Below are 56593 nucleotides of genomic sequence, written 5' to 3'. Positions count from 1 at the left end.
TCGCTCCAAGCAATCCGTTTCTGAAATGAAACGCCAAAGAGAAATGGCAGATGAACAAAGTGGGACGGACCTTGTGAATCGCTATAAAAAGTCGATAGTTAAACGCCCGAAATTTATGCAGGAAAAGCAATTAAGTCCAGCTGAACGGGGATCTGCCATGCATATGGTTATGCAGCACGTAGATTTAACCAATTCAGTTAGTCAAGAATCTCTCCAGGAACAGTTAACATGGATGGTAAACAACGAATTGTTAACCTCTGACCAAGCAGAGGTCATTGATAAAAATTTAATTGTTCAATTCTTTCATTCAGATTTAGGGATTAGATATTTTAACGCAAAAGCAATCAACAGAGAGGTTCCCTTTACCCTTTCCATGCCTGCTCGTGATGTGTACCCCACTTGGAAGGATGAAGAAGAATCTGTTTTTGTGCAAGGGATCATTGACTGTGTCTTTGAGGAAGAAAACGGTCTTATTTTGGTCGATTATAAAACGGATCAAATTTCCGACAGGTATAAAGGTGGGTTTGACCAAGCAAAGTCCATACTTGAAGACCGTTACAAGATGCAAATTAACTTATATACAAGAGCAATTGAACAAATATGGAAAAGAAAGGTTACAGAAAAGTACTTGTTTTTCTTTGATGGAGCTCATATTTTGAAGGTTGAAAAGGATTAAACGAACAAAAAATGACATAGACCATTTAGGATGGTTCATGTCATTTTTTAATTATTCCCGACAATTGGCTGGTCAATTAACTTGGTATCAAGAACATTGGTTCCACTTAATCCGGAATTCGATATGATAAATCCACCAGTATTAAATGCACCTGAACCAGCATTTGTCTTTGAGGTGCTCTTTGGAGAGATATACACGGTATCTCCAAATTGCACTATACCTCCACTTACGTGAAGGATTTGGACAGGACCAATAATCGCTGGCATGACAAACATCCTTTTTAGTATATTCCCGGCATTTTCTCTTAAAGTAACTTATGCTTTTATCTTTGTCCCTGTTCTTCTACTACTTCTTCTTCTTTTCTTTGAATAGGAAGTAACTGTCGAATATGCTTAATTCTAGCCTCCATAGAAACATGGCGGCTGTTCCCAACGTGTAAAAGGGAAGCTGATGATATCCCGATAATATCAATTTTACTTACCTTAATTAGTGGGTTTGGATTTTGACGGGAGTATGAAAAAGGTTCATTGATAGGTAGAAAAGGAATAGGTTCGGAAAAGACTCGATAAGAGGATAAATTCCCCTCATTTCCATAAAATACTTCAGCTTCCCTTTGGACAGCGATTGCTCTTGAAAGTCCATTAATGATACAGGAATCCCCTAGCTGTACCGTAGAGGAAAATGAGGCAATCCTAATATTTATAGTGTCTACACAAGAGGTTCTCTGCAACATGATGGTCACTCCGGTGATAGGGGAACAAACGGACCTATGATTAGCGATTCTGCAGGGGTATCAAAGGTTGAGGCCAATTGGATCGTTTCCGTATCTCCCACCATTACTAACGAGGAGCTTGCTACCCCAGTGATTTTTATGTTTTGGACAAAGAGTTCTCGGTTATAAACCTCGAAGTTCATTCTGTTTTCATCCCTTTCATATTTTCAGGTAAATTGCTGAAAAAAACAAATACCCCATTTTGAATTTCCTTTTTTAATGCTTCAATAACTAAATCGTCCGAAGGCGCATTTTCAAAAGAGCGGCTGCCAGAGGAATGGGCGTTTATATGTTGTTCAATCCTGATAGGAAGCTGTTTAATGATGTCTTGTTTTATGAACGATAAATATTCATCATTCGGTTGAACGGTTAATTCCCTTTGGGCATTTTCAACTAATTGAGGTAAATCTGTTTCTAAATATCTGTAAATAGCTTCCTCGATTTTCATTGATCTTTGCATTTGATCCTTGGGTGATATTGGTGTGGTTAAGGATTGATTTTGTACTGCGAAGTCCTCGATTCCTGATAATTCCGATGGGTTTAGACCTATGTTTAATGTTCCTTCAAGAGTCTCAACTTTCAATTGATCAAATTTATATTCAATTTTATCAACATGGATGGCTTTTTTTTCATTTAATTGTTTGATATCTTCTTTCATTTTTTGGAGAGCGTTCTCTAAAGTTAGAATTCGCTGCTCCTGTGCTTGAATACACATCTGTAGCCATTGAAGATATTGGGAATAATCCTGATACATGTAATCACCTCACAATTATTTCGCCAATAAGTTTATCGATTTCTATATGATAGGGAGCTTACCTATCTTGTTCTCTTACAGCAGCTTGTAATGGTACGGCTGGTGTCCCTAATAAAGAGCCTGAAGTTTTTGGTGCGGGTTGTGTAAATCCACCGGTATTATATAAATGAGATGTAGGTTTGATAATCCCCGCACTGCCTATTTGTAGGACGGAGGAATTGGTAATCCCGCCAATTTTAATAAAATTAATCTGAATGGACTGCTGGATATAGAAATTCATTTGAAAATCACCCATTCATTAAGCATTAAGTGCAATTCCTTGATCATATACATCAGGATCATTGGTATTCGTGGAACTAACATTATTATGGAGCCGTAAGCTATCCCCTGTGTTAAAGGAACCAGCACCGGAAAAGGTTTTTGCATTGGAAAATGGCATAATTTTATAAACATCTCCAATATGGAAAACAGAACTGCTGCCAAGTGTAATGACCTGTGCAACTCCAACAATCGCTGGCATTTTCAACACCCTTTTTTCATAGTATCTTCTACATCCTATGTATGGGCACAGGTAATGTGATTGATTCGCCCAAATATATTGGAAACCGAGGTCATTTAAGTTTATTTACACTTTTATTTATTTGTTTTTAGGGGTATGAATAAAAAATAGTTCAATTAACCTATGATTCACAATGCAAAATGATAAAATAGCAGGATATCCGATAAGGGTAAAACGTTCTATTATGTGATTAAGAGATCAGTCGGAAAAATAAACACTGAGTCTCGATAAAGGCAAAGCTGATGAAAATCAGTGACGCAAAGCTACAGGGGCTAAGGTGCATTTGCACTAAGCCAGCCAGTTACCGAAAGATCAGGGTGTTTCAAAATAGATATTCTATGTCTGCATAGGTTTTCTATGTATATATGGTTGTTCTATGAATTCTATCCCCCCTTTGGTAAAGGTGGGGCTATTTCTATTTCACGGAGGTGAAAATTGTTGAAGACACCTTTAATGGACGAGGAAAATGAAAAGGCGAAAAAAGCTAACAAACATCAGGAATTAAAGAATGTTCTTCATAAGAAAATTTTGCAAGAGTTAAAAGAGCAAGAAATTGAGGAAATCATTCCAAAGTTTGACGGAATGACAGTCGAAATAATAAAAGAAGATGAAGAATTACGCGGGCAAATTGATCGGAAAAAAGTAGATGATGAGCTAATCAACGACCTAACTGGTTTCGGACCAATTAATTCCCTCCTTTTAGATGAAGATGTTTCAGAGCTAATGGTGAATGGACCCAACCAAGTTTACTGTGAACGAAAAGGGAAGTTGGTGTTAACGCCAGTTCAATTCCGAGACAATGAACATGTCATGAGTGTAATAGATAAAATCGTTGCCCCACTGGGACGGAGAATAGATGAAAGTTCTCCAATGGTAGATGCCAGGCTTCCGGATGGATCGCGTGTTAATGCAATCATTCCCCCCTTGGCATTAAATGGACCAACTATAACAATCAGGAAATTTTCAAAGGATCCCTACCAGATTGAAGATTTGATTAACTTAGGAACAGTCACAGAGGAAATGGCTATCTTTCTAGATGCTTGTGTGAAAGCACGGTTAAATATGTTTGTCAGCGGAGGAACAGGATCTGGCAAAACAACCACACTCAATGTTTTGTCAAATTTTATCCCAGATGATGAAAAAATCGTAACTATTGAGGATGTAGCCGAGCTTCAATTAGGACAAGAGCATGTGATATCCCTAGAGTCACGTCCGCCCAATATAAAAGGTATAGGAGCCATCTCCATTAGGGATCTTGTCAGGAACTCACTACGGATGAGATCAGACCGCGTTATTATCGGGGAAGTACGTGGAGGAAAAGCGCTTGAAATGCTGCAGGCAATGAATACGGGACATTATGGTTCATTGGCTACAGGGCACTCAAACAGCCCAAGAGATATGATTGCTCGGTTGGAAACAATGGTTCTTATATCTGGTGTAGATTTTCCGATAAAAGCACTACGTGAGCAAATTGCCGGGGCAATTGATGTGATTATACAGCAAACACGTTTAAAAGACGGAACAAGAAAAATTGTCAATATAACTGAGGTACAAGGGATTGAAGGAGAAATTATCGTTCTCCAAGATATCTTCTCTTTTAAACAAGAAGGACTTAACTCAGAAGGGAAAATAATCGGAAGGCTTGTACCTACCGGTGTCCGCCCTAAATTTTATGATCGTCTAGAGGCATCTGGAATTCAAATTCCGTCGTCCGTGTTTATAGAAAATGAGGAGTGGCGGCAATGATTGGACTGCTCCTGATTTTTTTCTTATTAACGGAGATTATATTATTCTGGTCTATCTTTAAGGTGTTGTTTTTATCAGAAAATAAGGTTCAGGATCGAGTGCAGCATTACTTATCAATGAACGATGTAAAAAGAGAATGCCCGGGGAAAAGGAAGCAGAAAATTAGGACCAGCAATCATCCAATTTATTGAAACTTTTAAAAATAGTTAAGGCTGATTCCATTTAATTAGGGTTCAGCCTTTTTTAATTCTTTTTATTTGTTCGGTTCATCTGTTTCTTTTAATATGGTAAGTGTGATTACTATAAATTGAGGTGAAAACATGAAATTTGTAACAGTAGAACGTAATCAAGAAACATTTGTTGGTTTAGTAGACCAAGATGAATCAAAAGTACTTTTATTAAATTCTGCTGAAGAAGCAAGGACAGGGAAGAGAAGTTTTCCTTCTTCAATGCAGGAATGTATCGATTTAGGAGAAAGTTTTATCGAACAAGTCCAAGTTTTGCACGATTGGGTAATTAGTGGTGGGCATGCTGATTCTTTATATGTCTCCTTGGATGAAGCCACCTTGCTAGCTCCTATTCCAAGACCAAACAAGAATATTTTCTGTGTGGGAAAAAATTATGCAGAACATGCGATTGAAATGGGAAGTGAAGCAGATATCCCGGAACATGCAATGGTCTTTACGAAAGCCCCTACAACGGTTATTGGACCGAATGAAACAGTCCTAAACCATCAAGATGTAACAAATCAACTTGATTATGAAGGGGAGCTAGCTGTCGTCATCGGTAAAAAGGGAAGGGCGATAAAAAAAGAGGAGGCCCTCGACTACGTTTTTGGTTATACCATTCTGAATGATGTGACCGCACGAGACTTACAATCAAGACACAAGCAATTTTTCATTGGTAAAAGCTTAGATACTACCTGTCCGATGGGACCATGGATTGTCCATAAAAGTGTGATTGAAAATCCAAACCATTTACATATAGAAACAAGAGTAAATGGGGAAGTAAGACAGAATTCAAATACAAAGAATTTTATTTTTCCAATTGAGGAGGTTATCTCCGTTCTTTCAGCCGGAATGACACTTGAACCAGGAGATATTATAGCGACCGGAACACCTGCTGGAGTAGGAAAAGGGTTTAAGCCTCCTAAATTTCTATCCCCTGGCGATCAGATGGAAGTCACCATTGAAAAGATTGGAACACTGAAAAATACCATTAAGCAATAGGCACTCTTTAAACACCTCAAAATAGTAGGGTAACATATCCATGTTTGTTACTAGATTGATTTACTTTTTTCGTTTTTATTAATGTTTTATGGTATGATAAGGTCGAAATAAATGAATTTCATTCATTAGGAGGTACTGTATTGATTCACGGTCATATCACTGCATGGGTTTTAGCTTTAATTTTATTTTTCGTTGCAATTTCCTTACATAAAAGTGGAAAAGCAAAAGGATTTAAAATTCTACAAATGATCTTACGAGTATTATACTTAGTTATAATAGCAACAGGTGTAGGACTTCTGTTTTCGGTTTACAGAATTGACGTGTGGTATATTTTAAAAGCGGTTGTAGGTCTATGGATAATCGGATTATTTGAAATGATCCTTGGACGTGTGGCTAATAACAGAAGAACTTCTGTATTCTGGATTCAGTTTATCATTGCATGGGTGCTTGTATTATACCTAGGCTTTGCAAAATTACCCATGTCATTTTTACACCCATAATCTTAGCGTTATCTAGTAAAGGCTGTCGAACACTTCGTCAGCCTTTTTATATTTGCAAAAATAATAAACAAAGTGACAACTGCTTAGTTTGGTCTTAATATTGAAATAAGTAGAGAGGAGAGGATTCATATGCTCGTAAAAGTGTTTGCTAATCTCCGGCAAATATGCGGTGGGGTAATAGTAGACGTTCAACCTGATGGTGAACGGGTAATAGATGTACTTGATAAAATGATAGAAATGTTTCCACTATTAAAAGATGAAATCTTTACAACTGAAAAGGAACTGCTTCCATTTGTTCATGTCTATGTAAACGGAAGAAATATCATCCACCTTGATGACCTTCAGACAAAAGTAGAAGAAAAGGATCAATTTGCTCTTTTTCCGCCTGTTGCAGGTGGCTGATATGGTTATCAGAGAATTAGAGTTTCGTGGTATTAGTATTGAACATCTTGGCATGTATTTTGAAGAACTTGGTGCTTTACAGAGAACAGATAGGTTTCCTTACGTCTATGAGGCGGATAACTGGAAGGGACAAATACTTTCGGAAGAGGAAATTTCTTTTACTTCAAGTTTTAAGGTGAATACCGTCCAAGTGCGATTTTGTGCAAAGGACGATCATGCTTTAGATGTGTTAATCAAAAATTACCGCTATAAAACAACCAGAATTGGCGGCTGATTAAGAATAGCGTTAGCGATGTCAAAAACCTACGTATTAAAAGAAAGCTTCTGCATAGGTGCAGAAGCTTTCTTAAAGTAATGTCTTAGACAGGTTGTTTTACTTCAGGATCGATAATTCCTAATTCACGAAGCTTTTCATCTGTTACGAGTCCGTCTTTCCAGCCGCGAACTTGATAATATTCTTCTAACATGATATCCATCCGGCTTACATGGCCCGCACTGTTTCCAGACGCCGGTTCTTCTGTAAAACGTTTTGGAAGGAAGTCATCTTCACGTTTATTAAAGCCTGCAAGATTGTTGTAATAACGTTCAAGATTATAGATTCTTTCCCCAGCCTTCATAACATCCTCAGCTGTTAGTTGAACTCCAGTCATTGCACTGTATTGCTCCGCATAATGCTCTGCGTTTTCTGAAAAGGATGAGAACTTACAAATATTCATAGAATCTGAGAATGCTAGCATATCTTGGAATACTTTTAGTAATTCGCCTTTTCCTTCTGGCTTTAAGCGGTCAGTTGGTTCAGGAATACCAGCAATTTCACTGGCTACAGTGTACCCACGAAGGTGACATGCACCGCGGTTACTTGTAGCGTAACCAAGTCCAATACCTTGAATGCCGCGAGGATCATAGGCAGGGATGGATTGGCCTTTAACAGACATTGATAATTCAGGTGCACCCCAAAGTGCAGTTGCACGTGCAGGCCCTTCAGCAAGTACGCCGCCAAATCCTTCACGGAAGGCGATTTTTTTGGTTAATTCAATCATTGAATCGGCGTCGCCCCAGATTAGTTCCTCGGTAATAATTCCTTTTTCAAAAGCTTCCATTGTAACGGAGAAACAATGTCCAAGTTCAATTGTATCAAGCCCATATTCATTACAGCGGTCGATCATAAATGAAATCGCTTCTGCATCACTTAATAAACAGTTGGAGCCAAGCGACCAAGCGGATTCGAATTCAATGCTCTCTACTCGTGTTTTATACTTCCCATCTTTTACTTCTACTTCAATTTTACAACCAACTGGGCAGGCATGGCAGGTCTTGTTAGCAACACGTAAATTAGTGTTGTAATATTCACCACTGTGTTTCTCTGCTTCATCCCAGTGTGTTAATTGGGAGTTCTTTGTTGGAAGCGCTCCCACTTCATTGATCAAGTTGGTTAATACATTTGTTCCATATACGGATAATCCGCCTTTATTAGGAGCTGTTAAGCCGCCATCAAGGATCGCCTTTACAGCTTTTTTATTGGCATCTTTGTAATCGGTATCTAATTTTGGTTGTGGCATATTGCCTTTTTGAGCGGCTTTGATAACAATTGCTTTTAATTTTTTATAGCCCGCAACAGCAGCTGTACCACCACGGCCTGCAGCACGGTCATGTTCATTAATAAATGCAGCAAAGCGGACGGTGTTTTCACCTGCTTGACCAATCGTCATAACACTTAGGTCCTCTTCACCGTGTTCGTCTTTCATTGCTTGAATAAAGGCTCGTGTGCTAGTTCCCCAAAGGTTTGAAGCGTCACGAAGCTCTGCTTTACCATCTTCAATAAATAGGTATACAGGCTTGTCACTTTTTCCTGAAAAAATAATATTATCCACGCCTGCCCATTTGAGACGCGCTGCAGTCCACCCGCCGATGTGTGAATCCGTTACAGTGCCAGTCAGCGGAGATTTAGTAACAACACAAAGACGTCCGCTCATCGAAGAACGGGAGCCTGTGACAGGGCCTGTCATAATACAAATGATATTTTCTGCAGATAATGGCTCGACTTCAGGGCCGTTATCTAAAACATACTTAACCCCTAGGCCACGACCACCTATGTACTTAACTGCATCATCTTGGTTGATTCCTCTGTAATCAACCACACCATTTGTTAAGTCGACTAATACTTCTTTGTTTTTAAAACCGCCTAGATTCAAAGTGTTTCCCCCTTCTTTCCCATATTAAAAAAATATATACTAATCTCTTATAATATTAGATATTGTTATAAGAGATTCCTACCAAATTATACTAAAACCCAATATTTATTATATCTCTTTTTCAATATTTTTAAAATTAAATTATTTATAAAAGACAATCAAAAATAATTTGGTAAGATAATAGTAATATAACTTTTTCTTTTGCGGTTCATGATTACAGTTTAACTTAGGAAAGAGGTGGATCATGAGTGATTTAGAACGCTATTCAAGACAGATTCTTTTTCAACAGATTGGGGAGTCAGGACAAATAAAATTGCAAAATAGCAAAGTGGCAATTGTCGGAGTTGGTGCACTTGGCACGGTAATCGCAAATCATCTGGTTCGTTCAGGGGTTGGCTATATAAGGTTAATTGATAGGGATTTGGTTGAACTATCAAATTTGCAGCGGCAGACACTTTTTGATGAAGAGGATGCAAAATTACAGCTCCCAAAGGTAATTGCTGCAAAAAAAAGATTAAATCGAATTAATTCTACTGTTACAGTCGATGCAGTAATCGCTGATTTAAACCTAGATAATGCGGAAGAATTATTAACGGATTTTAATTGTATCGTTGATGGCACTGATAATTTTATGACACGTTTTTTAATCAATGATGTGGCCGTAAAGTACGGAATTCCTTGGGTTCATGGTGCTGCTGTTAGTTCAAGAGGCATGTTTGCCTCGATAAAACCCGGAATTACCCCCTGCTACCGCTGTCTCTTTCCACATGTCCCAACTGGGACGGGGGAAACCTGCGATACAGTTGGCGTATTGTCACCATTGACGGATATTATCGGTTCCTTTCAAGTCATGGAAACAATGAAAATATTAATTGATGAAAAGACTACACCTAATCTAGAACAAATTGATATTTGGGATTATACCACCATGCAAATGGATATTTCGGAGGGGAGAAATCCTAATTGTCCGACATGTGTGAATCATCAATTTGATTTTTTAGATCGATCCTCGGAACTTCAGGTGGCCTACACGACACTTTGTGGGCGTAATACAGTCCAAATCAATCCAAGAAATAATTTCGACTTAGATGTAAAAAAGTTGGCTGCGAATCTCAAGAAAAGTGGCAAAGTATCAGGAAATGACTACTTAATCCGTTTTACTCCAGAAGAAGATATTTCTATTGTCGTATTTAAAGATGCACGTGTATTGATCCATGGGACAAATGATGTGGTCCAAGCAAAATTGCTTTATTCAAAATACATCGGGAACTAAATTGGTACCAAAAAAAAGGCGTGGGAGCTGCCCCAGCCTTTTTCTTATGATATCATTTTTTCGATCACTAATCGTTTTCCGGTATTTAATGTAAATTCAAATCGATCATTAACTTTTTCAAAGTAACAAAAGTGGTGCTGGACATTACAAATTTGCTCTTGATTATCGAAAACCAAAAAATTAACTCCATCCTTTCGATTTTCGTCCGATAAGAAGGATAAATGGTTGTAACAATAGATGCAATCGTAAATAGAAAAGTTTAACGAGTTCAAAGTGGTAACGAATTGAAAAAAAGCATCATCATTAATCCCATCTAAAAGCCGCTCAAGAGAATAAATTAAATGTTTCCTAATTCTTACTAAATCATGGTTACGAAGCATCGTTGCTTCGTTTCCAATTCGGACCTTTCCTGTTTCATACAATTTACCTTTCTTCCAACGATTCATTCGGAAGACTTCTATTTCTTGCTGAAGGTAATCATCTAACATTTCAGCTTCTTCTGTTTCCTCATCAAAAAAAATCCATTGTTCATTAATTTGTTCAACAGTTCCTTCTGTATATGCTCTTTCCTGAAAATCGTAAAGTCTCATTCGTTGTTGTCGATTCATTATTAACCTCCGTGCCCAGATGCTATCATATTCTTTTTAGACATCTTCATGAAATTTTATAACTGAAAGATAAAGTATTATCTTTTAAATCATATGAATTGTTGGCTTACTCCATCGACCTCCGCTTTTCTATTCGGACAATTAACCATTTCCCATGGGCTGAATACTATAAAAACATGAATTCATGTACAGCAGTTCTGTTAATGAGGAGTGTGATAGGAAATGTGTGGTATTACAGGCTGGATTAATTTTGATAAATCACTTAAGAACGAGGCGGGTACACTTACCAAAATGACAAAAACACTGGCAAAAAGAGGACCTGATGAGACCAACATCTGGTCTGAGACACATGTCGCTTTTGGCCATAAGAGACTTATTGTTGTCGACCCTGAAGGGGGAAGGCAGCCAATGTCCAAACAAAAAGACGGCTTCGATTACACCATTTGCTACAATGGGGAATTATATAATACAGAAGATATCCGCAAAGTTCTCCATACTAAAGGATATTCATTTAAAGGTCATTCTGATACAGAAGTTCTATTATCTGCCTATATAGAATGGGCGGAAGAGTGTGTAAATTACTTAAATGGGATTTATGCATTTGCCATCTGGGATTGTAAGAAGGAACAGCTCTTTATTGGACGTGACCGCTTAGGGGTTAAACCATTATTTTTCAGAGAACACAAGAAGGGGCTTTTATTTGCTTCTGAAACCAAGGCTATTTTAGCCCATCCAGAAGTGAAAACAGAGATTGATCAAGAGGGGCTTGCTGAGATCTTTGGAATCGGCCCTTCCAGGTCACCGGGTTCTGGTGTTTTTAAAGGGATTAAAGAACTAAGACCAGCCCATGCATTAACATTTTCAAAAAATGGTTTGAAAATTTGGAGATATTGGAATGTAAAAAGTGGTGAACACAAGGATAATGTGGAAGAAACAGCAGAAAAGGTCCGTTATTTAGTCACCGATGCGGTAACAAGGCAGCTTGTATCCGATGTTCCTCTAAGTACCTTTTTATCTGGCGGACTAGATTCTAGCATCATCACGGCCATTGCCGCAAAAGGATTCAAGGACCAAAATAAGGGGCAGTTACACACTTATTCAATCGATTATGAGGGTAATGACAAATTCTTTTCTTCAAATGAATTCCAGCCGGATGCTGATGGGAAATTTATTCAAATGATAACGGATAAATTTAATACAAAGCACCATAACAAAATTATTACTCAAAAGCAATTGGTCAATGATTTGGTGGAAGCTACACATGTCAGAGATCTTCCAGGGATGGCTGATGTGGATTCATCGTTACTGTGGTTTTGTAAGGAAATCAAACAGGATTTTGTTGTCAGCCTTTCAGGGGAATGTGCGGATGAAATTTTTGGGGGTTATCCTTGGTTCCATCGAAAACAAGACTTAGAACGTCCAGGATTTCCGTGGATGAGATCTGTATCTGAAAGACAAAATTTGTTGAAATCGCATTGGCAGGAAAAATTAAAATTAAATGACTATGTTATGGAAAAGTATTATCAAGCGGTCGCCGAAACCCCAAGGCTAGAGGGTGAAAGCGGGGAAGATTCTAAGCGCAGAGAATTATTTTATATAAATATGATTAATTTTATGACGACATTACTTGATCGGAAAGACCGAATGAGCATGGGCGCAAGCCTGGAAGTCAGAGTTCCCTTTGCTGATCACCGTCTTGTCGAATATGTATGGAATATCCCATGGGAGATGAAAATGTATCGAGGCAGGGAAAAAGGGATTCTTAGAAAAGCCTTTGAAGGTATATTACCAGAGGAAGTATTGTACCGGAAAAAAAGCCCTTATCCAAAAACACATAATCCTGCCTATACCATTGCCGTTCAAAAACTGGTGGAAAATATATTACAAGATAAATCCTCAGCATTGCATGAATTTTTTAATAAAGAACAGCTTGAGAGTATCGTCAAGTCTGGTGGAAATTCATTTCAAGAACCTTGGTTTGGGCAGTTGATGACAGGACCACAGTTATTGGCATATCTTGTGCAGCTCCACACATGGTTTAAGGATTACAATATTAACATAGTAAATTAAAAATGAATTTCCGATAAAACGAAGAATTAAAATTTGGAATAAGGACTTGATTAGATTAAAATGGTGTAGGGAAGAGGATATCCTCTTCTTTTTTTAGAGGAGGATATAACTTTATGAAAAAAATTACTTTTATTTTAATGCTATTATTACTAAATTCATCATTTCCTGCAAATGCTGCTGTTGAAAAAGAAGAACGTTTGTGGCAGGATGAATCCGTTTATTCTATCATGGTAGATCGTTTTAACGACGGGGATAGAAAAAATGACATCGATGTTAATGCCAAAGACCCATTAGCATATAACGGCGGTGATATCCAAGGTATTATTGATAAATTGGATTACATCCATGATATGGGATTTACTTCGATTCGACTAACTCCGATAGTTGACAATGTGAAGAATGGCTACCATGGTTTTTGGGTGAATGATTTTTACAAAGTAGACGAGCATTTTGGCACAATTAAGACTTTCCAAACGCTTGTAAAAGAAGCGCATAAGCGAAAGATGAAGGTTATCATGGATTTTGTGACGAATAATGTAGCCGCGGACCATCCATGGTTAAGTGATACTAATAAGCAGGACTGGTTTCATGAAAAAAAGGATACCCTAGCTGGAAATGAAAATCAGAAGGAGCTTGAAATGGGCTGGTCGGAGGGCCTGCCTGACCTTAATCAGGACAACCCTGAAGTAAAAAAATACTTAATTGATGCAGCAAAATGGTGGATTAATAAAACAGACATTGATGGGCTTAGTCTACCAGAAGTAAATTATGTTCCAGTAAGCTTTTGGACAGATTTTTCAACTGAAGTTAAGAAAGAAAACAAGGATTTCTTTCTGTTGGGAGTCATGTCAAAAAATACTTCAACTAATTTGAAAGAGTATGAAAGTGCCGGAATAGATAGTGTAGTTGATTATTCGTATAGCGAAAAGTTAAGAAAAACGTTTGCAGGTACGGATCAATCTTTCAGCACACTTTATTCGGATGCTGATAATGGTCTGAACTCCTTATTAAGGGCAAATTTTATGGATAACGAATATACGTCAAGATTTACGAGTGACATTGTGGCAAAGAAACAATTCCCTGGCTCACGCTGGAAAACAGCATTGGTTTATCTTTACACGACCCCTGGAATCCCCTTCTTTTATTATGGAAGTGAAATTGCTTTAAATGGGGGAGAAATCCCGGATAACCGTGGGCAAATGAGCTTTCGAGCGGAAAAGGACCTAATTGATTATATTACCAAGGTGAGTGAATTAAGAAATCAGCTTCCATCGCTAACAAGAGGGACAATGGAAATGCTCTATGATCAAAAGGGAATGGCAGTTTATAAACGAGTTTATAAAGGTGAAACGTCAATAATTGCAATCAATAATTCGAGTAAATCCAAAAGTGTTACGTTAACAAATAGTCAAATTGAAGGTGGAAAAGAGCTGCGGGGCCTGTTGGCAGGAGATAAAGTTCAAAGTGAAGATAATAAATACATGATCATCCTTGATCGGGATAATTCAGAGGTATATGTTTTAGCTGAGAAAAGTGGCATCAAATTCTCATTAATTGCTAGCTTAGCCGTTGTATACCTGTTGTGTTTCTTATTTCTTTATAAAATAAGGAAACGAAGAAGATAAAATGTCGGGGAAATCCCCGACATTTTTTTTAAAAGATATAAAAGTATAAGTATTTGAACTTAGATAACTGTCTAGCTCCTGCGCCCAGCGTCTAGTGGACCTCGCTCTTTTCCCTACGATAAGTCAACATCGAATCGCTTCGCTCTCCGTGTTTCCTTTATCTCAGTCAAAGCGCTCCAGTCCATACGCCGCTAAACGGGCGCCTCCGCTTTTCTATCCATTGATAATTTCTCCGCCATTTACATGTATCATTTGCCCGCTTACATAGGAGGAGTCAACTGAAGCCAGGAAAACATAGCTTGCGGCCAATTCAAATGGTTGTCCTGCTCTCCCCATTGGGGTAGTTGATCCGAAAGCTGCAACCTGGTCTGCGGGGAAAGTCGATGGAATGAGTGGTGTCCAAATGGGACCTGGAGCCACACCATTAACACGAATCCCTTGAGGTGCAAGAGACATCGCTAAAGAGCGGGTAAAGGAGACAACCGCACCTTTTGTAGCTGAATAGTCCAATAATTGTTCATTCCCCTTGTAAGCAGTAATCGAGGCAGTATTAATGATGGATGCCCCTTGTTTTAAAAAAGGCAGAACCATTTTAGTCATATAAAAAAAGGAGAAAATATTCGTTCGGAACGTTTTTTCCAATTGATCCGAAGTAATTGACAATAAGCTTTTTTGCGGATGTTGTTCCGCTGCATTGTTGACGAGTATATCTAAATGGCCAAACTCAGAATGAATCTTATTGACAGTCTCCTTACAAAAATCTTCATTGCCAATGTCACCCGAATAAAGAAGACATCTTCGACCCTCGGCTTCAATCATTTGTTTAGTTTCTTCTGCATCTTGATGCTCTTCTAAATAGACAATAGCAATGTCTGCCCCTTCTTTGGCAAAATAAATAGCAACTGATTTTCCTATACCACTGTCGCCACCGGTAATAATCGCTGTCTTCCCTGCTAATTTTCCTCCAGGCTTATAATTAGGATCAACTGAAATAGGCCGAGGATCCATTTCACTTTCTATGCCAGGTTGATGGTTCTGATGCTGAGGTGGAAAGATATTCTTTTGTTTATTTTGATTGTTGCTCATTTACTAAAACCTCCAAGTGTTTACTCACAATTAGTTTTAGTTAAATGGGTTAAATTATGAAAAATAAAGATAATAAAAAGCGAAAGGATTTTAAATCCTTCCGCCGTTTTGTTTTACCGATAATTAATAAACTGGACATCTACAGTTAAGTCCGCTTCGCGCACGAGGGAGATTATTTTTTGTAAATCATCGCGGTTTTTACCGCTAACACGAACTTGGTCGTCCTGTACCTGACTTTTTACCTTGACTCCACTATTTTTAATAATTGTATTGATTTTTTTGGCATTTTCTTTATCAATACCTTGAACAAGCTTGGCTCTTTGGCGAACAGTTCCGCCTGATGCTTTTTCGACTTTCCCATAGTCAAGATTTCTAACGGGAACGCTTCGTTTCATCAATTTGCTAAATAAAACATCTTTAAGCTGGTCCATTTTATATTCATCATCTGAAATAAGAACAAGCTCTTCTTTTTCTTTATCAAGTGAGACTTCACTTTTACTGCCTTTAAAATCATAGCGAGTGCCAATTTCCTTCATGGTTTGGGCAATCGCATTTGAAACTTCAGATAAGTCTACTTGAGATACAATATCAAATGAGCTATCTTTTGACATAACAAAACCTCCATTTTATAACGATATGTGAAACCCAGCCTGCTAAAGTTTCCCTTTATGGGTACATTATAGTAAAATATAGCAGTTGTAACAACCGCTTAGGAAAATTCTCCGAAAAAGAAAGAAGGAGTTATATATGTCTTTAAATGAACTTATTGGTCAAACAACCACATTAACAGTCGCCCGTAAAGCATCCTTTGGCTATTTTTTAACAGACGGTAATGAAGATGTTTTGCTGCATATAAATCAAGCCAATCAAGAATTAGAAGAAGAGGATCAGGTTGAGGTGTTTCTTTATGTTGATTCAGAAGGTCGAATCTCTGCATCAACCACTATTCCTGAGGTTGCGATTGGACGATATGCTTGGGTTAAAGTAACGGACATAAATCCCAGAATTGGCGTCTTTATCAATATAGGACTTCCAAAGGATATTTTGTTAGGAATCGATGATTTGCCTGTGCATAAGTCCGTATGGCCGAAGCCAGGAGATTTAGTCTACATAACTTTAAAGCTAAGCAGCAATTACCTTCTTTACGCGAAGCTTGCCAGTGACCAAGTAATTGAATCCATTTCCGTAAAAGCAACAAGAGAAAATTTTAATAAAAATGTGCAGGGACATATTTATCGTACAGCTAAAGTAGGCAGCTGGATCTATACAATAGAAGGGTTCAAAGGGTTCATTCATGAATCACAAAGACCAGAAGAGCCACGGATAGGTGAAAAGGTTGAGGGAAGGATTATTGACGTTAAGGAAGACGGAACGATTAATGTTTCTTTACTAGCAAGGAAAGAGGAATCACAGGATCTAGATGCGGAACGGATATATGAATATCTAATGAGCAGAAATGGAGCCATGCCCTATAACGATAAAAGCATGCCTGAAGATATTAAGGATCGTTTCGATTTGAGCAAAGGTGCCTTCAAGCGGGCACTTGGAAAGCTCATGAAAGAGGGCAGGGTATACCAAGAGGGCAACTGGACATATGTAAAGAAAGATTAATGTGTTTTTACATACTCTTTTCAAATTGACAGAAACTAAAGTGAATCTATTTGAAAGGGGTAAGGATATGCCACACACATCAGACAACGATAAAAAAGCAAAAGACAACAATGCCCTTCGCCATGAAAAGAATATGATGCGCGAAAAAAATCGTCAAGCTGGAAAAAATCAATACTCCAAGCAGACAGACCATAAATAGAAAAATGAGTGAGGTGCGCACCTCACTCATTTTTTTATTATTAAGAAGGCATTTGATTTAAGAAAAAAATGGCGATTGTTCCTGCACCTGTATGTGACCCAACGGCAGAACCAATGGAAGAAATGAATACCTCTTTCGGATGGAATTCTTCTTCAATCAGTGCTTTCATTTCTAATGTAGTTTCTTCACAATCAGCTTGGCTAATCCCAATCACTTGGTCTTTCATATTTGCCCCGCGTTCCTTCATGATTTCGATGATACGGCGCATTACTTTTTTCTTCCCACGTATTTTTTCAATTGGGACAAGTTTTCCGGCTTCTACATTTAAGATGGGCTTAATGTTCAATAATCCCCCCAGGAAAGCAGATGCTTTTGATACTCGGCCACCCTTTGCTAAATAATCTAAATCTTCAACAGTAAAAAGATGTTCCATGTGTTGGCTTCTAAAAACAACATCTTCTAAGATTGTTTCTTTACCGACACCTTTCATGGCGAGTGATGCTGCTTCTTTAACTACAAGACCAGATCCAAGCGATGCACATTTTGTATCGACAATTGTTAATTTAAAATTTGGATATTTTTCCTTCACTTGGTCAAGAATCATAACAGCGGTTGAATATGTACCAGATAATTCTGAAGAAAAAGCTATGTATATCCCATCTTCATCTTTTTCTGCCATTTCGGTAAATACTTCCTCAAACAGAAGTGGGGAGACTTGAGATGTTTTTGGAACAACACCATTACGGATTGCCACATAGACGGTGTTTGGATCAATTGATTTTACATCTTCAAATTCTTTTCCATTAATCTCTACTTTTAAAGGAAATATAGTCACATGATTCTCTTCATAAAAACTTTTTGGTAAATCGCATGCGCTATCAGCTAGTATTCTTACCTGCATGAAGCTCACCTGCTTTCAGGCTAATTTATAGTTTCAGTTTATCGGTTTCACCATAATAATACAATTAGCAATCACGACAAAAGTATTAATGACTGACAATCAAATAAAAAGGGGGAAATTGAAATGATATGGCTTCAGGTGCAAAAACTGGCAGTGGTGGCAGCGGGTTCATTGTTAGGTGCGTTAGCGATGAATTTATTTTTAATACCGGCAAATATTTATTCAAGTGGATTTACTGGAATAGCGCAACTACTTTCAAAGGTGTTAAGTGACTATACTCCTATCCATGTTTCACTAGGGTTCTTATTATTATTGCTGAATATTCCTGTGGCCATTTTAGGCTGGAAAAAGGTAGGGAAATCCTTTACCGTCTATAGCTTTATAAGTGTTGCCCTGTCCTCGTTGTTTTTAATACTAATTCCTATTAAACAAGTTTCGAATGATATCCTTCTAAATGCTGTTTTTGGTGGTGTCATCCAAGCTGTTGGCGTCGGGATTACGTTAAAATGGGGGGCTTCAACAGGCGGAGTGGATATCATTGCAATGGTTTTATCGAGAATGAAAGACAAGCCGATCGGACCCTATATGTTGGTTATAAATGGGGTGATTATTATAACAGCTGGATTTTTGTATGGCTGGGAGAAAGCCCTTTATACACTTGTCACTTTATATACTTCGACAAGAGTGATTGATGCCATTCATACTAGACATGCAAAACTCACTGCAATAATTATTACCAAAAAGGCTGATGGCATGAAAAAAGCGATACAAGAAAAACTTGTAAGAGGAATCACGATTCTACCAGCAAAAGGTGCGTTTTCAAACGAAGCAAGAGAAATGTTGATGGTTGTTATTACCCGCTATGAGCTCTTTGATTTGGAAAGGATCCTTAAGGAAGTGGATCCCAATGCCTTTACAAATATCATTCAAACAACCAATATCTATGGATTTTTTCGCAAGGAATAGAGTTAAAAAGGAAAAGCGGAAGCGCCTTGTTCAGGGGCGACAGGCATAAGACGAGCCGGCTTGAAGGTTGCTTTTTAACCTTCAGGACGGATTGGCTTATGACCCCGAGCCCCTAGGCTCTGTAGCTAGACAAAAAGAAAAGCGGAAGCGCCCTAAGGTGCCTCCGCTTTTCCTTTTAACTCATCTGTTCAAGCTCTTGTTGCATTTGTTGGAGCTGTGCTTGCTCTGCTACAGTCGAATTTGCATAAGCAGAACTTAATGCATTTTTAGCTTTCGCGACAGCAGAATCAAGATCAGCTGGGTCGGCAGACTTCGCCATCTCAACAAATCTTCGTGCTTCTTGGAACAATTGGTTTCCCATGTTATATTCCTCCAAGCGAGGATTCTTGCACATTGGACATCTTCTGAGCTTCCGCTTCAGCGTATGTCATGTGATAAGGAATACGTTCAGCATGCTTACTGACCGTATCTACTCCTTGCTGGACAAAGCGTTTTGATTTGTTTCGTTTACCCATTCGAATCCCTCCAATATGCTCATAGCTCATATTGAAACAGCAACGCTGCCTCAAAAAATAGTATGTACCAAAATGGTAAGGTTCATTTAGGTAAACAATGGCGAAATGGGTGTTAATATTTTATATTTAACAAATCCGCCAAATATTGAGCAACACCATCCTCTTCGTTACTTAAAGTGACGTCATTAGCAATATTTTTCGCTTTGTCGATTGCATTTCCCATGGCAATCCCATGCCCTGCATATTCAAGCATTTCAAGGTCGTTGTCTTCATCGCCAAACGCAATAATTCTATCAGCGGGAATACCATAATAATCAGAAGCCTTTTTTAACCCCACGGCCTTGTTTAAGCCAACCTTTATAATTTCAACTACATGCCATGGAGCGGCCCAACTGCGATGATCGATAACTTCTGCATGGACAGCCGATAAGTGTTCACGAATTATCTTTAATTGATCCTCCTCCGTATGAATTAATAAACTCGTGGGTGAATCATTTAGATAATTTGCCAGGTCTCCCGTAGTGATTTTTGGATTGCCAAAGTTGAAAATATCTAACAGCTTTTCATCATGGTAATGGAAGTAAACATCATCGATCACTTCGGCAATTATATTATGGAAGTGGAAACTTCTGCACGCTTCCACAATTTCCTTTGCAACCTTTATATCAAGAGGTTCATGATAAAATCCCCAGTCAGGTTTTCGAGGGTGATGCATAAATGCTCCATTGAAATTGACAATCGGAGTGTCCAAATCCAATTCCCGATAGTACATCTCACTGGAACGATAAGGCCTTCCTGTTGCAATCATAACGATATGACCTTGTTCTCTTGCTTTTTTAATAATTCCGTGTGTTTTTAATGATATCGTTTTATCATCTTTTAATAATGTCCCATCCAAATCTAATGCAATTAAGTGTCTATCTGTCATAATAACTCCTTCTAATTATAATTTTCATCGCTAATAAAGTGCGTCGCTTTAGGAAAAAATTTATATACATGTTACACTGCAATTATGAATTTAATACTTAGAGGAATTATTAATTCCTATATTTACTATGTTAACAATTTTATATCTAAACTGTAAAAAAATTCACACCAAATGATATAAAAAAACTATATACTTTTTTAAACTAAGTCTCAATCTTGGCATGCTTGATAATTTGCTATAATAGAGTGGGACAAAGATAATGAAGGAGTGGATCAAACATGAATGAAGAACTAAAAGAAAATATCATGGGTGCCTTAGAACTAGTAATCGACCCTGAACTAGGAGTAGATATTGTTAATTTAGGATTAGTATATAATGCTGAAATGGATGAAGAAGGAAACGTAACGATTACCATGACGTTAACTTCAATGGGCTGCCCACTTGCTGGAACAATTGTTGACCAGGTTAAACGGGCATTGGCCGACATTCCGGAAATCAAAGAAGTAGAAGTAAATATTGTTTTTAATCCTCCATGGAATAAAGAAATGATGTCACGTTATGCGAAAATCGCATTAGGAATTCGCTAAGCTTAATTAGAGGCTTTTGAACTCTCAGTAAAATAAGCGTATTTTTTAGAAACAGCAGATTTTCTGCTGTTTTTTTATTTCAAAATAAGAAAGTTGAAAAATTTGAACTTAGATAACTGTCTAGCTCCAGAGCCCAGCGGCTAGTGTACTCCGCCCTTTTCCCTACGATAAGTCAACATCGGATCGCTAACGCTCTCCGTGTTTCCTTTATCTCAGTCAAAGTGCTCCAGTCCATACGCCGCTAACCGGGCGCTTACGCTTTTCTTATTTTTCACGATTCAGACATATCTAGCTTACAGAATGTGAGATAGTTCACTTTTTTCAAATATAAACACCTTTATAATACAGATTAATAAGGCTGTTGGATTTGAATAGCCGTTATTAGGAGGCGTTTTATATGGCTATTAGCCGAGATTTTAATAAAGACCCTTTTATCGTAATATGGGAACTCACTAGAGCTTGTAAATTAAAGTGCCTGCACTGCCGTGCCGATGCACAGTATAAAAGGGATCCACGTGAACTATCTTTTGAAGAAGGAAAAAATCTAATTGATCAAATATATGAAATGAACAATCCGATGCTTGTTTTTACTGGCGGAGACCCGCTGATGAGAGAAGATGTTTTTGATATTGCGAAATATGCAGTCGAAAAAGGCGTACGGGTATCAATGACCCCAAGCGCGACACCAAATGTAACAAAGGAAGCAATTGAAAAAGCAAAAGAAGTTGGTCTTGCTCGCTGGGCATTTAGTATTGATGGTCCTAGGGCTGAGATTCATGACCATTTTAGAGGAACAGCTGGATCATTCGACCTTACCATGGAAAAAATAAAATATTTGCATGAAGTTGGATTACCCATTCAGATTAATACGGTGATTTCCCGTTACAATATTGACTATCTTGATGAAATGGCAAAAATGGTTGAAGATTTAGAATGTGTGTTATGGAGTGTCTTTTTCCTAGTGCCAACAGGAAGAGGTCAACAATCAGATATGATTTCTCCAGTTCAACATGAAAAAGTATTCAGATGGCTATATGATTTAAGTAAGTGCGTATCTTTTGATATCAAAACAACAGAAGCCATGCACTACAGACGTGTTGTGATTCAACAAAAAATGCGCGAAGCGAAGGAAACAACAGATGAGATTGAGTATTTAAGCGCATTAACAGAAAAAGGATTAACAGGCTCTATCGATGGTTTAGGACGAGCACCAAAAGGTGTTAATGATGGTAATGGTTTTGTATTCATCTCCCATATTGGCGATGTATATCCAAGCGGACTATTACCCGTTAAAGCTGGTAATATCCGGGAAAAGCCATTAGCTGAAATTTATCGTGAATCACCAATTTTCCTATCACTAAGAAACCCAGATCTTTTTAAAGGGAAATGTGGTGTCTGTGAATTCCGCCATGTTTGCGGGGGATCAAGGTCTAGAGCTTATGCAATGACTGGAGATTACCTAGAAAGCGAGCCATTCTGCGTTTATATTCCTAAATCATTAAGAGAAAAGCAAGTACAGTAATTAAAACCGATAAAAAAAGGCTGCCTCATATAGTTAGACAGCCTTACGTATATAGATAACTGCAAATAAGTAAAGACCAGCCTATTCGATACTGCAATAAACGGCAGAACAATTTTCACAGTCGATTTCATTTTTTAAGTATTGTAAATCCAATATTGAGATCTTTCCTTTTTTAACTGAAATGATTTTATCTTTCTTTAGTTCACTAAGTATACGGTTTGTACTCTCACGTGATGTACCGCAGAAGTTGGCAAGTTCTTGGTTAGTTAACGGCAGATCTATTAAGATTTCATTATCTTTTTGAATACCATAACTATTCGACATACGGATAAGAGTTGAGAAAAGGGCACCTCGTTTTCCATTTAAAACGAGGTCGCGAAATTTTGTTTGTGTTTTCCGGAAATGATCACTCATCCATTTCATAAATTCAAAAGCAAGCTTACTGTTTTGGAAAATTTGACTTTCGATTATATCCTTTTTTATTGCTACGATTTCTCCTTCTTCAAGAACCATTGCACTTAATAAATATCTGGGGTTATCAGTAAATAGGGTTAATTCCCCGCATATATCATTTTCTCCACAAATTCTTAATGAAAGTTCACGGCCATCTGAAGTAATTTTACTGATTTGAATTTTGCCGGAAATGATAATGTAAAGTTCTTCCGCAAGCATTCCTTCCTGAAATAAAAAGCTTCCTTTTTCACTTTTAAATTTCCGGTCTGCAAATTTAAGCAATTCTTTTATTTCAATTGAATGAGTTGGTTTCATAATTGCTGCCATCAGCTTCACCTCAATGTGTCATATTAACAACCATCTTTTTTCCATAGTGATCAATGTTTAGTTTGTTAGTACCATTTTATCTCATGAGGAACCAATAAGAAGAAGTAAACAATGACAATACAGTGAAAACTAATATGAAATTAATCATGTTTATTTATTTTCTATTTGAATTTTAGGTTAAATGAATAAAATCTGTAGAGGAAAATTTTTACCAAAACAGTTATTTATAGATTGTAAAACTTCTGCTAAGATAAGAATTGTATTTAAAAGTATTGTTATAGTGAATAAAGTAACAGTTTTTTTATCTAAATACTGGTACACTGGATATCATTAGGTTCCTTAAAATAATGGAGTTGATATGGAATGGAAAAAACCATTATTAAAGATAAATTAAATAGACCATTGCATGACTTAAGAATTTCTGTGATTGATCGATGTAATTTCCGTTGCCAATACTGTATGCCAGCAGATCAATTTGGTCCTGATTTTGAGTTTCTTCCTAAAAGTGCTTTGCTATCCTATGAAGAGATCGAACGACTAGCGAAAATATTTGTTAGTTTGGGTGTGGAAAAAATTCGCCTAACTGGAGGAGAACCTCTTCTTCGAAGAGATATGCCTATTCTTGTTAAGAAGCTGTCAGCTATTGAGGGCTTACTTGATATCGGATTAACGACGAATGGTGTGCTCCTGCCGAAATTTGCCCAAGATTTAAAGGAAGCAGGACTCAAAAGAGTAAATGTCAGCCTTGATACCTTGAACGATGAATTGTTTGGCCAAATTAACGGGCGTGGGGTTGGAACTGGGCCAGTTTTGGAAGGCATTGAAGCAGCGAAACAAGCAGGTCTTGGGGTCAAAATTAATATGGTTGTCAAAAAAGGTTTGAATGATACTGAAATTATTCCAATGGCAGAGTACTGCAAGGAGAACAGTCTGGAGCTTCGCTATATAGAATTCATGGATGTTGGCTCCACGAACGGCTGGAAAATGGATGATGTTATTACAAAAAAACAGATATATTATTTGTTAAAAGAACAATTTGATCTTGAACCCGTTGACCCAGCATATTACGGAGAAGTGGCAAAGGTGTACCGCTATAAAGATAAAGATGTGAATGTAGGATTTATCACATCTGTTTCGGAATCGTTTTGTTCAAGTTGCACTCGTTCTCGACTTTCAGCGAATGGTCAGATTTTTACTTGTTTATTTAATGGGAATGGGCATGATATCCGTAATTTTATGAGAAACGGTGCCTCTGACGCAGAAATCCGTGAGCGGGTGAGCGCCATTTGGAATGGACGAGATGACAGATATTCAGACGAACGAACAGCCGAAATGCACAAAAACCGTAAAAAAATAGAAATGTCCTATATTGGTGGTTAAACTCTCTTCCAGGAAGAGAGTTTTTTGTACAAAAAAACAGCCCGCTTTAAGAAAAGCGGACTGTTGATTTTATTAAAGATATCTAGGAAATAGGATGTTGTTTTCAAGATGCACATGCATAAAGGTTAATCCTTCTAATGCTTCCAAGCGTGCATATACTAAACGGTACGTACCGCATGCATCCAGAGGTAGAGTGTAGTCAGAAGTTACTGCACGGATCTCTCTTAAAATTTCACCGGCATGGTCATGTTCCTTTTCTAATTCAACAATCATTGCAATTGCTTCTTCACGATTCTTCACGGTTCCATCCGCAAGCTGCTTAATTAATGGAAATACAACAGCTTCCTCTTTCGCCATATGCTCCATCAATTCTTTTTTGAATTCATAGAAGAGTTCGTTAACCTTTAGTAACTCTGGATGGTTATCTCCATGGACACGTGAAACCTTCGTTACATAGGGACTTAGCATAGTTAGTTCCTCTTCAGATACACGATGGTAGTTGGAAATGACATGATCAATAATTGTAGTTGAATCAGAATTAGTCCAAACCTCAACATCTTTCTCGGTGTTTTCGTATTTTTCAAATACCTCTTTTAATTCATCTAACAAAGTTTCAAGGTTAAGCTTATTTTGAGCAACTGCTTCAGTTAACGGGATATTACCACCGCAGCAAAAATCGATTCGGTTCTTTTTGAAAACATCACTTGTTTTAGGTAATTCGTTAACAATATCTTTAACTAATGAATTGGCTGTAATTGTGAAACTCATCTTTAATTTCCTCCCAAAGTCCAAGATTAAATCTAACCTAATCATAATGCAAAATAGAAAAAAAATAGGTGACCAGAATCACACATTCCCTATGATTTTATATTTTTTGGCAAGATTCTTTTATTTTGTGACATTTGATATGTTAGTTAGTTTTTAATAAGCTTATAATGTTGATTAGTCGATAACTATTAGTACATATCACAATGAATAGATATTTGTTTAAGGCAGGAGCTGATTATTTTGTTCGAAAGAAGAAGACCGATACCAATTGGAGAAGCGGTCAAAAGCATAATGGAATATCAATTACTTGGTGTGACCGAACAAGTTTCGATAAATGAAAGCTTTGGCCGCTTTTTATCGGAGGATTTGATCGCAACTAGCGATGTGCCCCATTTTGACCGTGCACCGTATGATGGCTTTGCTGTCAGGTCAATCGATACACGTGAGGCTTCGCTATCCAATGTAGTTGAATTTGAAGTGGTCGATCACATCGGCGCGGGAATGGTTTCTACTAAAGTAATTGGGGAGAACCAAGCTGTTAGAATTATGACTGGCGCAATGATGCCAGTGGGAACTGATGCTGTCGTTATGTTTGAGGTGGCACAGGCCTACGAAAAGAATGGAATCCCATATATGTCCATTAAACGCAGCTTTAAAAAGGGTGATAATGTTTCGTTCAGTGGTGAAGATGCCAAGCAGGGTGAAGTTTTGGTAAAAAAAGGAACATTGATAAATCCTGGAATTCAAGCCATGCTTGCAACGTTTGGATATGAACGAGTGTCCGTTGCGAAAAAGCCACGTGTTGGTTTGTTTGCAACAGGGACAGAGCTTTTAGAAGTAAATGAAGCCTTGGTTCCAGGAAAAATTCGTAATAGTAATTCCCATATGATTGCAGCCCAAATTGAAAGAGCGGGAGGCATTGTTCACTATTTTGGAAAGCTTCCTGATGAATTTGACACTTGCTTTGAAGCAGTCCAAAAAGCAATAAATGAAGTAGACTTATTAATTACCACCGGCGGGGTGTCAGTTGGGGACTTTGATTATCTGCCTGCTATCTATGAAAAGCTTGGGGCAGAGGTTTTCTTTAATAAAGTTGCCATGCGCCCTGGAAGTGTGACGACGGTTGCACAGCACAATGGGAAGCTTCTCTTTGGACTTTCGGGTAATCCATCGGCTTGTTATGTAGGCTTTGAATTGTTTGCCCGTCCAATTATCCGTAGGTTGCTTTTTTCAGAAAAACCTCACCTTCGTAAAGAGCAAGCTCTTTTAGAAGTCGATTTTCCTAAAGCAAATCCATTTACAAGGTTTGTGCGAAGTACTACATTTATAGATGCGGGAAGACTAAAGGCAACACCGAGTGGACTTGACAAGTCTAACATTATTATGAGCCTTTCTGGAGCGAATTCGTTGATGATTCTTCCAGGCGGAACTAGAGGCTTTACAGCCGGAAGTGAAGTGGATGTCCTCCTGCTTGAAGACCAGGTTGGCAGTGTGTGGCCTTGGTAAAGCCTGTTATCTTTCAGGTGGTTGGTTATCAAAATAGTGGTAAAACAACCATAACAGCCAAAATGATCGAAGACTTAGTAAAAAAAGGACTTAAAACAGTTACGATTAAGCATCATGGTCATGGAGGAAGGCTCGCAGCGCTGCCGCAGAAAGATACAGAAAAACATCTAAATGCAGGTGCTCTTGCCTCGATTGTGGAAGGAGATGGAAGTTTAATGTTACAAGCTGACAATTTCTATCCATCACTAGAAGATCAGATTGAGTTAATGAAATTCTTTCATCCAGATGTAATATTAATCGAAGGCTATAAGTTTAAGTCCTTCCCGAAGTTACTCCTATTAAGAGATGAAAGTGACCTTTCTTTGTTAGATACCGTAAGTAATGTTTCTGCTATTGTGTATTGGAAGGAAGAAATGCAAGAGCAAATCACATCAAGAATCAATGTGCCCAGCTTTCATATCAACGATGAAGGTGCATTAATCTGGACTGCGCAAGTACTTCAGGAGCTTGTTCATAATATTGATCAAAAAAGTTAATAAAATTGTCAAATCTGTTACTTTTGTCACAGCTTGAAATATGGGTATACTCTACAATACAAATTAGGGGATATAATGTTTGTTAAAATAGAATTATGGGTCTTTAATGGAAATACAGCAATCACTCATCAGATAACCGACCTAGAGATGATTGAAGTTACCTAGTAGATGAGATAGATTTGCTGTACTTCCATTTTAACCTAAACAAATTTGTCACAAAAAGAAGGCGGAGTCCTTCTTTTTTACTGTAATTATGTGATGTGTTTCACTTATTTTTCCGCTTAGCTGGCTTATATTTAGGTTAGTCAAGGAAGAGGAGTGAAAATGATGAAGTTATTTTTACCGAAACAACATGGTGCATGGGCAATGCTAATCATCCCTTTTTGGCTTGGTGTCATTGAAGGAGGGTTTATGTGGAAGCATGTTCCATTTTTCTTTGGATGGCTCCTATTATACTTGGCGACCTATGCGATGCTTCTTTTATTTAAAAAGAAAAAACTTCAGTTGTATACTAAATGGACACTTGTATATATGATTCCATCCCTATTACTTTTACTTATTCCACTTTTGGAAAGACCAACTATTTTTTATTTTGGTCTTCTAATGATTCCGTTTTTTATAATAAATGCTTACTTTACTTCCAAAAATCAAGACCGTACTTTTATGAATGATCTCTCTGCTATTTTTGCCTTTTCAGTTGCTGGATTAGCAAGCAGTTATTTAGGACACGGTGTTATGAATATAGAGACGCTTGTTTTCACTTTTGTAACTTCGGTCCTGTTTTTTGTGGGCTGTACTTTTTATGTCAAAACAATGATTAGTGAGAAGAAGAATACCCAATTTAAATGGATTTCATGGATTTACCATTTTCTTTTAGTGGCAGTGTGGTTCGGAGTTGGCTTTTGGATCGTTTCAATAGCATTTATCCCAAGTCTTCTGAGAGCTATTATATTTTATGGGAAACCATTATCGCCTAAACAAATTGGCATTTACGAAATAATAAATTCAGCTATATTCTTTACGATTATGGCCATTCAAATAATCTTATTAAAATAAAAAAATCGGTCGATATGACCGATCAGATTGTCGAGAAAGGGTATTTTTCTCGGCATTTTTTTAATTCTCAGCATTTAATTATTCATTGTACCTGCGAATGGGCCTGTTGATTTCCGCTCTAGGCACTTCGCTTTCCACGGGCTCCCCAGCCCCGTCCTCCCGCAGGAGTCTGCGTGCCTTCCGCGGAAATCAACAGGGAGGTAATCAACCTAAAGAATTGCAACACACTTTTTCTAGCCTTGCTAATTGTGTTGCAATCTTTTTCATATTTTGGCAGGCTGCCGTAAGGAGAGCCTGTTCGCTTGCTTTCTTCAATCCCCGTAACCGGCAATAGCGAAGCCCGTGCAGCTCTTTTGAGTCTGCGAAGCTTCGCTCAATTTTTTCCTTTCTAAATTTATAAAGCATTGTTCCAGATTTAAATAAGCGATTTTCCCTTACCTTTTCCTTGTGCTCTTCCAAAACATGATGTGTCACTACTTTTACCTTATTTTTGGAGCGTGTATATTGGGAAAGAAGTGGGCAGTTTTCACATTTCTTCGAATCAGACTTATATTCTTTATAACCCTCACGGTTTGTTGTGCTGTAGGGTAATTCTTGATTATTAGGACAAACGTATAGATCTCGTTTATTAGCGTTAGCCTTTAAATGAGTAGAATCCGAAAATAAGACACGACCACCTACCATATTGTGATTCATTGCCTGGAGAACCATCTCATCAAATATTTCCTGAAAGATATCGGTACCTTTAAAACGATGTTGGCGATTCCAACTAATCGTTGAGTGGTGTGGAACAGGCTCCTTAAATTTCAGGCCTAAAAACCAGCGGTAGGCAACATTCATTTCAATTTCTCATTGTAATTGTCGCTCGGATCGGAAGGGCGTCCGTTATCATCACTATAATAAGGACGTACCTTTTCAAGAAGGAATGAAAGATCAATCTATTTATCGATTAAACGAAGAAGGTGATTGTCAGGAACCATTCATCAATAGAAACAATAATTTTTTATTGTTTGGTTGTGTTAAGAGCAGTGTATTATTGATTTTACAGCTCTGTTGATTTGCGCGGAAGGCACGCAGACTCCTGCGGGAGTACGGGGCAGGGGAGACCCCGCAGGCGCTTCAGCGCCGAGGAGGCTCCCCGGCACGCCCGCGGAAAGCGAAGTGCCTGGAGCGCAAATAAACAGACATGTTGCAAAGCCTATATATTAATAATATTATAATAAATTAACGCGGTGAATGGTTAAAGTTATTGTAGAAAATAAGAGGCTGTCGAAAGTTTCTCGACAGCCTGATCGGTCGATATGACCGATTTTTTTGCTTAATTTTAAGTTGTTTGCCAGCAGCAATTCTAATCAACTTTACAGATTTCGGTTGGACAATCTTCACAATCAATTTCCCGTTTTAAATATACTAAATCATGAATAGTAATTGTTCCTTTATCTATTGACAGGATACCGGCCTTACGTAAATCGCTCAACAAGCGATTTACTACTTCTCTTGATGTACCACAAAAATTGGCTAACTCTTGATTGGTTAGTGGCAATTCAATTAATATTCCTTTATTGGTTTTAATTCCATAACTATTTGTAATTCGAATAAGTGTGGAATAAAGAGCCCCTTTTTTTCCATGAAGAACCAAATCACGAAACTTAGTTTGTGTTTTTCGATATTGCTGACTCATCCACTTAATGAATTCAAATGAAAGTGCCAGATTTTGTGAGAGTTTTTCCTCAAGCGTGTCTTTCATAATAACGGCTACTTCACCACACTCGACAACACGTGCACTTAATAAATATCTTGAAGAAGGGGAAAATAAGTTTAATTCACCGACAAAATCACCCCGCGAGCACATTCTTAACGTAAGTTCTCTTCCGTCAGGGATGATCTTGCTGATTTGAAGAATGCCACTTTGAACAATATACAATTCATCGGCTACAGATCCTTCTTGAAATAAAAAGGTACCTTTTTCAATTTTTTTTATATGGTGAACGGTATCGAAAAGATGGGACAGTGTTACCGGCATTTCTTTTACTGACTGCATACTCATAACCACCTTTAAAGGTACGAATTCAATGCTCATTTGATTTAAAAAAATGACAGTCAAGGTTTAATTTGCTAGATAATACTATAATTATATTGTTAACAAAGAATAATTAGCAACAAATGAGCAATAAGTTCATACAATCGTCAAAAGTTTGAAGAATCTTTGCGTATTTCTTAGGAAATAATGTCGACTAATAAGGTAATTTGCAAAAAATTCCAATAATGGGCCGCTAACAAAAAGGTAATAATAAAGATGTAGAAGAGAAGGAGGGAAAAAAATGGGTCAAAATCATCAGTTTAAATCAGGAAAAAAAGCACCTAATAATGGGGTGTATGTTGAAATCGGTGACACGGAAAGCAATGTTAATAATCCCAAAAAAATAAGGCTAAAAGCAGGGGATCCATTTCCTGAAACATCAAATGATGAACGTGTTTGGACATATCAGCGGAAACCATAAATAAATAAGGAAAAGGTCATCCATAGGGTGGCTTTTTCTTTTGCCTGCGCCTAGGCTAGGCGTCAGTAGGCAATTTTTGCTATTATTCTTCTTTGCAAAATTTACTTTTTATATATGAAGTTTTATAATAAATGAAAAGGTCAAAATTGGTCAAAGAGGGTGTGTTAAAAAATGGATATGAATCGAATGACAGAAAGGTTACAAAAAGGGCTAATGGATGCTCAGTCGCTAGCTGTCAAAAAAAATCATCAAGAGATTGATGAACCCCATTTGTTTTTATGTTTAATGGATCAAGAAGGTAGTCTCATTTCTTCTATATTAGAAAACTCAGGTGTCCCTCCCGAAAAAATTAGCAAGTACCTTACTGTTGCTCTTGCTAAAAAACCAGAGGTTACGGGAAGTGGGGTTGAACAGGGAAAACTTTATATCACAGCCAAGCTGCAAAAACTTTTTGTCAGTGCCGAGGAGTTTGCCAAAAAGTTTTCAGATGAGTATTTATCAGTTGAACATATTCTGTTAGCTGCAGTCTACGCAAAGGATTCAGAAATGCGAAAGCTTTTACAAAACGTTGGAATTCAACCAGACAAAGTTTTGCAAGCAATTAAAGAAATTAGGGGGAACCAGAGAGTGACATCACAAAATCCAGAAGCAGGATACGAAGCATTAAAAAAATATGGACGGGATCTTGTTGCTGAGGTTAAAGAAGGAAAAATGGATCCAGTTATTGGCCGTGATTCTGAAATCCGCAATGTAATTCGGATATTATCAAGGAAAACAAAGAATAATCCTGTTTTAATCGGTGAACCTGGTGTAGGGAAAACTGCAATTGTGGAAGGGTTGGCACAAAGGATAGTTAGGAAAGATGTACCGGAAGGACTCAAAGATAAAACAATTTTCTCATTGGATATGAGTGCGTTAATTGCTGGAGCCAAATTTAGAGGTGAGTTTGAAGAAAGATTGAAAGCAGTCCTAAATGAAATCAAAAAAAGTGAAGGACGAATATTGTTATTTATTGATGAAATTCACACGATCGTAGGAGCCGGTAAGACGGAAGGCGCGATGGATGCAGGTAATATGTTAAAACCAATGCTGGCCCGTGGTGAACTTCATTGTATTGGAGCAACTACTCTAGATGAGCACCGAAAATATATTGAAAAGGATCCAGCGCTTGAACGTAGATTTCAGCAGGTACTGGTTCAAGAACCAAACGTTGAAGATACCATTTCAATCTTAAGAGGGTTAAAAGAACGATATGAAGTGCATCACGGTGTTAAAATTCATGACCATGCCTTGGTTGCTGCAGCCACATTATCTGATCGTTATATCACCGATCGTTTTTTGCCTGATAAAGCCATTGATCTTGTCGATGAGGCTTGTGCGTTAATACGTACTGAAATAGATTCAATGCCTACCGATTTAGATGAGGTAACACGCAGGGTTATGCAATTGGAAATTGAAGAAGCTGCCTTAAGTAAAGAGGTTGATGAGGGGAGCAAGTTGAGGCTGGAGGCACTCCTAAAAGAACTAGCTGATTTAAAAGAAACAGCCAATGAAATGAAGGCAAAATGGCTTCAAGAGAAACAAAGTATACAGAAATTGCAGGAGAAAAGAGAACAACTGGAAAAACTTCGCAGGGAGCTTCAACAAGCTGAAGATAAATACGATTTAAACCGAGCGGCAGAGCTTCGCCACGGTCAGATTCCGTTAGCAGAAAAAGAACTAAAGGAACTCGAAACGGCAACTGCTAAAGACGAACGTTTGCTTCGTGAAGAAGTTACCGGAGAAGAAATCTCCAATATCGTATCAAGATGGACAGGAATACCTCTTTCTAAGCTAGTAGAAGGGGAAAGAGAAAAGCTGTTAAAATTGGAATCAATCTTGCACGAAAGAGTCATCGGCCAGAATGAGGCAGTAAATTTAGTGGCAGATGCAGTACTCAGGGCGCGTGCGGGAATTAAGGATCCTAATCGACCAATTGGATCATTTTTATTTTTAGGTCCTACAGGTGTTGGGAAAACGGAGCTAGCGAAAGCATTGGCCGAGTCTTTATTCGACAGTGAGGAACATATTATACGTATCGATATGTCTGAATATATGGAGAAGCATGCTGTGTCCCGCCTAATTGGAGCTCCTCCAGGCTATATTGGCTATGAAGAAGGAGGACAGTTGACGGAAGCAGTAAGGAGAAGACCATATTCTGTTGTTTTAATGGATGAAATTGAAAAAGCTCATCCTGAGGTATTTAACATTCTCTTACAAGCGCTTGATGACGGAAGAATTACTGACTCAAAAGGGCGTGTCGTTGACTTTAAAAATACGGTTATTATTATGACTTCTAATATTGGCTCACATTTTTTACTAGAACGAAGTGAAACGGAGGTTGAAATCTCTGAAGCGGTAAGGGAGAAAGTGATGAGTCAATTACAGGGACATTTCCGTCCTGAGTTCTTAAATCGAATCGATGAAACAATCCTCTTTAAGCCGCTATCATTGGACGAAATTAAGAATATCGTTGCCAAAATGATGAGAGAACTTCAAAATCGGTTAAGGCACCAACAAATTGATATAATCATTAATGAGAAAGCAAAAGAATTCATTGCCGTAAATGGATTTGATCCAATTTATGGGGCAAGGCCTTTAAAACGATTTATTCAAAGAAACATTGAAACCAAGCTAGCCCGTGAAATAATCGCTGGCAAGTTACATGATCAGTCAAGAGTGGAAATAAATATTAACGATGGGGAGATTACTTTATCGGTTTATTAAATACCTATAGAAAAAGGTCATCCATTAGATAGGATGACCTTTTTCTTAATGTTTTGTTGCAGGCTCGTTAGGAATTATTGCAGCAGCAATGTAAATCAAAATCGTTACCCCAACTGAAGCAATAGCAGCAGGCATAAATTCATATTTAGCACCTGCAGTCATTGAACTCACTACATATGTAAGCATTTGCACTAAAAGAAATGACCAGAAAAAGGTCCAAAAAAATCGCACTATTTTTCACCTCTAACCTATTTTACATCTTCATTTATATTATCATATGATTCTGAAATGATAAAGTGAAACTTCCGCCAGTGGTAAGTAATACCACTCAGGCTATTCCGAGCATTTTCCGTTTTTAAGAGGTGATTACTAATTTTCCAGCTTAGCTTAATAAAAATAGGCTAACCCCCCTTTCATCTTTAATGAGGCGGCATACAATACAGTGAGGAAATATGTAAAAGGAGATTTATCTATGGAGAATCGTAATTTTCAGATGGATACCCAATGGAATATTATTCACTACCCTGAAAAGCCTACCGGATTTGGGATCTTAATAATTGGAGATGAAAGACATTTTGTCGATGAAAGTAAATGCTTTTGGACACAAAATGAAGGAAGGTTAGCTATTGTTAACCAGCTTAAAGAAAAAGGGTACACCATTTTTTCCTCAAATCTATATGGGCTAAACTGGGGAAGCAATAATGCAGTTGAGCTTGCCGAGAGGTTATACCAGCATGTTATAAGAAGTGAAATATTAAATAACAAAATCCATATCTTAGCCGAAGGTATGGGGGCGCTGGTTGCCATAAGTTTAATGGAGAAAATGAAAGGGCGAATACGGTCAATTATTCTGCTCAACCCCATTATTTCCTTGAAAAACCATCTTGAACAAGAAAAGGAACATAAATTCTTTTATAAAAAGTTAATGAGGGAATTAGTAGCAGCACATCAAATGGACCAAAATGTACTCGAAAACCATATTTTCAGTATGGATGATAAAATAAATCTTCAATTTGGATGTCCAGTTAAAATAATTCATGTCCTTTCAGGGGGGAAATCGTATAACCAATCTAAAGTGTATCACCAAATAATCAGTGACCCAGAAATAAACCCTACTTTCATTCTACCTGAAAAAAAACAACAGCTTGGCAATATGATGTTAAAGTTTTTCAACAACCATGAAACGATCCTATAGGCTGGTCCTCCCCAAAAAGAAATAATTCCTTAGCGATACGCATAGGATTCATTAAGGTAAGTATGGGGAGGAATATTTTATGGACAAGGCAATTATATTTGGGATGTTTGACTTTGTTGGTTTTCACGTTGGCAAAAACCTGCTCAATAAAGGAATAGAGGTCAATGGCGTTCATATAGATGAGGTTGACAATATAGATTTTCTTGATGAAAAAAGACTAGAAGTCGGTCGAAATGCAAACTTTCTGGAAAAATCGTTATTCGAGTTGGAGAATAGTCCTAGGGAAGACATGAGTAATACAAGGCTTATATTTTCTATATATGACTTATTTATGCTTAAAAAGGAACAAATTTTACAAAATGAAGAGGTAACAAAGCCGATAATTCAGTATATAGAGGACAATAAAAAACATGCGAATATCGTTTTTATTCTTCCGATTCAAATGCTTACCAGAACATTTAGAGGAAAAGAAATCGAGGGATTCCTAAGTAAGATAAACGGATTAGTAAAGAATACACAGATATTGTATTTACCTGCTATTTATGGTCCATGGCAGCCGTTAACTTTTTTGTTTCAACAAGCTATTGTTTCCAAATTTAAAAAGACAGATATAACTCATGAAGAGCGGGAATGGATAAACGATGTCATATTTGTTGATGATGCCATTGAATCAATCTTAGAAATCATAGAGAAAGGAAAACCTGGGAGTTATTTGATTGAAAGTGGAAGGGATGACCAATGGTTCAGGTGTGCTTCTTTCCTAAAAATCGATGAAAATCAGGCTCGGTTAAGTAACTTATCATCAATACAAGGTGATCTTCCAGTATTAAAAGTAACAGTAAGAAAGGTAACCCCAATTTCAGCTTCTATCCTGGTACAAATGGAACATGTGCAGCGATTGTATGGAAATCGTTTATAAGGCAATTGGCATACTGTTTGAAAGAATCATGAAATATATGACCATAAAAAATAAAGATCCAGATATGTTGTGGATTAAAATTGTCTTTTCATTTATTTGTTGAAAGGTTAGAATAAAATTGGAAAAAGCAGTCATAGAATTATTTTCCTTTGTTCTATAAATTAATAATGTAAAGGAAACGTGTTATAGAAATGGCAACAGTACGAAGGAGATGCATGAAATGATAAACCGTTTCGGAATCATACTTTTATGCCTTTTTTTACTTGGGGCCTGCGGAAAGACAGAATCTACAGGTAAAATAAAAAAGGTTGGATTGTTAGTACCTGAAACGGTCAATGACCAAGTATGGGGGACGAAGGGCTTTAAAGGTTTGTTAAAAATACAGTCAAAATTTGATGTGGATGTGTTTTATAAAGAAGGAATGAATTCAGAAGCAGTTGTCGAACGTGCAGTAGAAGAGTTTGACCAAAAAGGGGTAAATCTAATATTCGGCCATGGGTCTGAATATGCTGAATACTTTAATAATCTTTCTAAAGATTATCCTGATATCCATTTTATTAGTTTTAATGGTGATGCTAAAAACAAAAACACAACTAGTCTGAATTTTAAAGCACACGCGATGGGTTTTTTTGGAGGAATGGTTGCTGCACATATGTCAAAAACACAAAATGTCGGTGTTATAGCTGCCCATGAATGGCAGCCAGAGATTGAGGGCTTCTATCAAGGGGCTATGGTTGAAAATAAAAACACGAATGTTAGTATAGAATATGTTGGAAATTGGGATGATGAAATAAAAGCCGTTAAATTAGCAAATGACATGATGGAAAAGGGAATTGATGTGATTTATCCTGCTGGCGACGGGTTTAATGTGCCAGTAATAGAAACAGTAAAGGAACACGGCATGTATGTAATCGGTTACGTTTCTGACCAATCTGATTTAGGTGAATCTACGGTATTAACAAGTACCATACAGCAGGTAGATATTTTATATGAAAAGGTTGCAGATCTATACAATAAAGGGGAACTAAAAGCAGGTAACCTTTCCTATGATTTTCAAGACAATGTTATTTCACTTGGTAAATTTAGTCCCCATGTAAACAAAGAATTCATTCAGGATATAAACAATCAAATTGAAGATTATAAAAAAACAGGAAACTTGCCAAAATGAAAAATTGAAGGAGTACATATGAACAGTCAAGATAAAACATTTCAATTTATGCAGATCGCGATGAAATACTTACCAGAAGCAAAGGAACAATTGGACACGGCTGGTGTGGAATTATCAATGGAATTAATCGAGCCATTCATGAATCTTTTTACAAAGGTCATGCAAGAAGCATATGAACTCGGTCTAGCTGAAGGTCGAAAAGAACTATAAAAAGGAAGTAAGCTCTCGTAATAGGGGGCTTATTTATTTTTTTTGCTATGTTAAGGATTATTTGTTGATTTTACAGCCAAGTTTTATTGGAGAGAAGCCCCTGAAGTGTAAATCAACTGCAAAGTTTAATTAGCCATTTTTTTTAATGGAATATACTTATTCGGAGAGAGAAATAAGAAGAAACAGTTGCTTAAAATAGGCTTTATTTGATAAAATTAGTACCAAGTCATAATAATTGATATTAAACTTTAGGATATAGAGAATCTTGCGAAAAAAAAGGAGTTGGAACTTGTGAAAGCAGGTATTGTTGGGATTGGCAGGTATTTACCAGAGAAAATTGTCACCAATAAAGATTTAGAAAAAATATTGGATACCTCTGATGAATGGATTCGTACGATGACAGGTATCGAAGAAAGAAGAATTGCTGCCGATGATGTTAATACATCAGATATGGCATTTGAAGCAGCAAAACAGGCCATTCAAGATGCTGGAATTACCGCGGAAGAGATTGATTTAATTTTGGTAGCTACCGTTACACCTGATACACCTTTTCCATCGGTTGCCTGCAGAATTCAAGAAAGGCTGGGGGCAAAAAAGGCGGCAGCGATGGATGTCAGTGCAGCATGTGCTGGCTTCATGTACGGAATTGTGACAGCGAAACAATTCATTGAAACCGAAGTTTATAAATATGTCCTAGTCGTTGGCGTGGAAAAGCTTTCGAAAGTTACTGACTGGAGTGACCGCAATACGGCAGTATTGTTTGGGGACGGGGCTGGTGCCACCATTATTGGACCTGTTTCAGAAAATCGCGGAATCCTTTCCTTTGAGCTTGGAGCAGATGGGACTGGATCAAAACACCTTTACCAGGATGAATATATTATTATGAATGGTAGAGAAGTGTTCAAATTTGCTGTAAGGCAAATGGGGGAAAGCTGTATCAATGTTCTCGAAAAAGCAGGTTTAACAAAGGATGATGTTGATTTCCTTATTCCTCATCAGGCCAATATTCGTATTATGGAAGCATCTAGACAAAGATTAGAGCTGCCAGTCGAAAAAATGTCCAAAACGATTAATAAATATGGTAATACTTCTGCTGCATCGATTCCAATTTCGATTGTGGAAGATTTAGAAGAGGGAAGAATTAAAGATGATGACCTTATTGTCATGGTTGGCTTCGGCGGAGGCTTAACTTGGGGAGCAATTGCCATTAGATGGGGAAAATAAAGAGATTTTTTTTGATAAATAACCATACGAAACAAGATACGAAATGAAGGAGATAGATAATATGGAAAAGCGCAGGGTCGTTGTAACAGGCGTAGGAGCAGTAACCCCACTTGGAAATGATGCTGAAACAACATGGAAGCACATATTAGAAGGTAAATCAGGGATTGGGCCATTGACAAGAGTTAATGCAGATGAATATCCTGCAAAAGTTGCCGCAGAATCTACTGATTTTAACCCAGAAGCCTTTATGGATAGAAAAGATGCACGCAAAATGGACCGTTTTACACAATTTGCAGTTGCATCGGCATTAATGGCAGTAAAAGATGCTAATTTAACTATTAATGAAGATAACTCCCATCGTGTTGGAGTATGGATTGGTTCTGGCATCGGCGGAATGGAAACATTTGAACAGCAATACGAAATATTTCAGAAGAGAGGCTACAAGCGTGTAAGCCCATTCTTTGTACCAATGTTGATTCCTGATATGGCAACAGGACAGGTTTCAATTATACTTGGGGCAAGAGGGTTCAATTCTTGTACAGTAACTGCCTGTGCAACAGGAACTAATTCCATAGGTGATGCCTTTAAAGTAATTCAACGCGGCGATGCAGATGCAATGGTGACCGGCGGAGCGGAAGCACCAATTACAAAAATGTCTGTCGCAGGCTTCTGCGCGAATACGGCTCTTTCAACAAATCCAGACCCGAAGACAGCTAGTAGACCATTCGATAAAAACCGCGATGGCTTTGTTATTGGTGAAGGTGCCGGGATCATTGTTCTGGAGGAACTTGATCATGCCTTAGCACGTGGTGCTAAAATCTATGCCGAAATTATTGGTTATGGGGCAACTGGTGATGCCTATCATATAACTGCACCAGCACCTGGTGGTGAAGGTGGTGCCCGTGCAATGAAAATGGCTATTAATGATGGCGGATTAAAACCTGAGGAAATTGATTATGTGAATGCGCACGGGACTAGTACTGAATATAATGACAAGTTTGAAACCCTTGCGGTTAAGGAAGTATTTGGCGAACATGCATATAAATTAGCAATCAGCTCAACTAAATCTATGACAGGACACCTTCTAGGTGCAGCAGGTGGTGTCGAAGCGATTTTCACTGTTTTAGCAATAAGAGACAGCATCCTTCCTCCAACAATGAATTATGAAACACCTGACCCTGAATGTGACTTAGATTATGTCGTCAATAAAGCACGTTCGAAAGAAATTAAAGCAGCCATGAGTAATTCGCTAGGCTTTGGCGGCCACAACGCAACGATTGTTTTCAAAAAATATGAATAAGTAAAAAATTCGACCAGAGATATTTTCTGGGCGAATTTTTTTTGAGAAATAATACCTTAGAAATACATGAACCACTTTTGTTACATTTAATAAACTGATCAGAGAGTGAGTGAAGTTAAATGGGGTGAAGTAATGGGAATCATTCGAACAGAGCAATGGTTAGAGGAGGAGATTGACAGACCCGTTAAGATTTGTAAAAGATTAGAGCCATATTTTAAAAAACAAACCGCAAAGGAAATTTATAATCAATTGATGGGTTTTGGGATGTATCAGCCGTCTAGGGCCGCAAGGAACAATCTTGTTCAGATGAAGGAACAAAAAGCATGGGATAAAGTAGAGCTTCTATTTAATAAATATAAACATAAATGGAATGGCCCTGACATACCAATTTTTCTCTTTCCAGTAGCACAGTCAGGAGGTTTTTTTATCAGAGAAGTTAAAAGCAAGGCTGGTGTTTCGTTCCCTGATAAAATGTTTCTTTTTCTCTCTACTTATGATGACCCAAAAGAAGTAGAGGCACTTTTGATTCATGAATACCACCACGTCTGCCGGCTTAGGTTGTTAGATAAAAGGCTGGAAGACTATACTTTGCTTGATTCCATTATCATAGAAGGACTGGCAGAATATGCAGTTTTAAAAAATTGTGGACGGGAATATTTAGCTCCATGGTGCCGTATGTATAAAGAAAAGGAGTTATTAAATTTTTGGGAGAAATATTTGAAAGAACAGCTAAACACAAAAAAACATGAAAAGAAACACGATGAATTACTTTATGGGGGAGGAAGACTGCCAAATCTATTAGGTTATGCTGCAGGATATCATTTGATTGAACATTTTTACAAAAACAATAATTATTCTACAAAACTATCTTTTATAAATCCTGCAATAAAATATCTAGAATACTATAATAAAACCTTAGAAAAAAGCCAGTGAAATAAGGCTTTTTTTAATGATGAAATAACATATATTAGAAATTGTGCAAAAAAATCTTGCAATTGTAACAATTCTGTAATAGAATTTTATTGAATATATAGAATAAACTGAATAATTAAAAAAAGTTGGAAGGTGTACTATGAGCGCAAAAAAATCGCTGCACAAAGAGGCACCATTGCTTGAAGTGAAAAATTTACAGACCGCTTTTGATATTGACGGAACTGATTATAATGCAGTAGAAAATGTTTCGTTCAATGTAATGCCAGGGGAAATTATCGGTATTGTTGGAGAATCTGGTTGTGGTAAGTCTGTTTTGAGCCTTTCAATTATGAAGTTACTCCCGAAAGGAAGTGGAAAAATAAAATCAGGTGAAGTCATTTTTGATGGATTAAATCTTGAGAAAATGTCCGAATCACAAATCAATAAAATCCGTGGGAAAGACGTCTCCATGATTTTCCAAGAACCAATGACCTCATTAAATCCAGTCTTTACAATTGGATATCAACTCCAAGAAGTCCTTTTTAACCATACAAAGATTACTAAAAAAGAGGCTCGGTTAAAATCGATTGCCTTATTGAAAAGTGTTGGAATCTCCCGGCCAGAAAAACTCGTTGATGAGTATCCGCACCAATTATCAGGCGGAATGAGACAACGCGTCATGATCGCCATTGCCATTGCTTGTCAGCCTAGATTATTAATTGCTGATGAACCAACCACTGCCCTCGATGTTACCGTTCAAGCCCAAATTCTCGAACTTTTAAAAGATATACAAGCCGTAAATGATATGTCTGTTATTTTGATTACACATGATTTGGGTGTAATTGCTGAAATGTGTGACGAAGTAATGGTGATGTATGCTGGAAGGATTGTAGAACGGACCGATGTGGATACACTTTTCCATAATCCTAAACATCCATATACAAGTTTGCTCTTAGGGGCAATCCCGAAATTGGATGGACAAGAAGAACGGTTAAGTTCGATTAAAGGTATCGTCCCATCGCTTCTAAATATGCCGAAAACTGGCTGCCGTTTTGCCCATCGATGTCCAAACGCCATGCCTGAATGCACTAAAATTACCCCTTTGCTTGAAGATGTTGAACAAGGCCATGAGGTTGCCTGTTTGCTCTTTGAAACTAGCAAGCCAAGAGAAGGGGTGAAAAAATGAGTACCATTTATATACATAAAAAGGAAGCCTATTCTTCCTCTCAATCTGAAAATCTATTAGAGATTAAAAATCTTAAAACCTATTACCCAGTCAAAGGTGGGTTCTTCAAGCGCACTATTGGAAATGTAAAAGCGGTAGATAATATCTCTTTTGAGATAAAAAAAGGAGAAACTCTTGGACTAGTAGGTGAATCCGGATGTGGCAAATCTACGGCAGGGAGAACCATTCTTCGTTTACTTAAACCAACGGGAGGACAAATTCTCTTTAATGGAAAAGACATTACCAAAGTATCTGGTAAATCACTTCGAGAGATTCGCAAAGATATGCAGATGGTCTTTCAGGATCCCTATGCTTCCTTGAATCCAATGCAAATGGTTGGAGATATAATTGCAGAACCCATTTATAATTTTTCAAAAAAAGATAAAGCTGAGTTAAAACGGGAAGTCATGGATTTGTTAGATAAAGTAGGCTTGCCGCCCGATGCCTATTACAAGTATGCCCACGAATTTTCTGGGGGACAGCGCCAAAGAATTGGAATAGCAAGAGCTCTAGCATTAAAACCCAAATTAATTATCGCCGATGAACCGGTTTCAGCACTAGACGTGTCTGTCCAATCACAGGTATTAAACCTGTTAAAGGACTTACAGGATGAATTTGATCTTACTTTTCTTTTCATTGCGCATGACTTAAGTGTTGTTAAACACATGAGTGACCGAATAGGTGTTATGTACCTAGGGAATATGGTTGAGGTTTCGAATAAGGACAACCTATACGCTAAACCTCTCCATCCATATACACAGGCATTAATTTCAGCTATTCCAACTCCAGATCCCAGGGTAAAAAGGGAGCGGGTCATTTTAAAAGGTGATGTGCCAAGCCCTATCAGTCCTCCATCTGGATGCACATTCCATCCCCGCTGCCCAATGGCAATGGAGGAATGTTCTAAAAGTAAGCCAGTATTAAAGGAGGTGAAGCCCTCTCATCGAGTAGCTTGCCACCTTTACTAGAAAAGTGAAAGTGCCTAGGGGCTGGAGCTAGTCTGTTGCAAAAGGATAAATATAAAACAATTAGGGGGGAAACAAATGAAGAAGAGAAGTATGCTTATGTTAGCAGCATTAATGCTGGTTCTGTCCGCATTTTTAGCAGCTTGCAGCGGCGGTGAAAAAGCGGGTACAAAGAAAAATGAAAATGAAGGTAAAAGCGGCGAAACAGCCGGAAAACCACAGGATGGCGGCACACTAGTCTATGCATTGGATTCAGCACCTGAAGGTAAATTCAACTACTCTTTTTATGGTACACAAACTGATGCATATGTAATTGATTTCTTTGATGAAAACTTAATTGATTATGATGAGAACCTAAAGGCACAACCACATATCGCCTCATGGAAAACAGCAGACAATAAAGTGTTTGACTTCGAAATCAAACAAGGTGTTAAATGGCACAACGGGGACGAATTATCAGTTAAGGACTGGGAATTCGCTTTGAAAGTTGTTGCTGACAAGGATTATGAAGGTCCGCGCTTTGATAACGTAAGAAACATTATGGGTGCACAAGATTATCATGATGGTAAAGCAAAGGAAATCGCTGGTATTAAAGTAGTCGACGATTACCACATTCAAATTACATTCGATAAGGCCCGTGTAAACAACTTGGATAATCTTTGGACATACCCTATGAACCGTACAGCATTTAAAGGAATTGCTGTAAAAGATATGATGGGGTCTGAACAGGTTCGTACAAAGCCAGTTGGTTTAGGACCATTTAAAGTTTCTAAAATTATCCCCGGTGAATCAGTTGAAATGGAGCGTTTTGATGATTACTTCGGAGGCAAACCGCATATCGAAAAAGTCGTTGTTAAAGTGATCGACCCATCTCTTTCTGTAGGAGAACTTAAAAACGGAACGCTTGATATGACTTCTTTCCATCCTAGTATTATTGATCAAGTTAAAGCGCTGGATAATGTAAACGCAGTAACTTATCCTGGCGTAAGCTATTACTATGTTGGTTTCAGATTAGGTACTTGGGATGGCGAGAAAAATGTCATGAACGAACCAAAATACCAAGAGAAAAAGCTTCGTGAAGCAATGTATTATGCAATCAATCGTGAGGAATGGGTTAAGGCGTTCTTCTTTGGTGTAGGTAAACCTGTGAACCGTCCAATCCCGACAAACCATTGGATTGCAGCACCTAATGAAGATTTAGAGCAATACAAATATGATCCGGAAAAAGCTAAATCACTATTAGATGAAGCAGGCTACAAAGACGTTGATGGCGATGGATTCCGTGAAGATCCAAACGGTAAGAAATTCGTTGTAAACTTCAGCCACTATGCAACGGATAACCCAACTTTTGAATCTCGTGCCAAAGCAATGACTCAATATTGGGAAGCTGTTGGATTGAAAACTAAATTAACGATGACTGACGTAAATCTTTACTATGAAATGCTTGAAAAAGCGGACAAATCAATGGAAGTATTCTTCGGAGGCTGGTCAACTGGTGCAGATCCAGATCCAACGCCACTTTGGGGCTCAAAAGCACTTTGGAACTATCCACGCTGGGTAAATGCGGACAGTGATAAATTGTTGGATCAAGCACTTGATATCAGTGTTGTTGGAACAGATAACGAAAAACGTAAGGATCTTTATGTACAATGGCAAAAACTATTCATGCAAGATCTTCCCGCATTACCAATTGCTGAACTAGAAGAAACAATGGCTGTTAGCAAGCGAGTTCAGGAAGTTAAATTTGACGTATCTGGTATGAACCGTCCAAATGAATGGTGGATAAAACAATAGTACAGTTTTCTAAAAAGTTAATACAATTTGTTTTAAGGGCTTACTAATACTGACAACTCAATTTTGAACTTCAAATGGGAGAAGGCTTTGCTTCTCCTATTTGAACAAATTAGGCGAGATATACAGCTTGTGGTTACCGAGGCTTATAGACAAGGAGAATGCACATGTTGAAATATGCATTTCGTAGAATATTGGGAATGATTCCAATGTTACTCCTTACTTCCATAGTAGTGTTTTCCTTGGCAAAATTAATGCCGGGGGATTCTCTTAGTGGAGAGATTGATCCAAGAAATACAAATCCAGAATACATCGCAGAAATGCGTGAGAAATTGGGATATAATGATCCGATGCCTCAGCAGTATTTCCGTTGGATTAGTGGTTTCGTGGAGGGGGATTTTGGGAAATCAACACGATTCAAAATTGCTGTATCTGAGGTTATTGGAGAACGTCTCCCTAACACCATACTATTAGGCATTTCAGCTATCTTAATAACATACGTCCTTGCATTTTTTATGGGTTCATATGCAGGTCGAAAGCCGTATACCTTAATGGATAACCTAATAGGAGGATTAAACTACATAGGCTTGGCAATTCCATCCTTTATTGCAGGGGTATTCGCCATCTTTTTCTTTTCATTTAAGTTAGGCTGGTTTCCATCTAATGGCTCAGTAGACATTGGTGTTACAGATGGAACCTTAGAATGGTGGCTAAGCCGTTTTCACCATGTTTTTTTACCAGCTATCGTACTTGGATTATTAAGTACAGCAAGTTATACACAATTTTTACGTAACGATATTATTGAAAATAGTCGTAAAGATTATGTTCGTACGGCTCGTGCAAAAGGGACTCCGGAAAGTAAGATATACAATGTTCATATTTTAAGAAACTCAATTATCCCACTTATAACCTTTTTAGGCTTTGATATTGTTGCCATTATTAGTGGTGCTATTATCACCGAGACGATTTTTACATATCCAGGTCTTGGACAATTATTCCTGCAGTCTGTCGGGACAAGAGATTATCCAGTATTAATGACATTGACCATGTTTTTCTCTTTCTTAACACTTATCGGCAATTTAGTAGCGGATGTATTATATGGTGTTGTAGATCCGAGAATTAGGCTAGATTAGGGGGAGAAAAAATGAAAGTCGTAACACAATACGAAAAAAATGTTATCGTAACACCCCCGAAAAAAAGTTTATCTCCTTTTGCCATTGCTCGAAAGAAATTTGTAAAAAATAAATTAGCAATGGTCAGCTTTACCTTTTTATTAATTGTTACTATTGTTTCGATACTAGCTCCTTTTATTACCACTGCAGATATTACGAGAATTAATATTGGCCAAATGTCGTTAGAACCATCGGGTGATCATTGGCTTGGAACGGATAAAGCCGGGCGGGATGTTTTTACGAGATTACTCTATGGGGGCCGCATATCGTTATTAGTTGGAATGAGTTGTACATTATTTGTCATTTTACTTGGAACATTGATCGGCTCTATTTCAGGTTATTTTGGTGGAACAGTAGATAGTCTATTAATGAGATTTACTGATTTTATCTTAAACTTTCCATTTCTAGTATTTGTAATAGTCCTTAATGCCATTCTTTTTGGAAAAGTAAATGGGTTATGGGTATTAATCGGCACCATTAGCTTGTTAAGCTGGGGGGGAATCGCCCGGATTGTCCGTAGTAAAATCCTCGCTGAAAAAGAAAATGAATATATTACGGCAGCTATTTCAATTGGTTGTTCACCAGCCAAAGTAATTATGAAACATCTATTACCAAACATTTTATCTACTATTATCGTGCAAGCGACGATTACATTTGCGACAATGATTGTCGCTGAAACAGGATTAAGTTTTCTTGGCTTTGGTGTCCCTCAGGAAATTCCAAGTTGGGGAAATATGTTGAATTCGGCAAACGAGCCGGATGTTCTCCAATTTAAGCTTTGGATATGGGTACCGCCGGCATTAATTATAACGATTACTATTTTATCGATAAACTTTATCGGAGAAGGACTAAAGGATGCTTTCAATCCAAAATCAAAAAGATAAAATCTGCCATTAATGTGGTAGATTTTTTTGTTATTCTCTTCATTCTGGAATAACCAATATCATATACCCATATACATTAAGAAATATAATAGGACAAGTGCTAAAAAATTAGGTCAATCATTGAAATTGGAGCAAAATATATATAAAGGAATAATTTAACTAAGGTCTGCCCATACTGATTTACAAACAGTTTCTTGAAGTGAGGGGTTGTAAAATGTTGTATCTTCATGATGTATGGGTAAATTGGTTTGAAGGGGAAGAAAACGGTTATAATGTATGTCACTTTCATGAATGGCGTAAGGATGACGGGGTGGAACTGTTAGATCAGGTACCACTGATAAAAGTTGAGCCTGTTTTGTTTAAGTACATTGAAAACGATTTGTCGGAATTACCTCAACAACTTCTAGATGATATTTATCAGAAAGCCTATTTAAGAAAAAACCATGAAAGAGTTCAACTTGACTATTGCTTCGTGGTAACGGATGGAATTGGGATCTTAGCAATTGATACCATAGGCTATAATATCCCGATTCGAAAAAGTCGGTTAATTCCTAGACAAGAGCAATTGGTGTACGAAATGATTGCTCAACACGAGGCTACTAAATATCATTTTTATGAGCAGGAAAAAATGAAGGACTATCATATTCTCTCACCTGAACCAGAACTAATGAGAGGTTTAACAAGAAAAGAGCGTCAATTAAAACAACTGTTATTTATGGCTTTAGATCAATTGCTCTCATCTAGTAATGAAGCAGAAGTTAGATATTGGTATACCGAATGGTGCCCGGAGCATTATTCAACCATTCAAGAATTAAATTTTGAAGCTGCATGGGAACAATTGTTTGAAGAAACAAAGTATGGGTGGTCTAAGCGACATGAGACATTTTGTGAAAATTTAATAAAAGGACAGCCGTTTTTTGAAAAGCTTTGGGAAATGGAGCACGGTCCGAAAGTAAATTAAAAGCCTGACCCAAAAGATATGTATTCCATATCTTTTGGGGTCAGGCTTTTTGTTGTTATCTTTTTTTTCTACCAAGTCCCATTGCATTTTCCATTTTTTTAAGGGTTTTAGCTGCCACTAGATTTGCCTTTTCTGCACCTTCATCTAGAATCCGGTCGAGTTCTGATGATTCGAGTAAATCATAGTATTTTTCTTGGATAGGCTGAAAGAAATTTACGACGACATCTGCTAAATCGCCTTTAAAATCACCATATCCTTTCCCTTCATACATTCCTTCAATTTCTGTTATTGATTTACCACCTAGGATAGAATAAATCGATAATAGGTTAGATATACCAGGTTTGTTTAATTTATCGAATTTAACAATTCCTTCTGAATCGGTGACAGCACTTTTAATTTTCTTCTCAATCTGTTTCGGGTCATCTAATGGTGTAATAATTGCCTTTTTATTTGGATCTGATTTGCTCATTTTTTTTGTTGGTTCTTGTAATGACATAATTCTAGCACCAATTTTAGGAATACTAATCTCAGGGATAGTTAATACGTCCCTGTATTTTTTATTAAATCTTTCAGCTAAATCCCGTGTTAATTCTAAATGTTGCTTTTGATCTTCACCTACTGGTACAAGATTCGTGTTATATAAGAGGATATCTGCAGCCATGAGTGGCGGGTAGGTTAAAAGACTTGCCTGCACAGCCTCTTTACCAGTAGATTTATCCTTAAATTGTGTCATTCTTTCAAGTTCACCAATATAGGCAACACATTGCATAATCCATCCTGCCTGTGCGTGAGCAGGGACCTCTGATTGGATAAATAAAGTAGCTTTTTCTGGATCAATTCCAACTGCTAGATACAATGCCGCTAAACTTCGAATATTTTTGCGAAGTGTTATTGGATCCTGTGGAACCGTAACGGCATGCTGGTCAACGATACAAAAGAAACAATTGTATTCGTTTTGCATTTCAACAAACTGCTTTAATGCCCCGATATAGTTACCAAGTGTTATTGTTCCACTCGGCTGAATACCAGAAAAAATCGTTTTCATGATTAATTTCCTCCTAAAAATATATAAAAAAAAACCATTCATCCCCATAAAACTAATAGGGACGAATGGTTCCGCGGTACCACCCTAAATTACTCAATAAAGAGTCACTCAATTCCACAATCATCCACAATGACGATCGGGAGTCCTTTTAACGCAAGGAAAACGTCAAATCCTACTTTTATATGTTCAGACAGAGGCTCCAAAGTCCATTCCGTATTTATTCGTGTTTGTTTACACCAGCCACAAACTCTCTGAAACGAAGGAAAATACGTACTACTCTTTATCATAGCCTGTTAAGCAACTATACAATTGTTCTTATTATAAATGAACTGTATATTTAATTTCAAGTCCGTAAAAAATAATATAGGCAACAGGAGATTAACATCAGTACACCGTTAGCTAATCCATGAAATAGAAGGGGTGATGGATTGAATGTAATGAGCTCTGATAATGCAGGAATATCTTCCAACCTTCTATTGTTTTGCCCTCTTGAAAAAGTCAAATTAAATGATTTACCAATGGCATCGTAAAAGCCAGAATTTATCGTATAAAGTAGTAAGGATGTAAGAAGGAGCAGAGAAGAAACATAAAACGATATATCGATATAACTAAATAATGAAAATCCTTTTTTTGAAAATGAAGAAATTATTAGTATAATCAACTGTGTTAGTGCCAATATTAAAAGTCTTTTCCTTAATCTGTAATTCACAGTATAACCTCCAAAACATAGATTTAATAAGGGTAGACACTTAATATTATACAAATAAATTATTATAAGTGTAAATTATAACACAGGAATTTGTAACGAATACGTAACGAATGTTTCAATACTGTAAATAAAATTGTAAAAAATAATGTACAATTAATTTAAAATATGTATAATAGAGAATGTAGTAATTTTTCAGAATAATAGAAAAGGGAGGTCTACAAGTGAAGAAATCAAAACTTTCACTACTTTTAGTTCTATCACTAGTTCTAAGCATGTTTCTAGCAGCATGTTCAGGCGGAGACAAGAATGAAGGAAAAGAGAAGAATGAAGGCAATAATAATGCTGGCACTGAGGAAACAACTTTAGCAGATAAACAAGTTCTTAATGTTCTTGAAACTGCAGAAATTCCATCTATGGACAGCGTGATGTCTCAAGACGTATTAAGCTTCACAATGTTAAATGCTACAAACGAAGGTTTATATCGTTTAGATCCCGACCAAAAAGTTATCCCTGGCGTTGCTGAGGCTGCACCAACATACAATGACGACAAAACTGTTATCACAATTAAACTAAAACAAAATACAAAATGGTCAAACGGTGACCCAGTTACTGCTCATGATTTTGTGTTTGCATGGCAACGTGCAATTGATCCGAAAGTTGCTGCTCCCTATGGCGCATACTTCATGGAGGGCAAAATCAAAAATGCATCTGAAATTGTTGCTGGTAAAGCGAAAATAGAAGATTTAGGTATTAAAGCATTAGATGATTATACTGTCGAAATCACTTTAGTGAGAGCGCTTCCATATATCGAATCTTACTTAACATTCCCATTGTTCTACCCACAAAACAAAAAGTTTGTTGAAGCAGAAGGCGCTAACTATGCGAAAGATGCTACTCACCTACTTTACAATGGTCCATTTAAAATGACTAAGTGGGATGGCCCAACTGGAACTGAATGGGTATTAGAAAAGAATGCTGATTACGTTAATGCTAAAGACGTTACTTTAGAGAAAATCAACTTTAACGTTTCTAAAGACCCACAAGCTTCTGCAAACGCATATACTGCAGGCGAAGCTGATATCACAGGGAAGCTTGCACAAGCTGCGATTCTTTCTCAATTTGAAGGACAAAAAGATTTACTACGCTACCAAGAGCCATCTATCTGGTGGTTAAAAATGAACGAAAAGAATAAAGCATTGAAAAATGTTAACATCCGTAAAGCGATTGCTTTATCTGTTGACAAAAAAGCTTTAACAGAAGATGTATTAGCAAACGGATCTATCCCTGCTGATTTCCTTGTACCAAAAGGTTTCTCATTCTTAGATGGTAAAGATTTCCGTGATACTGCTGGAACTTACCTAAGCACTAACAAAGAAGAAGCTAAAAAGCTTTGGGAAAAAGGTCTTAAAGAAACAGGCCTTAAAGAAGTAGCATTTACTTATGTTGGTCAAGATACTGAAACTTCAAAATTAACTGACGCTTTCGTTAAAGACCAATTAGAGAAAAACTTACCTGGATTAAAAATTACTGTCGAGGCTGTACCATTCAAAATTCGTATTGCTCGTGAAGACGCTCAAGATTACGATCTATTAATGGGTGGTTGGGGACCTGACTACGCTGACCCTATGACATACATGGATCTATGGGTTACTGGCGGCGGACAAAACCACATGGATTATAGTAATCCAGAATTTGATAAGTTAATTAAATCAGCTAGTGAAGAACTTGTAGCTAAGCCACAAGATCGTTGGAAAGCTCTTCAAGATGCAGAAAAAATCTTGTTAGAAGATGATGCGGCAATCGCACCACTTTACCAACGTTCAGTTAACCTTCTTATCAATCCAAAGGTTAAAGGTTTTGCTCACCATGCATTTGGTCCGGATTATAGTTACCAGTGGATTAAAATCACAAAATAGTAGCTATACTACTCAAATAGAAAGAGAGTATATTGAAGAAATATACTCTCTTTTTACCTGTATGGGAATTGTCGAAAAACGTCGAATATTTAAAAAATTAGGAGGTGTAGGCATGGCAAAATATATCTTACAACGAACTGGCTATATGATAATTACACTTTTAATCGTAACATCACTTACTTTTTTCCTCATGAAGCTAATTCCAGGTAGCCCATTTAATAACTTCGAAAAGCTCTCAGAAGTTCAGCGCGATATTTTGCTGGATAAATATGGTTTGAATGAACCTCTGCCTGTTCAATATTTTAATTATATGAGGAATTTGGTAAAGGGTGACCTAGGAGTATCCTTTCAATTTGACAATACCCCTGTAACAGAACTTATTGCTAACCGCATTGGGCCATCTGCACAATTAGGTTTGCAAGCTATGATAGTTGGTGCAATAATTGGCATATTCTTGGGTGTAATTGCTGCCTTAAAGCAAAATACATGGATAGATTATGGGTCTACATTTATTGCTGTAGTTGGTAAATCAGTACCGTCATTTATATTTGCTGGATTGCTTCAGTTTTATATTTCTGTTAAATTGCATTGGCTTCCTGTTATGTTATGGAAAGGACCTGAATATACCATTCTGCCTACCATTGCATTAGCGATGTTTCCAATATCAATTGCGGCACGGTTTATGCGTACTGAGATGATAGAGGTATTAGGATCTGATTATATTACTTTGGCGAGAGCAAAGGGAGCAAGCCGTTGGCAAATTAGTCTAAAGCATGCACTTAGGAATGCATTAATACCTGTTGTGACTGTATTAGGACCCTTAGCTGTTAGCTTAATGACTGGTTCATTAGTTATTGAACAAATTTTTGGAATTCCAGGACTTGGGGAACAATTTGTTAAATCAATTAATATGAATGACTACCCTGTCATTATGGGAACCAATATTTTATTTGCTGTATTATTTGTTGTTGTTATCTTGATTGTTGATATTCTATATGGAATCATCGACCCACGTATTCGTATATCGGGGGGGAAAACTAAATGAGCAACAAAGACATTACAATTTCAAAGGATATGTTTGCTCCTGCCCATATTGACCCATCAAAAAGTGAAAAAATCTCCAAAAAGAGCCTAAACTTTTGGCAGGATTCATGGCTAAGAGTTCGGAAGAATAAAGGTGCGGTTGTTAGCTTAGTAGTCTTAGCTATCATGCTTATTTTGGCATTTGTTGGTCCGATGATTACGCCGTATGATTTCGATACACAAAACACTAAGCATAATAACTTGCCGCCGCGTATTCAAGGTTTAGAAGATGTAGAATGGCTTCCATTTGATGGAACATTATCCAGAAGAGACGGCACAGTGTACAACGCATATGAAGTTCGGAAAATTGATGCCTATTACTGGTTTGGAACTGATAATTTAGGCCGAGACCAGTTTGCACGAATTTGGAAAGGTACACAAGTATCGTTATTTATTGCCTTCATGGCAGCATTAATTGATATGGCCATTGGTGTTGCATATGGAGCTGTATCTGGTTATTTAGGCGGAAAAATTGACGGTGTTATGCAACGTATTATAGAAGTTATTGTTGGTATTCCCAACCTGATTGTTGTTGTATTAATGATTTTGGTGTTAAAGCCAGGTATTATTCCAATCATAATCGCCTTAACTATAACCGGCTGGACTAGTATGGCCCGAGTTGTCCGAGCACAAGTGTTGAAATTTAAAGGTCAGGAATTTGTTTTGGCTGCCAAGACACTAGGTGCTTCTAATTCTTCAATTATTTTTAAACATATGATTCCGAACATGTTTGGTGTCATTATAATAAATACGATGTTTTCAATCCCAAATGCTATTTTCTTTGAAGCATTTTTGAGCTTTATTGGGTTGGGATTACAAGAACCGAATGCATCTTTAGGAACATTAGTCAATTCAGGATTTAAATCTATGATTGCATTTCCTTATCAAATGATTATTCCTTCCGTTATGATAGCTATTATTATGGTGTGCTTTAACTTAGTGGCGGACGGATTACGAGATGCGTTGGATCCAAAAATGCGTGATTAGAAGGCAGGTGTATGTAAATGGAGAAAGTTTTACAAGTAAAGGATTTAAAAATATCGTTTCATACATTTTCTGGAGAAGTACAAGCGATTCGTGGTGTAAGCTTTGATTTATATAATGGTGAAACATTAGCGATCGTTGGTGAATCAGGTTCTGGAAAATCAGTTACAACAAAATCAATCATGCGGTTACTTCCTGAACACAATTCAGAAATTAAAAGTGGTGAAATTCTTTTCGAAGGAAAAGATCTAACAAAACTTAAAGATAAAGAAATGCAAAAAATCCGTGGAAAAGATATTTCAATGATTTTCCAGGATCCGATGACTTCACTAAATCCAACAATGAAAATTGGTAACCAGATTATGGAGCCTCTTATTAAACACCAAAATATGAGCAGACACGCTGCAAAGGAAAGAGCAGTTGATTTATTAAAACTAGTTGGTATTCCAAAGGCAGAGATACGTGTAGATCAATACCCGCATCAGTTCTCCGGTGGGATGAGACAAAGGGTTGTTATCGCTATTGCCTTGGCATGTAATCCTAAAATTCTTATTGCCGATGAACCGACAACTGCTCTAGACGTTACAATTCAAGCACAAATTCTTGAATTAATGAAGGATCTACAAAAGAAAATTGATACATCGATAATCTTCATTACGCATGACCTTGGGGTTGTTGCTAATGTAGCGGATCGTGTAGCAGTTATGTATGGTGGGAAAATTGTTGAAATTGGTACAGCCGATGAGATTTTCTATAATCCACAACATCCATACACATGGGGCTTAATCAGTTCAATGCCTGACATGGATACACATGATGAGGAGTTATTCTCGATTCCTGGGACACCACCTGATTTATTAGATCCTCCAAAAGGTGATGCGTTTGCACCGCGTAACCCATTTGTTATGAAAATTGATTTAGAGCAAGAGCCGCCTTTCTTTAAAGTTTCTGACACACATTATGCAGCAACATGGCTGTTACATCCTGATGCACCAAAGGTTAACCCACCTGAGGCTGTAAAAAGACGCCAAAATCAATTTGCAGGAAATACTTCAGTAGCTACTCTAGAGAAAACGAATCAAGGTCAATTCCCTGGAATAAAGGAGGGGAAATAAATGGCTCAAAGAGAAAAATTACTTGAGATTAAAAATTTAAAGCAATATTTTAATGAAGGTAAAGTGAACGAAGTAAAAGCAGTAGATAATGTCTCTTTTGATATATTTAAAGGTGAAGTAATGGGATTAGTAGGAGAGTCTGGTTGTGGTAAATCAACAACAGGTCGAACAATAATCCGTTTATACGATGCTACTGGCGGCGAAGTTTTATACGATGGAGTTAACGTCCACGGTAAAAAGTCTAAAAAACAATTAAAAGATTTTAATCGGAAAATGCAAATGATATTCCAAGATCCATATGCGTCATTAAATCCGAGATTAAAAATAGCTGATGTTATTGCCGAGGGAATTGATATCCATGGCTTGGCAAATTCAAAAAAAGATCGGATGGAGCAAGTATATGAGCTTTTAGAAACCGTTGGCTTGAATAGAGAGCATGCGAACCGCTATCCTCATGAATTTAGTGGTGGTCAGCGTCAGCGAATTGGTATTGCACGTGCCCTTGCTGTTCAACCAGAATTTATCATTGCTGATGAACCTATTTCAGCGTTGGATGTTTCTATCCAAGCGCAGGTTGTTAACTTAATGAAAAAACTTCAAAAAGAGAAAAACTTAACTTATCTCTTCATTGCCCATGATCTTTCAATGGTAAAATACATTAGTGATCGTATCGGTGTTATGTATTTTGGTAAAATGGTAGAACTTGCACCTGCCGATGAACTTTATAAAAATCCACTGCACCCGTATACACAATCACTTTTATCAGCGATTCCTGCTCCAGATCCAATCAGTGAACGGACACGGAAACGGAAATCATATGATCCAGCCAGACATAACTACGAGCCTAATGAATCAGTTGAATTTAGAGAGGTGACTCCTGGTCACTTTGTTCTATGCTCGGAAAAAGAGTTCAAACAATACAAAGTACAATCTAAATAAAACAAAAAAAACGATCTCGCTGCGAGATCGTTTTTTTTGTTTATTATTTCTTATTGCCCCCGACAGTTTTCCATCCAGTCTGGTATTTAGCACTTTCATCAACAAATTCACTTCGATTTTTACCACCAAACACTTTTTCACCAAAACTGTTTGTAATAACACCCATTAGGGCAGTAATTCCTACAATTAGTAAAGCAACAATAGTTAAATCCAATATGTATGCTCCCATAGTATTAACCCCCTTCATTATCAGCTGTTTTGAATATTCGTAGCACGATATTAATATCCCTCCTTTATTGTAAAAGAACTTACCGTTTATTTAAAGAGGAAATTAAATAACTTTCGATTTGATTTTTAAAATAAATGAATGCGTTTTCACTGCGAATTTTTAATTGAGAATAGAATTTTGGATTATCGTTTTTTGCCGTAGAGAAATAAATTGTTAAAGTAGTGAAAACAATTTATTTCTGGATGACAAACTCTTAATTACACAGTATAGACGAAAATTATAGGAAGAGGAATAATGATTATTGAAAAATTTCAAGATGAAATAATAAAAAAATATGAAACTTTTAGGAGAATTATTCGTCTAATATAGTGAAACAACAAATTTTTGAATTGTTTTTCGTCTTACAATATTTTTTGAAAAAAAGATACCCTTTTAAGAAACAGTGGTGTATAATCAATGATATAAATTACTTATTTATAATGATTATTGAAAGATGATTTAACTTGATTATAATAAATTGGTTTAATAATTCAATATACGGGATATATCAATAAATAGACGCAAATAAAAGAGGAGTGTGAAGATCGAATGGTTACACTATACACTTCACCAAGTTGTACATCATGTAGGAAA

General features: G+C 37.3%; 61 protein-coding genes, 1 pseudogene, 1 riboswitch and 1 other annotated feature (2 of these 64 running past the window's edge). Of the genes and pseudogenes, 40 read left to right on the top strand and 22 right to left on the bottom strand.

Annotated elements, in window-relative coordinates; all coding sequences use genetic code 11:
• Positions 1-676, top strand: partial view of a helicase-exonuclease AddAB subunit AddA gene (gene addA / locus ACSU6B_RS01510; RefSeq protein ID WP_410882164.1) — the final stretch only. The gene continues 3110 nt to the left of window position 1, outside the view; 676 of the gene's 3786 nt are visible here — the last part of the coding sequence; the start codon falls outside the window, past its left edge; its stop codon occupies positions 674-676.
• A gap of 47 nt (positions 677-723) precedes the next feature.
• Here the strand turns inward: addA and ACSU6B_RS01505 are convergent, their stop codons facing one another.
• The 6 genes from ACSU6B_RS01505 to ACSU6B_RS01480 are packed head-to-tail and all read right to left on the bottom strand — an operon-like array spanning position 724 to position 2722.
• Positions 724-942 carry a spore germination protein gene (locus ACSU6B_RS01505; protein WP_410882162.1) on the bottom strand — a complete coding sequence of 73 codons (219 nt, stop codon included), beginning with the start codon at positions 940-942 and terminating at the stop codon, positions 724-726.
• 56 nt (positions 943-998) lie between these two features.
• Positions 999-1409, bottom strand: coding sequence for a spore germination protein GerPE (locus tag ACSU6B_RS01500; protein ID WP_410882160.1), 411 nt, complete (start codon positions 1407-1409; stop codon positions 999-1001).
• Between the two features lie 5 nt (positions 1410-1414).
• A complete protein-coding gene (locus tag ACSU6B_RS01495) occupies positions 1415-1591 on the bottom strand; it encodes a spore gernimation protein GerPD (protein ID WP_168242447.1) in 177 nt (58 codons plus the stop codon).
• Positions 1588-2202: a spore germination protein GerPC gene (gerPC, locus tag ACSU6B_RS01490; protein WP_214732001.1), complete on the bottom strand. Its 615-nt coding sequence runs from the start codon at positions 2200-2202 to the stop codon at positions 1588-1590. The genes ACSU6B_RS01495 and gerPC overlap by 4 nt, the downstream gene beginning before the upstream one ends.
• Before the next feature lie 58 nt (positions 2203-2260).
• Positions 2261-2482, bottom strand: coding sequence for a spore germination protein GerPB (locus tag ACSU6B_RS01485; RefSeq protein WP_214999696.1), 222 nt, complete (start codon positions 2480-2482; stop codon positions 2261-2263).
• An 18-nt stretch (positions 2483-2500) separates the two neighbouring features.
• Positions 2501-2722: a spore germination protein gene (locus ACSU6B_RS01480; protein WP_214999694.1), complete on the bottom strand. Its 222-nt coding sequence runs from the start codon at positions 2720-2722 to the stop codon at positions 2501-2503.
• Between the two features lie 261 nt (positions 2723-2983).
• Positions 2984-3070: riboswitch (cyclic di-GMP riboswitch) on the top strand.
• A gap of 126 nt (positions 3071-3196) precedes the next feature.
• On the opposite strand from ACSU6B_RS01480, the gene ACSU6B_RS01475 reads away from it, so the two are divergent.
• The 6 genes from ACSU6B_RS01475 to ACSU6B_RS01450 all read left to right on the top strand — a co-directional run bounded on the left by ACSU6B_RS01475 (position 3197) and on the right by ACSU6B_RS01450 (position 6912).
• A complete protein-coding gene (locus tag ACSU6B_RS01475; protein ID WP_410882157.1) occupies positions 3197-4507 on the top strand; it encodes a CpaF family protein in 1311 nt (436 codons plus the stop codon).
• Positions 4504-4698 (top strand): hypothetical protein, encoded by a 195-nt coding sequence (locus ACSU6B_RS01470; protein WP_410882155.1) that lies wholly within the window; start codon positions 4504-4506, stop codon positions 4696-4698. The genes ACSU6B_RS01475 and ACSU6B_RS01470 overlap by 4 nt, the downstream gene beginning before the upstream one ends.
• A gap of 129 nt (positions 4699-4827) precedes the next feature.
• A complete protein-coding gene (locus ACSU6B_RS01465) occupies positions 4828-5736 on the top strand; it encodes a fumarylacetoacetate hydrolase family protein (RefSeq protein ID WP_410882153.1) in 909 nt (302 codons plus the stop codon).
• 140 nt (positions 5737-5876) lie between these two features.
• Complete coding sequence (locus tag ACSU6B_RS01460; protein WP_410882151.1) at positions 5877-6236, top strand: YisL family protein; 360 nt, start codon at positions 5877-5879, stop codon at positions 6234-6236.
• A 129-nt stretch (positions 6237-6365) separates the two neighbouring features.
• Positions 6366-6638 (top strand): ubiquitin-like small modifier protein 1, encoded by a 273-nt coding sequence (locus ACSU6B_RS01455; protein WP_410882149.1) that lies wholly within the window; start codon positions 6366-6368, stop codon positions 6636-6638.
• 1 nt (position 6639) lies between these two features.
• Entirely contained in the window at positions 6640-6912 is a 273-nt protein-coding gene (locus ACSU6B_RS01450) for a hypothetical protein (protein WP_410882147.1), read from the top strand.
• Between the two features lie 85 nt (positions 6913-6997).
• On the opposite strand, the gene ACSU6B_RS01445 is transcribed toward ACSU6B_RS01450, so the two are convergent.
• Positions 6998-8830, bottom strand: coding sequence for an aldehyde ferredoxin oxidoreductase family protein (locus ACSU6B_RS01445; RefSeq protein WP_168242464.1), 1833 nt, complete (start codon positions 8828-8830; stop codon positions 6998-7000).
• Between the two features lie 244 nt (positions 8831-9074).
• On the opposite strand from ACSU6B_RS01445, the gene ACSU6B_RS01440 reads away from it, so the two are divergent.
• Positions 9075-10103, top strand: a complete 1029-nt coding sequence (locus tag ACSU6B_RS01440; RefSeq protein ID WP_410882145.1) for a ThiF family adenylyltransferase — start codon at positions 9075-9077, stop codon at positions 10101-10103.
• A gap of 44 nt (positions 10104-10147) precedes the next feature.
• On the opposite strand, the gene ACSU6B_RS01435 is transcribed toward ACSU6B_RS01440, so the two are convergent.
• Entirely contained in the window at positions 10148-10711 is a 564-nt protein-coding gene (locus ACSU6B_RS01435; RefSeq protein WP_168242466.1) for a DUF2777 domain-containing protein, read from the bottom strand.
• Positions 10712-10933: 222 nt separating this feature from the next.
• On the opposite strand from ACSU6B_RS01435, the gene asnB reads away from it, so the two are divergent.
• A complete protein-coding gene (asnB, locus tag ACSU6B_RS01430; protein ID WP_410882143.1) occupies positions 10934-12781 on the top strand; it encodes an asparagine synthase (glutamine-hydrolyzing) in 1848 nt (615 codons plus the stop codon).
• Positions 12782-12894: 113 nt separating this feature from the next.
• Positions 12895-14406: an alpha-amylase family glycosyl hydrolase gene (locus ACSU6B_RS01425; protein ID WP_410882141.1), complete on the top strand. Its 1512-nt coding sequence runs from the start codon at positions 12895-12897 to the stop codon at positions 14404-14406.
• A 213-nt stretch (positions 14407-14619) separates the two neighbouring features.
• On the opposite strand, the gene ACSU6B_RS01420 is transcribed toward ACSU6B_RS01425, so the two are convergent.
• On the bottom strand, positions 14620-15492 hold the full coding sequence (locus tag ACSU6B_RS01420; RefSeq protein WP_410882139.1) for an SDR family oxidoreductase: 873 nt from the start codon (positions 15490-15492) through the stop codon (positions 14620-14622).
• 113 nt (positions 15493-15605) lie between these two features.
• Positions 15606-16103: a YajQ family cyclic di-GMP-binding protein gene (locus ACSU6B_RS01415; protein ID WP_088086042.1), complete on the bottom strand. Its 498-nt coding sequence runs from the start codon at positions 16101-16103 to the stop codon at positions 15606-15608.
• 136 nt (positions 16104-16239) lie between these two features.
• On the opposite strand from ACSU6B_RS01415, the gene ACSU6B_RS01410 reads away from it, so the two are divergent.
• Positions 16240-17103, top strand: coding sequence for a CvfB family protein (locus ACSU6B_RS01410; protein ID WP_214999675.1), 864 nt, complete (start codon positions 16240-16242; stop codon positions 17101-17103).
• Between the two features lie 67 nt (positions 17104-17170).
• The gene (locus ACSU6B_RS01405; protein WP_024028473.1) at positions 17171-17302 is read left to right on the top strand and encodes a DUF3941 domain-containing protein; all 132 of its coding nucleotides are present in this window, start codon (positions 17171-17173) and stop codon (positions 17300-17302) included.
• A gap of 40 nt (positions 17303-17342) precedes the next feature.
• Here the strand turns inward: ACSU6B_RS01405 and ACSU6B_RS01400 are convergent, their stop codons facing one another.
• Positions 17343-18203 (bottom strand): DegV family protein, encoded by an 861-nt coding sequence (locus ACSU6B_RS01400; protein ID WP_410882137.1) that lies wholly within the window; start codon positions 18201-18203, stop codon positions 17343-17345.
• Positions 18204-18326: 123 nt separating this feature from the next.
• Between ACSU6B_RS01400 and ACSU6B_RS01395 the strand changes: the two genes are divergently transcribed.
• Positions 18327-19169: a YitT family protein gene (locus tag ACSU6B_RS01395; RefSeq protein ID WP_410882135.1), complete on the top strand. Its 843-nt coding sequence runs from the start codon at positions 18327-18329 to the stop codon at positions 19167-19169.
• 175 nt (positions 19170-19344) lie between these two features.
• On the opposite strand, the gene ACSU6B_RS01390 is transcribed toward ACSU6B_RS01395, so the two are convergent.
• From ACSU6B_RS01390 to ACSU6B_RS01380, 3 genes are all read right to left on the bottom strand, one after another.
• Positions 19345-19530 (bottom strand): DUF3813 domain-containing protein, encoded by a 186-nt coding sequence (locus tag ACSU6B_RS01390; RefSeq protein WP_214999668.1) that lies wholly within the window; start codon positions 19528-19530, stop codon positions 19345-19347.
• Position 19531: 1 nt separating this feature from the next.
• Positions 19532-19684, bottom strand: a complete 153-nt coding sequence (locus ACSU6B_RS01385; protein WP_168242474.1) for a hypothetical protein — start codon at positions 19682-19684, stop codon at positions 19532-19534.
• 112 nt (positions 19685-19796) lie between these two features.
• Positions 19797-20612 carry a Cof-type HAD-IIB family hydrolase gene (locus tag ACSU6B_RS01380; RefSeq protein ID WP_410882133.1) on the bottom strand — a complete coding sequence of 272 codons (816 nt, stop codon included), beginning with the start codon at positions 20610-20612 and terminating at the stop codon, positions 19797-19799.
• 278 nt (positions 20613-20890) lie between these two features.
• Between ACSU6B_RS01380 and ACSU6B_RS01375 the strand changes: the two genes are divergently transcribed.
• Positions 20891-21199, top strand: coding sequence for a metal-sulfur cluster assembly factor (locus tag ACSU6B_RS01375; RefSeq protein ID WP_088086048.1), 309 nt, complete (start codon positions 20891-20893; stop codon positions 21197-21199).
• 397 nt (positions 21200-21596) lie between these two features.
• Positions 21597-22721, top strand: coding sequence for a TIGR04053 family radical SAM/SPASM domain-containing protein (locus ACSU6B_RS01370; protein ID WP_410882131.1), 1125 nt, complete (start codon positions 21597-21599; stop codon positions 22719-22721).
• 81 nt (positions 22722-22802) lie between these two features.
• Here ACSU6B_RS01370 and ACSU6B_RS01365 read toward each other — a convergent pair whose 3' ends face one another.
• Positions 22803-23501, bottom strand: coding sequence for a Crp/Fnr family transcriptional regulator (locus tag ACSU6B_RS01365; protein ID WP_410882129.1), 699 nt, complete (start codon positions 23499-23501; stop codon positions 22803-22805).
• A gap of 363 nt (positions 23502-23864) precedes the next feature.
• Between ACSU6B_RS01365 and moaA the strand changes: the two genes are divergently transcribed.
• Positions 23865-24881 carry a GTP 3',8-cyclase MoaA gene (moaA, locus tag ACSU6B_RS01360; protein WP_410882127.1) on the top strand — a complete coding sequence of 339 codons (1017 nt, stop codon included), beginning with the start codon at positions 23865-23867 and terminating at the stop codon, positions 24879-24881.
• 72 nt (positions 24882-24953) lie between these two features.
• Here the strand turns inward: moaA and ric are convergent, their stop codons facing one another.
• The gene (gene ric / locus ACSU6B_RS01355) at positions 24954-25649 is read right to left on the bottom strand and encodes an iron-sulfur cluster repair di-iron protein (RefSeq protein ID WP_410882125.1); all 696 of its coding nucleotides are present in this window, start codon (positions 25647-25649) and stop codon (positions 24954-24956) included.
• Between the two features lie 240 nt (positions 25650-25889).
• Between ric and ACSU6B_RS01350 the strand changes: the two genes are divergently transcribed.
• The 3 genes from ACSU6B_RS01350 (at position 25890) to ACSU6B_RS01340 (ending at position 28747) form a co-directional block, all read left to right on the top strand.
• Positions 25890-27155, top strand: a complete 1266-nt coding sequence (locus tag ACSU6B_RS01350; RefSeq protein ID WP_410882123.1) for a molybdopterin molybdotransferase MoeA — start codon at positions 25890-25892, stop codon at positions 27153-27155.
• Positions 27143-27691: a molybdopterin-guanine dinucleotide biosynthesis protein B gene (gene mobB / locus ACSU6B_RS01345; protein WP_410882121.1), complete on the top strand. Its 549-nt coding sequence runs from the start codon at positions 27143-27145 to the stop codon at positions 27689-27691. Before ACSU6B_RS01350 ends, mobB begins: the two co-directional genes overlap by 13 nt.
• A 324-nt stretch (positions 27692-28015) precedes the next feature.
• Entirely contained in the window at positions 28016-28747 is a 732-nt protein-coding gene (locus ACSU6B_RS01340) for a YwiC-like family protein (RefSeq protein WP_410882119.1), read from the top strand.
• Between the two features lie 204 nt (positions 28748-28951).
• Here ACSU6B_RS01340 and ACSU6B_RS01335 read toward each other — a convergent pair.
• Positions 28952-29727: pseudogene (locus ACSU6B_RS01335) on the bottom strand (transposase).
• Positions 29728-30095: 368 nt separating this feature from the next.
• Entirely contained in the window at positions 30096-30788 is a 693-nt protein-coding gene (locus tag ACSU6B_RS01330; protein WP_410882117.1) for a Crp/Fnr family transcriptional regulator, read from the bottom strand.
• A gap of 280 nt (positions 30789-31068) precedes the next feature.
• On the opposite strand from ACSU6B_RS01330, the gene ACSU6B_RS01325 reads away from it, so the two are divergent.
• The gene (locus ACSU6B_RS01325) at positions 31069-31248 is read left to right on the top strand and encodes a YjzC family protein (protein WP_214999654.1); all 180 of its coding nucleotides are present in this window, start codon (positions 31069-31071) and stop codon (positions 31246-31248) included.
• Positions 31249-31419: 171 nt separating this feature from the next.
• The gene (gene clpB / locus ACSU6B_RS01320) at positions 31420-34014 is read left to right on the top strand and encodes an ATP-dependent chaperone ClpB (protein WP_410882115.1); all 2595 of its coding nucleotides are present in this window, start codon (positions 31420-31422) and stop codon (positions 34012-34014) included.
• A gap of 45 nt (positions 34015-34059) precedes the next feature.
• Here the strand turns inward: clpB and ACSU6B_RS01315 are convergent, their stop codons facing one another.
• A complete protein-coding gene (locus ACSU6B_RS01315) occupies positions 34060-34245 on the bottom strand; it encodes a YjzD family protein (protein WP_168242484.1) in 186 nt (61 codons plus the stop codon).
• Positions 34246-34486: 241 nt separating this feature from the next.
• Between ACSU6B_RS01315 and ACSU6B_RS01310 the strand changes: the two genes are divergently transcribed.
• The 13 genes from ACSU6B_RS01310 to ACSU6B_RS01250 all read left to right on the top strand — a co-directional run bounded on the left by ACSU6B_RS01310 (position 34487) and on the right by ACSU6B_RS01250 (position 47940).
• Entirely contained in the window at positions 34487-35209 is a 723-nt protein-coding gene (locus ACSU6B_RS01310; RefSeq protein WP_410882113.1) for a hydrolase, read from the top strand.
• Between the two features lie 79 nt (positions 35210-35288).
• Positions 35289-36128: a hypothetical protein gene (locus ACSU6B_RS01305; protein WP_410882111.1), complete on the top strand. Its 840-nt coding sequence runs from the start codon at positions 35289-35291 to the stop codon at positions 36126-36128.
• A gap of 220 nt (positions 36129-36348) precedes the next feature.
• Positions 36349-37296: a BMP family ABC transporter substrate-binding protein gene (locus ACSU6B_RS01300; protein WP_410882109.1), complete on the top strand. Its 948-nt coding sequence runs from the start codon at positions 36349-36351 to the stop codon at positions 37294-37296.
• Between the two features lie 18 nt (positions 37297-37314).
• Complete coding sequence (locus ACSU6B_RS01295; protein ID WP_088086062.1) at positions 37315-37506, top strand: ComZ family protein; 192 nt, start codon at positions 37315-37317, stop codon at positions 37504-37506.
• Between the two features lie 291 nt (positions 37507-37797).
• On the top strand, positions 37798-38730 hold the full coding sequence (locus tag ACSU6B_RS01290) for a beta-ketoacyl-ACP synthase III (RefSeq protein WP_410882107.1): 933 nt from the start codon (positions 37798-37800) through the stop codon (positions 38728-38730).
• A gap of 61 nt (positions 38731-38791) precedes the next feature.
• A complete protein-coding gene (gene fabF / locus ACSU6B_RS01285) occupies positions 38792-40030 on the top strand; it encodes a beta-ketoacyl-ACP synthase II (RefSeq protein WP_214999642.1) in 1239 nt (412 codons plus the stop codon).
• A gap of 306 nt (positions 40031-40336) precedes the next feature.
• A complete protein-coding gene (locus tag ACSU6B_RS01280; RefSeq protein WP_410882105.1) occupies positions 40337-40963 on the top strand; it encodes a DUF2268 domain-containing protein in 627 nt (208 codons plus the stop codon).
• Between the two features lie 139 nt (positions 40964-41102).
• Positions 41103-42128, top strand: a complete 1026-nt coding sequence (locus ACSU6B_RS01275; protein ID WP_410882103.1) for an ABC transporter ATP-binding protein — start codon at positions 41103-41105, stop codon at positions 42126-42128.
• Positions 42125-43135, top strand: a complete 1011-nt coding sequence (locus ACSU6B_RS01270; RefSeq protein ID WP_410882101.1) for an ABC transporter ATP-binding protein — start codon at positions 42125-42127, stop codon at positions 43133-43135. The genes ACSU6B_RS01275 and ACSU6B_RS01270 overlap by 4 nt, the downstream gene beginning before the upstream one ends.
• A 75-nt stretch (positions 43136-43210) precedes the next feature.
• Positions 43211-44926: an oligopeptide ABC transporter substrate-binding protein gene (gene opp4A, locus ACSU6B_RS01265; RefSeq protein ID WP_410882099.1), complete on the top strand. Its 1716-nt coding sequence runs from the start codon at positions 43211-43213 to the stop codon at positions 44924-44926.
• A 164-nt stretch (positions 44927-45090) separates the two neighbouring features.
• A complete protein-coding gene (gene opp4B, locus ACSU6B_RS01260; RefSeq protein WP_410882097.1) occupies positions 45091-46056 on the top strand; it encodes an oligopeptide ABC transporter permease in 966 nt (321 codons plus the stop codon).
• An 11-nt stretch (positions 46057-46067) separates the two neighbouring features.
• On the top strand, positions 46068-46979 hold the full coding sequence (gene opp4C, locus ACSU6B_RS01255) for an oligopeptide ABC transporter permease (RefSeq protein ID WP_410882095.1): 912 nt from the start codon (positions 46068-46070) through the stop codon (positions 46977-46979).
• 214 nt (positions 46980-47193) lie between these two features.
• The gene (locus ACSU6B_RS01250; RefSeq protein ID WP_168242495.1) at positions 47194-47940 is read left to right on the top strand and encodes a YjbA family protein; all 747 of its coding nucleotides are present in this window, start codon (positions 47194-47196) and stop codon (positions 47938-47940) included.
• Between the two features lie 55 nt (positions 47941-47995).
• Here the strand turns inward: ACSU6B_RS01250 and trpS are convergent, their stop codons facing one another.
• Positions 47996-48988 carry a tryptophan--tRNA ligase gene (trpS, locus tag ACSU6B_RS01245; RefSeq protein ID WP_410882257.1) on the bottom strand — a complete coding sequence of 331 codons (993 nt, stop codon included), beginning with the start codon at positions 48986-48988 and terminating at the stop codon, positions 47996-47998.
• Positions 48989-49039: 51 nt separating this feature from the next.
• Positions 49040-49281: a binding site (T-box leader), on the bottom strand.
• 47 nt (positions 49282-49328) lie between these two features.
• Complete coding sequence (locus ACSU6B_RS01240; RefSeq protein WP_410882093.1) at positions 49329-49694, bottom strand: DUF3899 domain-containing protein; 366 nt, start codon at positions 49692-49694, stop codon at positions 49329-49331.
• A 221-nt stretch (positions 49695-49915) separates the two neighbouring features.
• Between ACSU6B_RS01240 and ACSU6B_RS01235 the strand changes: the two genes are divergently transcribed.
• From ACSU6B_RS01235 to ACSU6B_RS01215, 5 genes are all read left to right on the top strand, one after another.
• Positions 49916-51610 (top strand): peptide ABC transporter substrate-binding protein, encoded by a 1695-nt coding sequence (locus tag ACSU6B_RS01235; protein WP_410882091.1) that lies wholly within the window; start codon positions 49916-49918, stop codon positions 51608-51610.
• 112 nt (positions 51611-51722) lie between these two features.
• Complete coding sequence (opp3b, locus tag ACSU6B_RS01230) at positions 51723-52655, top strand: oligopeptide ABC transporter permease (protein WP_088086074.1); 933 nt, start codon at positions 51723-51725, stop codon at positions 52653-52655.
• On the top strand, positions 52652-53680 hold the full coding sequence (gene opp3C / locus ACSU6B_RS01225; protein ID WP_410882089.1) for an oligopeptide ABC transporter permease: 1029 nt from the start codon (positions 52652-52654) through the stop codon (positions 53678-53680). Before opp3b ends, opp3C begins: the two co-directional genes overlap by 4 nt.
• A 17-nt stretch (positions 53681-53697) precedes the next feature.
• The gene (locus ACSU6B_RS01220; protein WP_410882087.1) at positions 53698-54792 is read left to right on the top strand and encodes an ABC transporter ATP-binding protein; all 1095 of its coding nucleotides are present in this window, start codon (positions 53698-53700) and stop codon (positions 54790-54792) included.
• Entirely contained in the window at positions 54793-55731 is a 939-nt protein-coding gene (locus ACSU6B_RS01215) for an ABC transporter ATP-binding protein (RefSeq protein ID WP_410882085.1), read from the top strand.
• Positions 55732-55774: 43 nt separating this feature from the next.
• On the opposite strand, the gene ACSU6B_RS01210 is transcribed toward ACSU6B_RS01215, so the two are convergent.
• Complete coding sequence (locus ACSU6B_RS01210) at positions 55775-55960, bottom strand: hypothetical protein (protein WP_088086078.1); 186 nt, start codon at positions 55958-55960, stop codon at positions 55775-55777.
• A 588-nt stretch (positions 55961-56548) separates the two neighbouring features.
• On the opposite strand from ACSU6B_RS01210, the gene spxA reads away from it, so the two are divergent.
• A protein-coding gene (spxA, locus tag ACSU6B_RS01205; RefSeq protein ID WP_026566143.1) for a transcriptional regulator SpxA crosses the window boundary here: on the top strand, positions 56549-56593 show its 5' portion. The gene runs 351 nt beyond the window's last position; the window shows 45 of its 396 coding nt (coding positions 1-45); its start codon is at positions 56549-56551; its stop codon lies off the right edge, out of view.

The sequence above is a fragment of the Neobacillus sp. C211 genome, assembly GCF_051842875.1.
Classification (GTDB): domain Bacteria; phylum Bacillota; class Bacilli; order Bacillales; family Cytobacillaceae; genus Neobacillus.
The sequence above is the reverse complement of the archived record's forward strand: the minus strand, read 5'-3'. Positions and strand labels throughout refer to the sequence as shown.

What these genes read in the sequence shown, in the direction of transcription:
- ACSU6B_RS01295 (WP_088086062.1), top strand. Translation starts at nt 37,315, where the DNA reads ATGAACAGTCAAGATAAAACATTTCAATTTATGCAGATCGCGATGAAA.
- ACSU6B_RS01440 (WP_410882145.1), top strand. Translation starts at nt 9,075, where the DNA reads ATGAGTGATTTAGAACGCTATTCAAGACAGATTCTTTTTCAACAGATT.
- fabF (WP_214999642.1), top strand. Translation starts at nt 38,792, where the DNA reads ATGGAAAAGCGCAGGGTCGTTGTAACAGGCGTAGGAGCAGTAACCCCA.
- ACSU6B_RS01270 (WP_410882101.1), top strand. Translation starts at nt 42,125, where the DNA reads ATGAGTACCATTTATATACATAAAAAGGAAGCCTATTCTTCCTCTCAA.
- ACSU6B_RS01365 (WP_410882129.1), bottom strand. Translation starts at nt 23,501, where the DNA reads ATGGCAGCAATTATGAAACCAACTCATTCAATTGAAATAAAAGAATTG.
- ACSU6B_RS01380 (WP_410882133.1), bottom strand. Translation starts at nt 20,612, where the DNA reads ATGACAGATAGACACTTAATTGCATTAGATTTGGATGGGACATTATTA.
- ACSU6B_RS01415 (WP_088086042.1), bottom strand. Translation starts at nt 16,103, where the DNA reads ATGTCAAAAGATAGCTCATTTGATATTGTATCTCAAGTAGACTTATCT.
- ACSU6B_RS01395 (WP_410882135.1), top strand. Translation starts at nt 18,327, where the DNA reads ATGATATGGCTTCAGGTGCAAAAACTGGCAGTGGTGGCAGCGGGTTCA.
- ric (WP_410882125.1), bottom strand. Translation starts at nt 25,649, where the DNA reads ATGAGTTTCACAATTACAGCCAATTCATTAGTTAAAGATATTGTTAAC.
- ACSU6B_RS01420 (WP_410882139.1), bottom strand. Translation starts at nt 15,492, where the DNA reads ATGAGCAACAATCAAAATAAACAAAAGAATATCTTTCCACCTCAGCAT.
- ACSU6B_RS01480 (WP_214999694.1), bottom strand. Translation starts at nt 2,722, where the DNA reads ATGCCAGCGATTGTTGGAGTTGCACAGGTCATTACACTTGGCAGCAGT.
- ACSU6B_RS01495 (WP_168242447.1), bottom strand. Translation starts at nt 1,591, where the DNA reads ATGAACTTCGAGGTTTATAACCGAGAACTCTTTGTCCAAAACATAAAA.
- ACSU6B_RS01325 (WP_214999654.1), top strand. Translation starts at nt 31,069, where the DNA reads ATGGGTCAAAATCATCAGTTTAAATCAGGAAAAAAAGCACCTAATAAT.
- asnB (WP_410882143.1), top strand. Translation starts at nt 10,934, where the DNA reads ATGTGTGGTATTACAGGCTGGATTAATTTTGATAAATCACTTAAGAAC.
- ACSU6B_RS01215 (WP_410882085.1), top strand. Translation starts at nt 54,793, where the DNA reads ATGGCTCAAAGAGAAAAATTACTTGAGATTAAAAATTTAAAGCAATAT.
- ACSU6B_RS01410 (WP_214999675.1), top strand. Translation starts at nt 16,240, where the DNA reads ATGTCTTTAAATGAACTTATTGGTCAAACAACCACATTAACAGTCGCC.
- gerPC (WP_214732001.1), bottom strand. Translation starts at nt 2,202, where the DNA reads ATGTATCAGGATTATTCCCAATATCTTCAATGGCTACAGATGTGTATT.
- ACSU6B_RS01500 (WP_410882160.1), bottom strand. Translation starts at nt 1,409, where the DNA reads ATGTTGCAGAGAACCTCTTGTGTAGACACTATAAATATTAGGATTGCC.
- ACSU6B_RS01305 (WP_410882111.1), top strand. Translation starts at nt 35,289, where the DNA reads ATGGACAAGGCAATTATATTTGGGATGTTTGACTTTGTTGGTTTTCAC.
- ACSU6B_RS01435 (WP_168242466.1), bottom strand. Translation starts at nt 10,711, where the DNA reads ATGAATCGACAACAACGAATGAGACTTTACGATTTTCAGGAAAGAGCA.
- ACSU6B_RS01505 (WP_410882162.1), bottom strand. Translation starts at nt 942, where the DNA reads ATGCCAGCGATTATTGGTCCTGTCCAAATCCTTCACGTAAGTGGAGGT.
- ACSU6B_RS01450 (WP_410882147.1), top strand. Translation starts at nt 6,640, where the DNA reads ATGGTTATCAGAGAATTAGAGTTTCGTGGTATTAGTATTGAACATCTT.
- ACSU6B_RS01405 (WP_024028473.1), top strand. Translation starts at nt 17,171, where the DNA reads ATGCCACACACATCAGACAACGATAAAAAAGCAAAAGACAACAATGCC.
- opp3C (WP_410882089.1), top strand. Translation starts at nt 52,652, where the DNA reads ATGAGCAACAAAGACATTACAATTTCAAAGGATATGTTTGCTCCTGCC.
- opp4B (WP_410882097.1), top strand. Translation starts at nt 45,091, where the DNA reads ATGTTGAAATATGCATTTCGTAGAATATTGGGAATGATTCCAATGTTA.
- ACSU6B_RS01385 (WP_168242474.1), bottom strand. Translation starts at nt 19,684, where the DNA reads ATGGGTAAACGAAACAAATCAAAACGCTTTGTCCAGCAAGGAGTAGAT.
- ACSU6B_RS01250 (WP_168242495.1), top strand. Translation starts at nt 47,194, where the DNA reads ATGTTGTATCTTCATGATGTATGGGTAAATTGGTTTGAAGGGGAAGAA.
- ACSU6B_RS01220 (WP_410882087.1), top strand. Translation starts at nt 53,698, where the DNA reads ATGGAGAAAGTTTTACAAGTAAAGGATTTAAAAATATCGTTTCATACA.
- ACSU6B_RS01485 (WP_214999696.1), bottom strand. Translation starts at nt 2,482, where the DNA reads ATGAATTTCTATATCCAGCAGTCCATTCAGATTAATTTTATTAAAATT.
- clpB (WP_410882115.1), top strand. Translation starts at nt 31,420, where the DNA reads ATGGATATGAATCGAATGACAGAAAGGTTACAAAAAGGGCTAATGGAT.
- moaA (WP_410882127.1), top strand. Translation starts at nt 23,865, where the DNA reads ATGGAAAAAACCATTATTAAAGATAAATTAAATAGACCATTGCATGAC.
- ACSU6B_RS01275 (WP_410882103.1), top strand. Translation starts at nt 41,103, where the DNA reads ATGAGCGCAAAAAAATCGCTGCACAAAGAGGCACCATTGCTTGAAGTG.
- ACSU6B_RS01310 (WP_410882113.1), top strand. Translation starts at nt 34,487, where the DNA reads ATGGAGAATCGTAATTTTCAGATGGATACCCAATGGAATATTATTCAC.
- opp4A (WP_410882099.1), top strand. Translation starts at nt 43,211, where the DNA reads ATGAAGAAGAGAAGTATGCTTATGTTAGCAGCATTAATGCTGGTTCTG.
- ACSU6B_RS01425 (WP_410882141.1), top strand. Translation starts at nt 12,895, where the DNA reads ATGAAAAAAATTACTTTTATTTTAATGCTATTATTACTAAATTCATCA.
- ACSU6B_RS01370 (WP_410882131.1), top strand. Translation starts at nt 21,597, where the DNA reads ATGGCTATTAGCCGAGATTTTAATAAAGACCCTTTTATCGTAATATGG.
- ACSU6B_RS01465 (WP_410882153.1), top strand. Translation starts at nt 4,828, where the DNA reads ATGAAATTTGTAACAGTAGAACGTAATCAAGAAACATTTGTTGGTTTA.
- opp4C (WP_410882095.1), top strand. Translation starts at nt 46,068, where the DNA reads ATGAAAGTCGTAACACAATACGAAAAAAATGTTATCGTAACACCCCCG.
- ACSU6B_RS01455 (WP_410882149.1), top strand. Translation starts at nt 6,366, where the DNA reads ATGCTCGTAAAAGTGTTTGCTAATCTCCGGCAAATATGCGGTGGGGTA.
- ACSU6B_RS01210 (WP_088086078.1), bottom strand. Translation starts at nt 55,960, where the DNA reads ATGGGAGCATACATATTGGATTTAACTATTGTTGCTTTACTAATTGTA.
- opp3b (WP_088086074.1), top strand. Translation starts at nt 51,723, where the DNA reads ATGGCAAAATATATCTTACAACGAACTGGCTATATGATAATTACACTT.
- ACSU6B_RS01375 (WP_088086048.1), top strand. Translation starts at nt 20,891, where the DNA reads ATGAATGAAGAACTAAAAGAAAATATCATGGGTGCCTTAGAACTAGTA.
- ACSU6B_RS01330 (WP_410882117.1), bottom strand. Translation starts at nt 30,788, where the DNA reads ATGCAGTCAGTAAAAGAAATGCCGGTAACACTGTCCCATCTTTTCGAT.
- ACSU6B_RS01340 (WP_410882119.1), top strand. Translation starts at nt 28,016, where the DNA reads ATGATGAAGTTATTTTTACCGAAACAACATGGTGCATGGGCAATGCTA.
- ACSU6B_RS01400 (WP_410882137.1), bottom strand. Translation starts at nt 18,203, where the DNA reads ATGCAGGTAAGAATACTAGCTGATAGCGCATGCGATTTACCAAAAAGT.
- ACSU6B_RS01300 (WP_410882109.1), top strand. Translation starts at nt 36,349, where the DNA reads ATGATAAACCGTTTCGGAATCATACTTTTATGCCTTTTTTTACTTGGG.
- ACSU6B_RS01390 (WP_214999668.1), bottom strand. Translation starts at nt 19,530, where the DNA reads ATGGGAAACCAATTGTTCCAAGAAGCACGAAGATTTGTTGAGATGGCG.
- ACSU6B_RS01470 (WP_410882155.1), top strand. Translation starts at nt 4,504, where the DNA reads ATGATTGGACTGCTCCTGATTTTTTTCTTATTAACGGAGATTATATTA.
- ACSU6B_RS01280 (WP_410882105.1), top strand. Translation starts at nt 40,337, where the DNA reads ATGAAGGAACAAAAAGCATGGGATAAAGTAGAGCTTCTATTTAATAAA.